This is a genomic window from Ensifer sp. NPDC090286, from assembly GCF_044769565.1.
In the GTDB taxonomy this organism is placed as follows: domain Bacteria; phylum Pseudomonadota; class Alphaproteobacteria; order Rhizobiales; family Rhizobiaceae; genus Ensifer.
In genome coordinates this window covers 1-56,858 of record NZ_JBIVYF010000012.1, presented here as the reverse complement: position 1 = coordinate 56,858, position 56,858 = coordinate 1, and the positions used below count along the sequence as shown (strand labels likewise).

General features: G+C 58.2%; 50 protein-coding genes and 2 pseudogenes (1 of these 52 running past the window's edge). 21 read left to right on the top strand and 31 right to left on the bottom strand.

Annotated elements, in window-relative coordinates; translation table 11 throughout:
• From ACIQUG_RS33745 to ACIQUG_RS33735, 3 genes are all read right to left on the bottom strand, one after another.
• A protein-coding gene (locus ACIQUG_RS33745; RefSeq protein ID WP_052202106.1) for a hypothetical protein crosses the window boundary here: on the bottom strand, window positions 1–496 show its 5' portion. It extends 5 nt beyond the left edge of the window; the window shows 496 of its 501 coding nt (coding positions 1–496); it begins with the start codon at window positions 494–496; its stop codon lies off the left edge, out of view.
• A 233-nt stretch (window positions 497–729) separates the two neighbouring features.
• Window positions 730–1,224 carry a DUF6438 domain-containing protein gene (locus ACIQUG_RS33740; protein WP_245281751.1) on the bottom strand — a complete coding sequence of 165 codons (495 nt, stop codon included), beginning with the start codon at window positions 1,222–1,224 and terminating at the stop codon, window positions 730–732.
• Window positions 1,225–1,847: 623 nt separating this feature from the next.
• The gene (locus tag ACIQUG_RS33735) at window positions 1,848–2,159 is read right to left on the bottom strand and encodes a hypothetical protein (RefSeq protein ID WP_402326742.1); all 312 of its coding nucleotides are present in this window, start codon (window positions 2,157–2,159) and stop codon (window positions 1,848–1,850) included.
• A 324-nt stretch (window positions 2,160–2,483) separates the two neighbouring features.
• On the opposite strand from ACIQUG_RS33735, the gene ACIQUG_RS33730 reads away from it, so the two are divergent.
• A complete protein-coding gene (locus ACIQUG_RS33730) occupies window positions 2,484–3,494 on the top strand; it encodes a TAXI family TRAP transporter solute-binding subunit (protein ID WP_402326741.1) in 1,011 nt (336 codons plus the stop codon).
• 71 nt (window positions 3,495–3,565) lie between these two features.
• A complete protein-coding gene (locus ACIQUG_RS33725) occupies window positions 3,566–5,626 on the top strand; it encodes a TRAP transporter permease (protein ID WP_402326739.1) in 2,061 nt (686 codons plus the stop codon).
• Window positions 5,627–5,958: 332 nt separating this feature from the next.
• On the opposite strand, the gene ACIQUG_RS33720 is transcribed toward ACIQUG_RS33725, so the two are convergent.
• Together ACIQUG_RS33720 and ACIQUG_RS33715 are read right to left on the bottom strand one after the other, a co-directional pair.
• Complete coding sequence (locus ACIQUG_RS33720; protein WP_402326738.1) at window positions 5,959–6,369, bottom strand: hypothetical protein; 411 nt, start codon at window positions 6,367–6,369, stop codon at window positions 5,959–5,961.
• A gap of 369 nt (window positions 6,370–6,738) precedes the next feature.
• Window positions 6,739–7,368 carry a hypothetical protein gene (locus ACIQUG_RS33715; RefSeq protein WP_402326737.1) on the bottom strand — a complete coding sequence of 210 codons (630 nt, stop codon included), beginning with the start codon at window positions 7,366–7,368 and terminating at the stop codon, window positions 6,739–6,741.
• Window positions 7,369–7,432: 64 nt separating this feature from the next.
• Here ACIQUG_RS33715 and ACIQUG_RS33710 point away from each other — a divergent pair, with 64 nt between their 5' ends.
• The 4 genes from ACIQUG_RS33710 (at window position 7,433) to ACIQUG_RS33695 (ending at window position 10,451) form a co-directional block, all read left to right on the top strand.
• Entirely contained in the window at window positions 7,433–8,110 is a 678-nt protein-coding gene (locus ACIQUG_RS33710) for a helix-turn-helix transcriptional regulator (protein ID WP_402326736.1), read from the top strand.
• 312 nt (window positions 8,111–8,422) lie between these two features.
• Window positions 8,423–8,743 carry a PepSY domain-containing protein gene (locus ACIQUG_RS33705; protein WP_402326735.1) on the top strand — a complete coding sequence of 107 codons (321 nt, stop codon included), beginning with the start codon at window positions 8,423–8,425 and terminating at the stop codon, window positions 8,741–8,743.
• A 19-nt stretch (window positions 8,744–8,762) separates the two neighbouring features.
• The gene (locus tag ACIQUG_RS33700) at window positions 8,763–9,368 is read left to right on the top strand and encodes a general stress protein (protein ID WP_402326734.1); all 606 of its coding nucleotides are present in this window, start codon (window positions 8,763–8,765) and stop codon (window positions 9,366–9,368) included.
• Between the two features lie 588 nt (window positions 9,369–9,956).
• On the top strand, window positions 9,957–10,451 hold the full coding sequence (locus ACIQUG_RS33695; protein ID WP_402326732.1) for a hypothetical protein: 495 nt from the start codon (window positions 9,957–9,959) through the stop codon (window positions 10,449–10,451).
• A gap of 41 nt (window positions 10,452–10,492) precedes the next feature.
• On the opposite strand, the gene ACIQUG_RS33690 is transcribed toward ACIQUG_RS33695, so the two are convergent.
• A complete protein-coding gene (locus tag ACIQUG_RS33690) occupies window positions 10,493–11,197 on the bottom strand; it encodes an anti-sigma factor domain-containing protein (RefSeq protein WP_402326731.1) in 705 nt (234 codons plus the stop codon).
• Window positions 11,194–11,745 carry a sigma-70 family RNA polymerase sigma factor gene (locus ACIQUG_RS33685; protein WP_402326730.1) on the bottom strand — a complete coding sequence of 184 codons (552 nt, stop codon included), beginning with the start codon at window positions 11,743–11,745 and terminating at the stop codon, window positions 11,194–11,196. The genes ACIQUG_RS33690 and ACIQUG_RS33685 overlap by 4 nt, the downstream gene beginning before the upstream one ends.
• Before the next feature lie 194 nt (window positions 11,746–11,939).
• Between ACIQUG_RS33685 and ACIQUG_RS33680 the strand changes: the two genes are divergently transcribed.
• Window positions 11,940–12,728 carry a DUF4394 domain-containing protein gene (locus ACIQUG_RS33680; RefSeq protein WP_402326729.1) on the top strand — a complete coding sequence of 263 codons (789 nt, stop codon included), beginning with the start codon at window positions 11,940–11,942 and terminating at the stop codon, window positions 12,726–12,728.
• A 43-nt stretch (window positions 12,729–12,771) separates the two neighbouring features.
• On the opposite strand, the gene ACIQUG_RS33675 is transcribed toward ACIQUG_RS33680, so the two are convergent.
• The 9 genes and pseudogenes from ACIQUG_RS33675 to ACIQUG_RS33635 form a co-directional block, all read right to left on the bottom strand.
• Entirely contained in the window at window positions 12,772–13,191 is a 420-nt protein-coding gene (locus ACIQUG_RS33675; protein ID WP_402326728.1) for a hypothetical protein, read from the bottom strand.
• Window positions 13,178–14,131 (bottom strand): alpha/beta fold hydrolase, encoded by a 954-nt coding sequence (locus tag ACIQUG_RS33670; RefSeq protein WP_402326789.1) that lies wholly within the window; start codon window positions 14,129–14,131, stop codon window positions 13,178–13,180. Before ACIQUG_RS33670 ends, ACIQUG_RS33675 begins: the two co-directional genes overlap by 14 nt.
• A 261-nt stretch (window positions 14,132–14,392) precedes the next feature.
• Window positions 14,393–14,671 (bottom strand): annotated as a pseudogene (locus tag ACIQUG_RS33665) (ATP-binding cassette domain-containing protein); the annotation flags it as partial.
• A gap of 796 nt (window positions 14,672–15,467) precedes the next feature.
• Window positions 15,468–15,758 (bottom strand): type II toxin-antitoxin system RelE/ParE family toxin, encoded by a 291-nt coding sequence (locus ACIQUG_RS33660; protein WP_043612818.1) that lies wholly within the window; start codon window positions 15,756–15,758, stop codon window positions 15,468–15,470.
• Window positions 15,755–16,000, bottom strand: coding sequence for a CopG family ribbon-helix-helix protein (locus ACIQUG_RS33655; protein WP_082005912.1), 246 nt, complete (start codon window positions 15,998–16,000; stop codon window positions 15,755–15,757). The genes ACIQUG_RS33660 and ACIQUG_RS33655 overlap by 4 nt, the downstream gene beginning before the upstream one ends.
• 774 nt (window positions 16,001–16,774) lie before the next feature.
• On the bottom strand, window positions 16,775–17,746 hold the full coding sequence (locus ACIQUG_RS33650) for an ABC transporter permease (RefSeq protein WP_402326788.1): 972 nt from the start codon (window positions 17,744–17,746) through the stop codon (window positions 16,775–16,777).
• Between the two features lie 11 nt (window positions 17,747–17,757).
• Window positions 17,758–18,738 (bottom strand): ABC transporter permease, encoded by a 981-nt coding sequence (locus tag ACIQUG_RS33645; RefSeq protein WP_402326727.1) that lies wholly within the window; start codon window positions 18,736–18,738, stop codon window positions 17,758–17,760.
• Window positions 18,735–20,276 (bottom strand): sugar ABC transporter ATP-binding protein, encoded by a 1,542-nt coding sequence (locus ACIQUG_RS33640; protein ID WP_402326726.1) that lies wholly within the window; start codon window positions 20,274–20,276, stop codon window positions 18,735–18,737. Before ACIQUG_RS33640 ends, ACIQUG_RS33645 begins: the two co-directional genes overlap by 4 nt.
• A 71-nt stretch (window positions 20,277–20,347) precedes the next feature.
• Complete coding sequence (locus tag ACIQUG_RS33635) at window positions 20,348–21,472, bottom strand: sugar ABC transporter substrate-binding protein (protein WP_402326725.1); 1,125 nt, start codon at window positions 21,470–21,472, stop codon at window positions 20,348–20,350.
• Window positions 21,473–21,821: 349 nt separating this feature from the next.
• On the opposite strand from ACIQUG_RS33635, the gene ACIQUG_RS33630 reads away from it, so the two are divergent.
• Genes ACIQUG_RS33630 through ACIQUG_RS33620 form a run of 3 tightly spaced genes read left to right on the top strand, consistent with a single transcriptional unit; the run spans window position 21,822 to window position 24,025 of the window.
• A complete protein-coding gene (locus tag ACIQUG_RS33630; protein ID WP_402326724.1) occupies window positions 21,822–22,733 on the top strand; it encodes an SMP-30/gluconolactonase/LRE family protein in 912 nt (303 codons plus the stop codon).
• Between the two features lie 15 nt (window positions 22,734–22,748).
• Entirely contained in the window at window positions 22,749–22,973 is a 225-nt protein-coding gene (locus ACIQUG_RS33625) for a 4-oxalocrotonate tautomerase family protein (RefSeq protein ID WP_402326723.1), read from the top strand.
• Entirely contained in the window at window positions 22,970–24,025 is a 1,056-nt protein-coding gene (locus tag ACIQUG_RS33620) for a LacI family DNA-binding transcriptional regulator (protein ID WP_402326721.1), read from the top strand. Before ACIQUG_RS33625 ends, ACIQUG_RS33620 begins: the two co-directional genes overlap by 4 nt.
• A gap of 222 nt (window positions 24,026–24,247) precedes the next feature.
• Here the strand turns inward: ACIQUG_RS33620 and ACIQUG_RS33615 are convergent, their stop codons facing one another.
• The 7 genes from ACIQUG_RS33615 to ACIQUG_RS33585 all read right to left on the bottom strand — a co-directional run bounded on the left by ACIQUG_RS33615 (window position 24,248) and on the right by ACIQUG_RS33585 (window position 32,731).
• Complete coding sequence (locus tag ACIQUG_RS33615) at window positions 24,248–25,288, bottom strand: ABC transporter ATP-binding protein (protein ID WP_402326719.1); 1,041 nt, start codon at window positions 25,286–25,288, stop codon at window positions 24,248–24,250.
• Complete coding sequence (locus tag ACIQUG_RS33610; protein ID WP_402326717.1) at window positions 25,285–26,418, bottom strand: ABC transporter ATP-binding protein; 1,134 nt, start codon at window positions 26,416–26,418, stop codon at window positions 25,285–25,287. Before ACIQUG_RS33610 ends, ACIQUG_RS33615 begins: the two co-directional genes overlap by 4 nt.
• A gap of 14 nt (window positions 26,419–26,432) precedes the next feature.
• Window positions 26,433–27,323, bottom strand: a complete 891-nt coding sequence (locus ACIQUG_RS33605; protein ID WP_402326716.1) for an ABC transporter permease — start codon at window positions 27,321–27,323, stop codon at window positions 26,433–26,435.
• 18 nt (window positions 27,324–27,341) lie between these two features.
• Entirely contained in the window at window positions 27,342–28,298 is a 957-nt protein-coding gene (locus ACIQUG_RS33600; RefSeq protein WP_402326714.1) for an ABC transporter permease, read from the bottom strand.
• Between the two features lie 44 nt (window positions 28,299–28,342).
• The gene (locus ACIQUG_RS33595; protein WP_402326712.1) at window positions 28,343–29,908 is read right to left on the bottom strand and encodes an ABC transporter substrate-binding protein; all 1,566 of its coding nucleotides are present in this window, start codon (window positions 29,906–29,908) and stop codon (window positions 28,343–28,345) included.
• Window positions 29,909–30,042: 134 nt separating this feature from the next.
• Entirely contained in the window at window positions 30,043–30,927 is an 885-nt protein-coding gene (locus ACIQUG_RS33590) for an amidohydrolase family protein (RefSeq protein ID WP_402326710.1), read from the bottom strand.
• Window positions 30,914–32,731, bottom strand: coding sequence for an adenine deaminase C-terminal domain-containing protein (locus ACIQUG_RS33585; RefSeq protein WP_402326709.1), 1,818 nt, complete (start codon window positions 32,729–32,731; stop codon window positions 30,914–30,916). Before ACIQUG_RS33585 ends, ACIQUG_RS33590 begins: the two co-directional genes overlap by 14 nt.
• Window positions 32,732–32,977: 246 nt before the next feature.
• On the opposite strand from ACIQUG_RS33585, the gene ACIQUG_RS33580 reads away from it, so the two are divergent.
• Window positions 32,978–34,366 carry an amidohydrolase family protein gene (locus ACIQUG_RS33580; RefSeq protein WP_402326707.1) on the top strand — a complete coding sequence of 463 codons (1,389 nt, stop codon included), beginning with the start codon at window positions 32,978–32,980 and terminating at the stop codon, window positions 34,364–34,366.
• 31 nt (window positions 34,367–34,397) lie between these two features.
• Here ACIQUG_RS33580 and ACIQUG_RS33575 read toward each other — a convergent pair whose 3' ends face one another.
• From ACIQUG_RS33575 to ACIQUG_RS33565, 3 genes and pseudogenes are all read right to left on the bottom strand, one after another.
• Window positions 34,398–35,120 (bottom strand): GntR family transcriptional regulator, encoded by a 723-nt coding sequence (locus ACIQUG_RS33575; RefSeq protein ID WP_402326705.1) that lies wholly within the window; start codon window positions 35,118–35,120, stop codon window positions 34,398–34,400.
• 260 nt (window positions 35,121–35,380) lie between these two features.
• Window positions 35,381–35,673, bottom strand: a pseudogene (locus ACIQUG_RS33570) (type II toxin-antitoxin system RelE/ParE family toxin).
• On the bottom strand, window positions 35,670–35,978 hold the full coding sequence (locus ACIQUG_RS33565; RefSeq protein ID WP_402326703.1) for a type II toxin-antitoxin system RelB/DinJ family antitoxin: 309 nt from the start codon (window positions 35,976–35,978) through the stop codon (window positions 35,670–35,672). Before ACIQUG_RS33565 ends, ACIQUG_RS33570 begins: the two are co-directional and overlap by 4 nt.
• 460 nt (window positions 35,979–36,438) lie before the next feature.
• Between ACIQUG_RS33565 and ACIQUG_RS33560 the strand changes: the two genes are divergently transcribed.
• From ACIQUG_RS33560 to ACIQUG_RS33550, 3 genes are all read left to right on the top strand, one after another.
• A complete protein-coding gene (locus ACIQUG_RS33560) occupies window positions 36,439–37,851 on the top strand; it encodes a DUF1254 domain-containing protein (protein WP_402326702.1) in 1,413 nt (470 codons plus the stop codon).
• A gap of 41 nt (window positions 37,852–37,892) precedes the next feature.
• Entirely contained in the window at window positions 37,893–39,365 is a 1,473-nt protein-coding gene (locus ACIQUG_RS33555; RefSeq protein ID WP_402326701.1) for a DUF1254 domain-containing protein, read from the top strand.
• A 248-nt stretch (window positions 39,366–39,613) separates the two neighbouring features.
• Window positions 39,614–41,257, top strand: coding sequence for an arylsulfatase (locus tag ACIQUG_RS33550; RefSeq protein WP_402326700.1), 1,644 nt, complete (start codon window positions 39,614–39,616; stop codon window positions 41,255–41,257).
• A gap of 524 nt (window positions 41,258–41,781) precedes the next feature.
• Here the strand turns inward: ACIQUG_RS33550 and ACIQUG_RS33545 are convergent.
• The 4 genes from ACIQUG_RS33545 to ACIQUG_RS33530 all read right to left on the bottom strand — a co-directional run bounded on the left by ACIQUG_RS33545 (window position 41,782) and on the right by ACIQUG_RS33530 (window position 45,775).
• Window positions 41,782–42,816 carry an IS110 family transposase gene (locus ACIQUG_RS33545; RefSeq protein ID WP_402326698.1) on the bottom strand — a complete coding sequence of 345 codons (1,035 nt, stop codon included), beginning with the start codon at window positions 42,814–42,816 and terminating at the stop codon, window positions 41,782–41,784.
• Window positions 42,817–43,199: 383 nt separating this feature from the next.
• Window positions 43,200–43,859: a UPF0489 family protein gene (locus tag ACIQUG_RS33540; RefSeq protein ID WP_402326697.1), complete on the bottom strand. Its 660-nt coding sequence runs from the start codon at window positions 43,857–43,859 to the stop codon at window positions 43,200–43,202.
• Window positions 43,860–43,965: 106 nt separating this feature from the next.
• Window positions 43,966–44,634, bottom strand: coding sequence for an HNH endonuclease (locus tag ACIQUG_RS33535; RefSeq protein WP_402326696.1), 669 nt, complete (start codon window positions 44,632–44,634; stop codon window positions 43,966–43,968).
• Window positions 44,627–45,775: an AAA family ATPase gene (locus ACIQUG_RS33530; RefSeq protein ID WP_402326694.1), complete on the bottom strand. Its 1,149-nt coding sequence runs from the start codon at window positions 45,773–45,775 to the stop codon at window positions 44,627–44,629. The genes ACIQUG_RS33535 and ACIQUG_RS33530 overlap by 8 nt, the downstream gene beginning before the upstream one ends.
• 253 nt (window positions 45,776–46,028) lie before the next feature.
• Here ACIQUG_RS33530 and ACIQUG_RS33525 point away from each other — a divergent pair, with 253 nt between their 5' ends.
• The 4 genes from ACIQUG_RS33525 to ACIQUG_RS33510 all read left to right on the top strand — a co-directional run bounded on the left by ACIQUG_RS33525 (window position 46,029) and on the right by ACIQUG_RS33510 (window position 50,054).
• On the top strand, window positions 46,029–47,066 hold the full coding sequence (locus tag ACIQUG_RS33525) for a hypothetical protein (RefSeq protein WP_402326693.1): 1,038 nt from the start codon (window positions 46,029–46,031) through the stop codon (window positions 47,064–47,066).
• 378 nt (window positions 47,067–47,444) lie between these two features.
• Window positions 47,445–48,500, top strand: coding sequence for an N-acetyltransferase (locus ACIQUG_RS33520; protein WP_402326692.1), 1,056 nt, complete (start codon window positions 47,445–47,447; stop codon window positions 48,498–48,500).
• On the top strand, window positions 48,478–48,897 hold the full coding sequence (locus ACIQUG_RS33515; RefSeq protein ID WP_402326690.1) for an ASCH domain-containing protein: 420 nt from the start codon (window positions 48,478–48,480) through the stop codon (window positions 48,895–48,897). The genes ACIQUG_RS33520 and ACIQUG_RS33515 overlap by 23 nt, the downstream gene beginning before the upstream one ends.
• Before the next feature lie 17 nt (window positions 48,898–48,914).
• A complete protein-coding gene (locus ACIQUG_RS33510; protein ID WP_402326689.1) occupies window positions 48,915–50,054 on the top strand; it encodes a hypothetical protein in 1,140 nt (379 codons plus the stop codon).
• A 186-nt stretch (window positions 50,055–50,240) separates the two neighbouring features.
• On the opposite strand, the gene ACIQUG_RS33505 is transcribed toward ACIQUG_RS33510, so the two are convergent.
• The gene (locus ACIQUG_RS33505) at window positions 50,241–51,659 is read right to left on the bottom strand and encodes a DUF6035 family protein (protein ID WP_402326688.1); all 1,419 of its coding nucleotides are present in this window, start codon (window positions 51,657–51,659) and stop codon (window positions 50,241–50,243) included.
• A gap of 148 nt (window positions 51,660–51,807) precedes the next feature.
• On the opposite strand from ACIQUG_RS33505, the gene ACIQUG_RS33500 reads away from it, so the two are divergent.
• From ACIQUG_RS33500 to ACIQUG_RS33490, 3 genes are read left to right on the top strand one after another with little or no spacing between them, the layout of a single operon-like run.
• On the top strand, window positions 51,808–53,547 hold the full coding sequence (locus ACIQUG_RS33500) for a hypothetical protein (RefSeq protein ID WP_402326686.1): 1,740 nt from the start codon (window positions 51,808–51,810) through the stop codon (window positions 53,545–53,547).
• Window positions 53,544–54,152: a hypothetical protein gene (locus ACIQUG_RS33495; protein WP_402326684.1), complete on the top strand. Its 609-nt coding sequence runs from the start codon at window positions 53,544–53,546 to the stop codon at window positions 54,150–54,152. Before ACIQUG_RS33500 ends, ACIQUG_RS33495 begins: the two co-directional genes overlap by 4 nt.
• Complete coding sequence (locus ACIQUG_RS33490) at window positions 54,149–56,581, top strand: AAA family ATPase (RefSeq protein ID WP_402326683.1); 2,433 nt, start codon at window positions 54,149–54,151, stop codon at window positions 56,579–56,581. The genes ACIQUG_RS33495 and ACIQUG_RS33490 overlap by 4 nt, the downstream gene beginning before the upstream one ends.
• Window positions 56,582–56,858: the final 277 nt, after the last annotated feature.

The window sequence follows — 56,858 nt, the reverse complement described above, 5'->3', positions numbered from 1 at the left end:
CGTCGGAGCGTGATCGAGATGGGCCGGAGTTCCGCTCCAGCCACATGGCGGTTTCAAAAAGCTCATCTTCGCCACAAAGCCCTTTGCGAAATTGATCCGTGATGTGGCGCGCCAATCGGTCCGCACGCTTCCCATACCGTGGGATATCGCACCAGATGCAGACACGATCGAAAGTGCGCTGAAGCAGCTCGAGATCCTCGGGGCTGATCTGCGCGCCCTCCTTACGGGATACATCTACCATGGTGACCTCCTCGACGAGCGGGCTCGTATCTGGCCATGGCCGGGTCGCGACCGGCTCGTCCAGATATGTCAGGTATCTGAGAGCGACTCGCCCGCGGACGCCGCTAAGATAAAGCTGCATCAGTCGTTTTGCGATTGCTTCAGCCGCACGACACTGCCGCGTCAATCCACGCTCGCGCAGAATGTCGTTGAAGACCCGTTCGATCTGGTTCATTTCGTGGGGGAGAAGCGTCCTTGGACGTGTCGAGAGATACATCTCGCGACCTCCTAGACTGGGGCGAAAGCGCGAATGATCTTCCAGCCGCCGGGGCCCTTGTTACTGCCCAGCGATGCAAAGAGTATGCGCCGATCTGGCGACAAGGCAACTGGCACGACACATGCGAGCGACAAGGCCGCATCAAATGCGCGCCGGATACCGGCAGCCCGCAGTTGCAATACACGAGATGGGCGCAACTTGCCGCTCTTTCTTGAGAGGGGCAGTCCGTTCAGTCATTTTGTTGGACGGTCCCACGCTCCATCCTCAAGTTGCCGCTCCTCGATAAGTTTCCCGACTGCAAGCAAATCCGGCACATCGGCAAGCGTCCTTGCCATGGCATCATTCTGTGGGTCCTTGCATCCGAAGTTGAATAGGAGTTGGTCAGTTCGCCCGGCCCCGATCCAGGTGATCACTACGGAAGCGTGGTCCGTGGCGAATTGGGTGCATCGCGCATGCCCCGCGGTGATGTCTTCCGTTCCTTGCGGCCGAAACGGCGCGAGTGTCGACTGGAACGTCGACCATTCCGTTGCCGTGATCGGAAAACGCTGCTCCCCCGAAACGTTAGTAAAGCGCCGGCCCTCGAACACACCCCCGGCTGCACTCACTTGGAAGCGGTAGACGGGGCATTCCCCGAGACACGGTCCGCGTTCGACGATGATGCTCGGCACCTGGCTGTGCTCCACCAGGGACGCGGCTGCCGCCAGTATGATCTTCGCGATCAGCATCATCTTGTGCACCCTTTCTGAGACAGAGAATCTTGGTCGGCAGATCCCGAAGACGCGAGACCAGTTCTGCGGACGAACGCATCTTTAGCGTGCCAGGGGCGCAAGCATCAATCAGTGGGTGGCAGCAGTCAACGCCTAACCCGCAAAAGGAAACGCGCGCCGTTGACAGCGGTCGGCCGAGCGCCCCCACATCGCCACGAGAGCTCTGCTCGGCGCCTTCTTCTTTCGTCGATGCCGAGTCATTCGTAGTGGCCTTGAGAACCGTAGCTTGGTCAGGCCAGCGGTTCTCGCGGAACGCGAATTTAAGCTACTGTCTCTCCCCGCGGAATATAGGGGTTTTCGCTGTCCTGTTCGAGCGGGTCGTGTTCTTAGATCGTTCCAGTGCCAATTCGAGGCCGGATCGGCCCATCTCCACCGATACCCACTAATTTGACAACTAACCCGTCAAATTTGCCAATAATCCGAACGGGTTAAAAATTCCCCTTTCGTACCCGCCACGTTCTCACGCCGTTCGGCGCGTATTAGATATTAAACTTTCAGTAGAAATTCAGGGTTTTCTGAGCTGAGCTGAGCAGACCGGGTGGCTAGCGCTACGCAGCCACCGTCATGATTGCTGAATATCGTCGTTATGGAAGTGAAGGCAGGGCAATTTTGGCGAGATCGCCGTTGGCGCAAACTCCCGCCCACGATTGAAGGTGGTTGGGGAGACGCGCGCATTCGCCCGACGCCTTGGCGCTACCATTCCTATGCGCGGGATCAGTAAGTGGAATGATCTCGCCCATCAGGGGCGAGACGAGGATCTTGTCGATCCTCCGGCCAACGGAACTTTGACGCGCAAAGACCTGCACCCCGCCGACCAGTTCGAGCCCTTCCGCGAGCTTTGCGAGGATCGAGGATAGGGCACGGAGGAAATCAGCCGATCGATTCGGCGTGATCATGCATGTCGTGAGGCGTCGGGTGCGTCTCGACGAGGTCTACCTGCCCCGCGCCTGGCGGGGCTGATCCGCATATTCTCGAGCTTCGCAGTTGTTGGATAGTTCCGCAACGGCGGCGTTTCCCGCACCTTGGCGGGACTGATTTCGTCCAGCTTGGCGTGACAACATCGATTGCCGCGGAAATCATCGTGCATCATCGCTCAGCGGTCGTGCCGGTCCGATAAACCTCCCGCCCGGACTAGACCCATCCGATCCTTTCCGCCTAGTTTCTCCGGATGGCCGCCAGAGGGTGGCATCGATAAAACGATTCTTAGCGGGAGGTAAGACATGACATTCTTTTCGTTCAAGGCAGTGGCTGGAGCGGCAGTTGCCGTCGGCCTGATGCTCCAAGGCGCCACCGCCCAGGAGATGAAATTCTTCCGTATCGGAACTGGCGGGACCGCCGGCACCTACTACCCCATCGGTGGCCTTATCGCCAATGCGATCTCCAATCCCCCCGGCTCGCGCGCATGCAACGAAGGTGGCTCGTGCGGCGTGCCTGGCCTAATCGCCACCGCCGTCGCCTCCAATGGCTCGGTCGGCAATGTCAACGCGATTAAAGGTGGCACACTTGAGGCCGGCTTCAGCCAGTCCGACGTGGCCTATTGGGCACAGACTGGCACGGGCCTATGGGAGGGTCAGCCAGCGGTGGAAAATCTGAGGTTGATCGCCAATCTCTATCCCGAGAGCATCCATCTTGTCGCGCGCAAGGATGCGGGCATTACTTCGGTCGCCGATCTCAAAGGAAAGAAAGTCTCGCTGGACGAGCCGGGCTCGGGCACGCTGGTCGATGCGAAGATCATTCTCGAAGCGTTCGGTCTGTCGGAAGCCGACATTTCGCCAGAATACCTAAAGCCCGACCAGGCGGCCGATCGCATGCGCGACGGAGCGATGGACGCCTTTTTCTTTGTGGGCGGTTATCCGGCAGGTGCGATTGCCGAACTGTCCAGTCAGCATGACGTCGTGTTGGTGCCGATTGCCGGGCCCGAAGTTGACAAGCTGCGTCAGACATACACCTTCTTTGCCACGGACAATTTGCCCGCAGGAACCTACAAGGGCCAGGATGCGGATGTGCCGACGATTTCGGTCGGTGCACAACTGGTGACGTCTGCCGAGCAACCGGAAGACCTCGTCTATGGCATCACCCAGGCGCTGTTCAACGCGACGACGCAGAAACTCTTCGCCGCAGGCCATGCCAAGGGCAAGAACATCACCCTCGACAACTCCGTGCAAGGCGCGGGCATCCCCTTCCACCCCGGAGCGGAGAAGTTCTATCGCGAAGCGGGCAAGGTGAAATAAGGGAGTTCTCCCCTGGGGCGCGGCTCGCCCGCGTCCCTGCCCCAGCGATAAAAGAACTCTAGGAGAGATCCATGGCGGAGCAGACCCGGCAACTGTCCGAACAGGAACTGAGGGATATCGAGGAAGAGTTCGATCCCGAATCCCGGTTCCGCGCCGTACTCAGACCTGTGGCGATCATGGCCGGGGTCATCCTGTTCCTGCTGTCGTCGTACCACTTCTATACCGCAGGCTTCGGTATCCCCCGCGCGACCGTGCATCGCGGCTTCCATATGGGGGTGACGTTGTTCCTGGTCTTCCTCAGCTTTGCCGCCCTCAACTCGGGCCGGACTAAAACCACGGGTTTCGTGATCCTCGGCTTGCCGGTTATTGACTGGCTTTTGGCGATCGCTGGAGCGATCAGCGCGTTCTATGTGCCCTGGATATACGACCAGCTGCAGTTTCGCATAGGCAATCCCAATCAGATCGACATCGTCATGGGCACGATCCTTCTTGTGACGCTGCTGGAGGCCGTGCGCCGCTCGATGGGTTGGCCCTTGTCGGTCATTGCGATCCTGTTCATCTGTTATGCCTTCTTTGGGCGGTCAATGCCGGGAATTTTCGTCCACCCCGGCGCCGACTGGTCGGGGATCATCAACCACCTCTATCTGTCGTCTCAAGGAATCTATGGAACGGCGTTGGGCGTCATCGCGACATATGTCTTCCATTTCGTCCTCTTCGGCGTCCTGGCGCAGAAAATTGGACTGGGCCAGTTGTTCATCGACCTGGCAACGGCCATGACAGGCCGCTTTGCCGGCGGTCCTGCGAAAGTCTCGGTGATTTCCTCGGCGCTCTTGGGAACCATTTCCGGCTCTTCCATCGCAAACACGGTGACAACAGGCGCCTTGACCATTCCGGCGATGATCAAAATTGGATTCAAGCGCCATTTCGCCGCCGCCGTCGAAGCCGCATCATCCACCGGCGGTCAGATCACTCCTCCGGTCATGGGCGCCGTTGCCTTTTTGATGGTCGAGTACCTGGGCATGCCGTTGCGCACGATTCTGATCGCCGCCATCGTACCTGCCTTCATGCATTTCTTCGGCGTGCTCGTGCAGGTCCACCTGGAAGCCAAGCGCCTTGGCATCCGCGGCTTGCGGCAAGAAGAGTTGCCAAGGGCCTGGAAGGTGTTGCGTGAAGGTTGGCTATCGGTGCTGCCGTTGGTACTGCTCGTATGGATGCTGATGTCGGGTCGCACCCCCTTCCTTTCCGCGTTCTGGGCAATCACCGCTTGCATGGTGGTCTATGCGATCCAGATGATAAGAGCTTCAGGTTTGTCCGCCGGCGCGCAACACTGGGCGACCGGGATCTATGACGGGTTTGTTTCAGGCGCAAAAAGCTCCCTTTCCGTTACCGCCGCTGCCGCGCTCGTAGGGGTTGTGATCGGCGTGGTGACGCTTACCGGGATCGGCTTCAAGATCGCTTTCATGGTCACAAGCATCGCACAATACTGGGCGGGCTCGGCGCATGGCTTCCTTTCCTTCCTTCCGTTCGAATTGCTCAGCCTGCAGACCCTCGCACTTTTGTTCACGCTGATGATGACAGCTGCGGTCTGCATCCTGATGGGGTGTGGCATCCCGACCACGGCAAATTACATAATCATGGTTGCGGTAGCCGCGCCGGTGCTGGGCATGATGAATGTCGAACCGCTGGTCGCGCATTTCTTCGTGTTCTATTACGGCGTCCTTGCGGACGTGACGCCGCCAGTGGCATTGGCAGCCTATGCGGCTTCGGGGATAGCCGGTGCGAATGCATTCAAGGCGGGGAACACGGCTTTCCGGCTGTCGATGGGCAAAGCGTTGGTGCCTTTCATGTTCGTGTTTTCCCCCTCCCTCCTGTTGGTTACCGACGGCTTCACCTGGAGTGCATTTCTGCTGACGTTCACTGGTGCGATAATGGGAATATTTTCGCTTTCGGCGGCGATCACAAACTGGCTGGTCGGCCCGTTATCGTGGCTTGAGCGTTTGCTTCTGGCAGTCGCAGCGCTGCTGCTGATTGCGCCCGAACTGGTCTCTACCTTGATCGGCGTCGCGATTCTGGCGCTGCTCGTGTTGCGCCAGACGCTGGCTGGCCGTGCAGCCGCATCGAACGAGATCTGAACGACCCCGCCTCCGCCGGTCACCGGCGGAGGTCTGCCCGCGATTTACTCGCCAACCTGCTCGCGAAGAAGAACCGCGCGAGCATCGACGACGAGCTCTTGACGTTGCGAAAGCTCGCCGAACCCTATCGGCGCAAGACGCAAACCGGGCTTGATGCCGACGCGACCGGCGCCGCATCCGGAATTGGAGATGACGACTAAGCTGTTCCTCGGCTGGAGATCGGAGAAGCGGCCACTGCCGGATCGGCGACAAGCGGACGCGAGATGGCCGCTGATTTGTTGGCCAGGGGGAAGCCGCAATTCTCTCGGCGTCATGCGTCGCGATTTGCTTTTCTAGCGGTAGATGTCGAGCGTGCGATTGCGGTGGTTCGGATGCGTGCTGTAAACGAAGATGCGATTGAGGTCGCGATCCGTCAGCATGCGCAGGAAACGCGCTTCGATGATGTTGTTGGCGTGCACTCGCCGTGTCAGGCAGCCGATCATCTGGATCCGGGCGCTCGGGATATCCAGATAGAAATTCTGTGGCATTTGATATTTCGTGAGAATGCTGATGACGGCGCCGCTCTTGGAAAGCTTGATGATCTCGCATCGGCGCGAGCTCAACTGCGTCATGCCCTTTTCGGTATACTCAATTCGGGCCTCGTTCCGAGTGTCCTCCAACGGGAAGTTGGTTTCGCGATCGTACATGAAGGACTCTTCCTTGTTCAGGAAGTGCTGTTGCATCATCGGCGCCGCGCCTCTCATCGAAATGCCTTTCCGTATCCCCTTTTGAAACAGACTAGCGGCAGAGATTTAACAGAGGGTTTGGCCGACTACTCGCATTCGGCGGTGTGGGGCGGGCACCAGCGCGTCAGACTGGCTGTCCGGCGCGGGAAGCAGCGGTGTCTGGCTGCGTGCTCGACCGTGGTTACGCGGACGTTGCCGGAGGATCGATCGCGCGGTTCTCATTGGGGGCGATGGCCGTGTCCAGATCGCGCAGCATGGGGCCGAGCGTTGCTCAGCGCGACGCCAAGCACCAGCGGGTCGGGTATGGACTAACGTCGATGGGAACCCTCGAACAGCGCCGCTGGTAGACTAAGATAGCACAGCGACGTTGCGCTAGGATGCAATGGGTCAGGTAATCGATCCGAACTCCATGCTGATCGGCTCAATCAGGCCCAGAAACGCATCACAACTGGCATTGCCAGCCCAGCTGCTGCATATGGCTATCGACCGTTCTTCGCTCACCGCGAAGGCAACGTCGACAAATGTTCCGTCTTGCAACCGGACGAGCTTCTGTCCCAACCAACCAGGCTGCAGGGATAGATGGTTCGCGATCATCGCTGCGTGCGCCGTGCGCATCGTATCTTCGCTGACACCCGCACGCAGCCGGAATCGCCCGAACTCGATACCATCTCCAGACGTCATCAAAGCAACGCCATCGCCTGGAGCTGCATAATATTGCGCTTTCGCAAACTCGTTGACCGTTTCGCGGAATTGCGCAAAATCGGGCGACGATCCGACAATCTTTCCCGCGGCTTGGGCCGCTTCTGCACTGTCCCATACGATCAGGTCAGCGCGCTCAGCTTGATCTTTTTCGCCGCTCAGAGGCAGCCAGCCTCCAAAGCCCGGAAGGGCCGCAGCACGATTGCGCGCGATATCACGCTGTTGGTCGGCCACGGCCGGGTTGCTAATCTTGTAGGTGACGATTTCAATACGTTGGGTTGTCATCGGCTTTCGCTCCTTCGCATCCTGCGATTTCATGAACGCCGTTTCCTAACGCTACCCCCCTGACACTCTCTGTCAGGGGCATGATACAGGTTGATCCATGAAGACACTTCGCCTCTTTGCTCTGCTGGATCAATTGCGGGTCAGCCGGCATCCGGTCTCCGCCGAAGCGTTGGCGCAGCGTCTCGGCGTTTCTCCCCGCACGATTTATCGCGACATGGCGAGCCTTCAGTCCATGGGAGCGCCTGTTCGCGGTGAATCCGGGCTCGGTTATCAACTTGAGACCGGCTATTTCCTGCCCCCGCTACACTTTGATCCCGATGAGATGGAGGCGATCACGCTTGGACTGCGCCTTGTGATGGCGCGCGATCGCGCAGACCTGCACGACGCTGCAATGCGGGCGGCAGGTAAGGTCGCGAGCACTAGTGGGCCGGAAGGTAAGGAGATACTCCAAACCCTCCCACTGTTGGCCGTATCGCGGCAGCGAGCGACCGACGATCATGCCGCGAGATGGGGGAGTGTCGTTCGCAGAACCATCCGTGAGCGGCGAATTGTTGAATTGTCCTACTGCGACCTTGAAGGCCGCGGGAGCAACCGCCGCGTCCATCCGTTGGGACTGACCTTGTTCGATGATGTATGGCTGCTGACGGCTTGGTGTGAGTTGCGAGACGACTTCCGAAACTTTCGATTGGATCGCATAGGTGGAATCCAGGATACACACGATCGCTTCCGCCTTCAGAAAGGCCGGCGGTTCACGGATTATCTCGCAACGCTATGATCATCTGCCACCGTCCGATGAGACCGAGCTGTCACTCCAACTCGTCTCGGATCATTTTTCGAGCAACAGCGAAACCCTGATGCTGACTTCCACTGACGCTTGACCATGCACCTAGCCGTGTCTCTGGAACTTCAAACGGCGGCCTGACGAAGGTCACACGCGCGATCCCGCTTGACCGAAATCTCAGATGCACGACGCCTATGGCCACCGCTTGGATGCCTCGTCCCAATAATGCTCAATGATATCAGGAACAAAAGTGGGCTCTACCGAGTTTGATAGGCAGCTCTACTGGCTGAAAACAAGGAACTCATCATGAAAAATCTGCTGCTCGCCGGGGTATTCCTCGGCGCAACGACCCTTGGCGCGCTGGCGCAGACCGCAACGCCCCCCGCCACTGCGGATGGCGACACGCCGGCCGTTGCCACCCCCGACACGACCAATCCCACTGCACCGGTCGCCGGCTCCAACAGCTTTACCGAGGAGCAGGCCAAGGACCGCATCAACGAAGCCGGGTACACCGAGATCACGGGGCTTAAGCTTGACGAGACCGGCGTTTGGCGCGCCACGGCGATGAAGGACGGCAAGTCAGTGCAGGTCGCTCTCGACTACCAAGGCAACATCGTCGCCAACTGATCCCTTAAGGAGACCTTTGATGAAAACTGTTACCGGACTTTTCGACGATTATGCCGATGCACGCGCAGCGGTTACAGCACTGGAAGATCGCGGCGTACCGTCGGATGATATCAGCATCGTTTCCAACAATGCTGCGGATCGTTACGGAAGCACAGACGAGAGCAATGCGGCTGAAGGTGCAGGCACGGGCGCCGGTATCGGCGCGGCAGTTGGCGGGGTCGGCGGGTTGCTGACCGGCCTCGGCGTCATGGCGATCCCTGGCGTCGGACCGGTCGTCGCTGCCGGATGGCTTGCGGCCACCGCAGCAGGTGCGGCGGCGGGGGCGGTCGCCGGGGGTGCCGCTGGCGGGATCATCGGTGCGATGACGGAAGCGGGTGTCCCGGAAGAACATGCCCATGTCTATGCCGAGGGCGTGCGCCGCGGCGGCGCCGTCGTCACTGCCCGTGTCGATAACGCGCTCTACTCAGATGCTGAAGCCATTTTGCGCCGGGGCAGTTGGGTCGATCCCGTCCAGCGCCGCGCCTCTTACTCCGAACAGGGTTGGACAAGCTTTGACGAAATGCGCGATCCCTATACGGCCGAAGAGATCGAGAAGGAACGTTTGCGTCTTGAAAGCATGCGCTAAAGCGCCAATGAGGAGTTAGATTCGGCCCCGATGGGGCCGTTTTTTCTGGCGATCGCTAGGGACAACAGTCCTCCCCAAGCCATTCGGGCCGGGAACGAATCCCGGAACACACCAGTTCCTGCACCTGCCATTCCTCGGATTCAGAGGAGAGCGTCAGGTCGAAAGCGTTTGTTCAGAAGGAAAACGACAGCTTCAGCCCGAGCCGACCGATTTGCCTTGCGCTAGGGCTTCTCGTCAAACATCTGGGGAGCAACAGGTTCCTAAAGCTGTGTGTCTCACCTCAGTGGACGGAGGCTTCCGCGGGTCCTGCTTAACTCGGTGGAACAGCGGCGCTTTGCGCGATATCAGTCGAACAACCAAACGTCCCGATGGCGTCAGCACATTGATATCCGCGTCTCGGTAATCTTCGTCAACGTTGTTTGGGCCGCCGCTCGTCGCGGCAATTGAAATAGGCGCTGTGGCACTGGCCTTGAACTTTGGTTCCTCGCCCGCTTCGACGGTTCTGTTTACTATTCCCCTGTGTGTAGCTTCCGTGGCGGGCGGCCTCTGGGTAGCCTGCGGAACCGAATGGCGCAGCGAGGGGCTGTCTTGGCGCAGTTGTCTATAATGACGGTAGGGTCGGCGCTCGCCGCACTCAAGGTGTCTTTTGCCGCAACCGTTTTGGCGGTCATGCTGATCGGCGTGGTACTCGCACCTCTTGGTACCTATTTCTCGCTCATCCTCGACGAGCTTGCTCCTCCGCCAAAGCGCCCTGAAGTATTCGCTCTGTTGCGCACCGCCAACGCCGTGGGCGTAATCTTCGCGAGCGCGATAATAGCAGCGCTTTCGGTGTCCATTGCTTTGATTTTGGTTACCAGTACGACGTTCGTCGCCACCCTAGCTGCCACAATTTGTGTCGTCCAGGCGCTCAGGTCGGACGACCAGATAGGGACTGCCCTTTTCCGAGGATGGCCAGTACCGCTTCCGAATGGCCGCTTCCGCTTGCGGCTGCGGACGTTGATGAAGCGCAGTTGTCAGGCCTTCTTCGGCTTTCTCGTTCGGGAGGCTGTCATTCCGCGGACGCCCCCAAAGGCGACGTGCTGATTGCACAGCGGCCAAGAGCACGGAACGAGGCACGCCACAGGTCAACGTGACCGCTTCGCGAAGCCTTTTGCCAGGATGGGCCCGGTGGGCCGCCCTGTCGGGGAGCCGCCAGTCTGTTCGAGGGTGATCTCGTAGAGTTGGCTTTCCCTTGGCAGTGGTAGCTCTGCCCCTCCGAGATGAGCGCCGTTCACACCATCGACAAGACCGAGGGAAACGGGCCCCATCTCTCGAGACGGCAACGTCCACACCTGTATTGTCTTGTCCGCTGGCACGTCAAAGTCCGCCAGCAACCGAATCCGTGCGTTTTCGTTGCCAAAATCCTCCACCACTGCCTGAACTTCACCAGCTTCGTTAATGAGCACGGCGACGACAAGCGGGTCGACGGCCCGCGTCAGACTGTAAACCAGTCCGACGGCAAGAATAACGGATGCGGCAATCGCCGAAATTGCCGCGACGCGCCATCCGTTTCTGCTGTTGTCGTTGGCGGAAGAGTTCTCCACCGGGTTGGCCGTGTCGGTCTGCAAGGGCAAGCTCGCCTCGATCTTTTGCCAGAGATTTGCGCCCGCGACCACGGGCTCGACAGTCGCATCCAAGGGCAGAAACCGCTCACGGCCTGCAGCAACGGCGGCCCTCAGTTCTGCATCGCGCTCCATTGCCGCTTCGATCTTGGCCATGTCCGCGGCCTCCATCAGGCCGAGCACATATTCGTCCGCAAGGTCCGGTATGCTCGTTCGTTCATAGGTCATGCCAGGCACTCCCTGAGCGCAGAGAGCGCACGCCTGAGCCAGGATTTTGTCGTGCCGAGCGGGATGCGCAGCCGGCCCGCGATCTCGCCATGGGAATAGCCTTCCACATAAGCCATGAGAATGCCTCGCCTCTTCACGTCGTCCAAAGCCGCGAGGCATTCATAAAGGCGCGATGTGCGATCAAGTTTTTGCCAGGCCGCCATGACCTCGTCCGCCTGCCCATCCTCTCGCAGGGCGTCCATGTTCTCGACCGTGTGTTCCCGCCTTCCGTCGCGCAAAAGGTTGAGCGCTCGATTGCGCACGATGGCATAGATCCAGCCGCGTGCTGAGCCGCGATCGGCTTTGTATTGGTGAGCATGGGTCCAGATGCGGATGAAGGCTTCCTGCACCACCTCTTCGGCAAGCTCCCGTCGCCGAACGATCCGCTGTGCCAGGGCCATCAATTGACCGGCCTCCCGATCATAGATCTCGCGCAACGCAGCCCGGTCGCCTTTGGCGCAGGCGGCCAATGCCTCATCGAGATCATTCACCCGAACATTCACCGACATTCCGAACCTTCCCTGCTGGAACCCGCGTCAGTTGCGGCATTTGCTATACGCATGAAAACCGTCTGCGGATGCACCGGACGTTTTATTTTGTGCACCTGCATCCAAATGCCCTGTTCGAGGTGTCTTCACCAATGGAAGCGTCGAAACCCGCTTGCCGGAAGCCTTCCGCCCCGATGAACGAATGGGAGACAGACATGATAGCCATCACCTTCACTCTCGCTGCCTGCGTGGCTCTTACGCTGAACGTTGGAAGCGCCCTTTCGGCGCCTGTGCTGGGCCTGACTGGCGCAAAGACGCTTGTTGTATTCGATACTGCCAAGCCCGAAGTGACGAAGACTATCGACGTAACGGGCGTCGACAGGCTTGCCGGCATCGATTTTCGCCCCGGCACGAAGACGATCATGGGTGTCACGCCGGACCACACGATTGTCTCAATCGATCCGAAAACCGGGGCGGCAACTGAAGTCGGGAAAATGGACAAGATGCTGACGATGACCGGGGCTCCGGTCATCGTGGACTTCAACCCGTCGGCCGACAGGCTTCGGTTCATGACGGGAACGACCAACCATCGAGTGCATCCCGATACCGGTGCAGTGACTGTCGATGGCGCCCTCGCCTTCGAAGTCGATGACATGCACAAGGGCGAAACGCCGGATATCGTCGCTGCCGCCTATACCAACTCGATCGGCAAGCCGGAGAAGACCGCGATGTACAACATCGATGCGACCATTGGCGCGCTGATCCAACAGACGAAGCCGAACGACGGCACGTTGAAGGCCATCGGCAAGCTCGGACTGGCCGGAAAGCCGGCCACATATGCGTTTGACATTCAGGGAACGGCAGACGGCAAGAACGTCGCCTATCTGGTCGCCGGAAAAACCCTCTACACTGTCAATCTCGAGACCGGCGCAGCGACCGAAGTCGGTGCGATCATGGGCATCGAGGACGATGTGCGCGACATCGCCATACTTCCGGCGATGTAACGCAGATCCGAGAAGGTGGGACTTCGTGTTCTGCCTTCTCGATTTACCGCCCCGAGGCAAATCGCCGAAACGGCCAAAAGACAACATTTCCAGCAAACAGTGCAGCCCAGACGATGAGCGGCTGGAGAGCCAGGCGCGGGAGATGATAGGCCCATTGCCACGGCGAAGTGGCCCCGGCACCAAGATCGTCGAGCGCGTGCTTGATGTTTGCCGGGAAGACGCAGACTGCGTAGAGCGCCAGCATTATACCGGCATACCGGCGAAGCCTTGGGTGAAGCAGGCCCACCGCACCGGCAATCTCGCACAAACCCGTCAACAGAATGACGTTCGGGGCGTTCGGAACCCACGCGGGGGTGATGCTCAGGAAAGGTGCGGGCCAAACAGCGTGCAGCGCTCCGCCGGCGCTGTAGAGGATCGCCAACCCGATCCGAAGACGAAAGCGCCAGATTTCAATCCCTGCCATCTTGAGCGATCCGCGTCTCGATCAACCTCTTCACTGACGCGAGGTTCACCCTTCTACCAGCGACGGCCTCGATGGCGGCAATGGCAAGATCGGCCGCGACGAAGTCCGACTTGTGCCCGAGATTTCTAACCACGATCAGACGCGCTCTGCGAATGTCGCGCGCGAGCTGGCGGGCGTGGATCTCGGGCGAGACGACGTCATCGGCATCTCCCGTGATTATGATCGTCGGGACTTTGATCCTCGGATAGCTCACGGATGCGGACCTCGCCCAATTGCTCAGCGCGGCAACTTCCTCTGCATTGTGCCGGAATGCGATCGGCGACAACGCCTGCAGGGCTCTCGTCTTTTCGATGTAGTTCCTGGGACGGCGATTGGGCGCAAAAACATCCCTGGTGGCACGGTCGATCGCCAGGAGGCCCAACGGGGGTGCAACCAGCGCGCTGAAGATCCCTCCGGCAATAGGCACGCTGGCGACCTGATAGTACCAGGCGACACCACCTTTCCAAGGGTAAGCTGCCGGAGACAACAAGACGAGCCCCGAAACCCGTTCGGGATGTCGAACGGCCAGGGCGAGCGCGATGGCTCCCCCCAAGGAATGGCCGACAATGATGGCTTTCCGTACATGTCGCTTTTCCATGAGCACGGCGATGGCGTCGGCTTGTCCGTCGGGGAGAATGTTCTTTCGGCTACCTGGGTCTGATTGGCCATGTCCGGGGCGATCGACGAACAGCAGCTTCGCCCTTCCAATCAGCTTGTCGCGAAAGGAAAACAATGGATCATAAAGGCTGGCGCTGGCTCCATGAATGAAAACGATCGGCGGAAGATCAGGCTCGCGATCAGGTTCCAGCAACACGCTGTTGAGCTTGTAGCCTCCGACATCAATGCGCACGGCCCCAGGCGACGAGCCGTCTGCGATCGAAACACTCGGGCAGTTGACCATCAGGAAGATCACGGCCGCGATACCTGCGCATTTTCTGGAATGGGTGGTGGATTTGGTGGGATGGGCCGGCATTTCCCCTCGCGTGTCTCCAGGGTGGTCGATCTGGATACGGTGTCGCGGGCCAAATGGTTTCGTCGGGGAGCACCGCTCGTTTCGATTCTTCGAAATGAGTGTTGCCAGTGCGATACATCTTCTGATCGGGATGGCAGTCGATGCAGGGGCGAAACCCTAGTTGAGAATAAGATACACTGAAGGATTGAGTTATCCCGTTGCACCGATCTCCGATAGACGCCGATCGACCAGGTTCAACTGCCGGTCCATGCGCGCGGCCATGTCCAGGTCATGGGTGACCGCAACCACGGTCTTGCCCTCTTCGCGCACCAGCGTTTCCAGGATCCTGAAGACCTGCTCGGAGCTCTTGCTGTCGAGGCTGCCGGTCGGTTCGTCGGCAAGGATCAGCGGCGGATCGTTGGCGCGCGCACGGGCGACCGCGACGCGTTGGCGCAGGCCGCCCGCAAGCCGATCGGGCCGCCTGTCCAAAGGGCCACACTTCGGCTTCGTCAAATCCGCTTAACGCCGCGCGGGCAGCGACACGGTCGAGAGCGGGAACATGTACACTTGCCCCGGACGATGCAAGCGCGCGGACCGCCTCAAGGCCGAGACCCGACGAACCGCCAGTCACAACCCGCAACCAATCCTCTTAGGTCGGCGTCGCGCACTACCTCCATAGGCGACATGGCAGGTCCCCCAAGAGTTTGATCGCCGCTTAATTCGGCATTGGAGGATCATATATTTTTTTCTAACCGCTGTCGCTGCAACTCGCGTCAGGCGGGGTCAAGCGCGACAGGGCAGCCGTTGCACCGAGGCGGCATACCTACACGGGCACGTTCACCGCGGCTCACTTCGGGCTCGCAGACGTTGTCTCTGGAAAGGACCAGACGAAGCTCTCGGCGTGGGCGCAAGAGCGCTTCCGATGCAAGACGAACCGACGTAAAAGACGCGCGGTGCGGCGGTGTTGCCAGCTCGAAATATGCCGCGCGCTTCCCCTTCCAGTCGATACATTATGCGATCCTGAACGCACAGAACGGGAAAAAAGTGGCACAATCGTCATGCAATCCACTCGCAACTGAAAACCAAGATTGGGCTGATCACTTCCAGATTTTCCATCTAAAACCTGCACTTCCATCTGATTTTGACTAGCAGTGACGATGTCCCTGGCAGTGGGTAGCAGGAGCGCCGTCTTTTCGGACCGAGCCGGGAATGGTCACCTTGTCGTAGCGGGCAGGCTGACGAGTGGATCATCGCTCATCGCGTCGACGCATTTTGTTGGTCGTCACTAGAGAACCTGCGGCCACTGCTGGTGAGCGTGCATGACGGTCAGGATCTCGACGTCCCGACTTACGCGGTAGGGAATGATGTAGGGAATGTCAGCCAGCACGAGCTCGCGCGTGCTCTTGATACGACCAGGCCGCCCACTGGCAGGGTACTCGGCTAACGCATCCACGGCAGAGACAATCCGCGCCACGACGCGGGCCGCAGCATCCGGATTGTCTCGTTCGATATACGCGCCGATCTCATCAAGCCGCCGCAACGCCCGAAGCGTCCAGCGAATACGCTTCCCACTCATGATTGGCGGGCAGACTTGAGGTACTTCCCGACGACTTTCGCCACATCTTCATCGCTGGCGAATTCACCCCGGTCGGCCTCGGCCAATCCCGCTTCAATCTCGGCAAGCTGCCATTCCTGCTGCTCAACGAAAGCTTCAATGGCTTCGGCAGCCATATAAGAGCGGGACCGATCCAGCTTCTCAGCGAGCTGATCCAGCTTGCTCGCAGTTTCATCTTTTACACGCACAGTAAACGCAGTCATCGGACGTAACTTTCTTTGGTTCACTTTGATTATCGGTGAACCACTCTGGTGCGTCAAGGTTCAAGACACCTTCTTCAAAGCATCGGCTAGGGGACTGATCCATCGGTTTTGCTGTGCTTAGAAACTCTCTGATGGGGGTGGCTCACAGTCAGACTCGTCGGCTCATAACCGACTGGTTGAAAGTTCGAGTCCTGCCGGGCCCACCATGCCCTCAGGATCGAAGGCCTTCGCCCACGGGTCTCGTCCGATTGATCTTTCTTGGGCGTCAATCCGAAGTGCGGCAGAGTAGCCGCTTTGAGCCCCCAAAGAAGCCATCGCCCCGCTTTGGCCGCTGATTCCGACCGGTTTGCTGATAAATGGAAGGACGGCCAGCGTGATCTCGCGGCAGCAACGTGACGTCAATCGGTCGCCCGACCCCGTTCTAAAGATAACGGCAATCGCGTCCTCGAAGTCTTGTGTCAGGCCGGGGACATTTAGTCCACTCAGGCTCTGCCCGACTAGCACGACTCTTTTGTTCGCCGGGTTTTGAGCTCGGGACCTTGCCGCCAAACCATTAAACCATTCATTCAGGATGGCGTGCACTGCGCACGGCAGGTAGGCGACTGATGGGCTATGAATGGACGGGAACACAAGAGCGCCGCATGAAAGTTGGGCGCTACAGTGCCGCGGTCACGCTTGCCGCTCTGGTCGTTACAGTCGCAGCGCAGATTGTCAGTAAAGCATTCTAGAACAGAAGAGGACCATGCGTCGAACGCTCCTTTGCTCCTCGATGGCTTACCGGCTTGCTGGTGCGCGACCATAGAGCAGGAGCATGAGTATGATCACCACGCCGTAGATGATCTGGCGACCGGCCTCGGGCATCTGCGTGACGGAAAGGATCGATTGCAGCAGCGTGATGAGGATGACGCCGGCGACCGTGCCGAGATAGGATCCCCGTCCGCCCAGGATCGAGGTGCCGCCGAGCACCACGGCTGCTATGGCCGGAAGAAGGTAGGCGTCACCCATGGATTGCGCGGCCTTGGAGGCGTAGCCCGCGAGCAGCACCCCGCCAAATGCCGAAAGCCCGCCCGAAGCGGCAAAGGCAATCATGACGATGCGGCGGGTGTTGATGCCGGCGAGATAGGCCGCGCGCTCGCGATTGCCGATGCCGTAGACCGCCCGCCCGAAGCCAGTCCGGCGCAGAAGAAACACCATCGCCGCGCCGATCAACGCCCAGATGAAAACCACATTCGGAATACCGGGAACCAGAGCACCGGTGGCGAGATAGCGCATGGCTGCAGTGGCGGAATCCTGTGGCGAAAAACCGCCCGTATAGACCACCATCACGCCTTGGGCGACGGCATTGGTCGCCAGCGTCACGATCATCGAGGGGATGCGCAGATAGGCGACCCCGACGCCGTTGATGAGCCCGATGCCGATGCCGCACAGGACGCCGAAGGGAATGGCAAGCGCTGTCCCGACCGGACCATATGCCGCGGCCGCACAAGCCATCATCGCGCCCGTGGCAACGGTCCACGGCACCGAAAGATCGATCTGGCCGAGCAGGATGACGAGCATCATGCCGGTGGCGATGATGCCGAGGAAGGACGCCACCTTCAATTGCTGCAGCAGATACTCCGGCGACAGGAAGCTGCGCGAATAGAGGCTGCCGAGCACAAGCAGCAGCAGGATGCAGCCGAACGCAGTGACCACTGCCGGGTCGAGATTGCGTATGAAGGTCGATTTGCGTCCGGTTGCGCCAGTCATTGCCGTCTCGCTCACAGGAACCACTCCAATCTATTGCGCACCCTGAAGAGCGCAAGGGCCCCGAGACTGATGGCCGTCAACAGGATCAGTCCCTGGAACAGCGGTTGCCAGAGTGGATCGAGATCGAAAACGAACAACAGGTCGCCGATCGTGCGGAATGCCAGCGCACCGAAGACCGCGCCGATGGCGCTGCCTTTGCCGCCGAACAGCGAGACGCCCCCCAGCACCACGGCTGCGATCGAAAACAGCGTGTAGGCGTTGCCGCTGGCGAGTGCTGCGTCGCCGGTATAGGTAAAAAAGGTGAGAAACAGCCCCCCGAGTGCGGCGACCAGGCCCGCAAGCGTGTAGGCGAGCAACTTGCCGCGGCGGATCGGCATGCCGGACATGTAGGCGGCCGTCTCGGAGGAGCCCACGGCATAGGCTGCACGCCCATAGACCGACCGGCTGAAGGGCACCCATATCACGACGACTACCGCTGTAAGCGCGACGAGGCTCGCCGGCACAACTCCGAAGATCCGGCCGGTCAGGGCATCTGCAAGGCCCTCGTTGACGGAACCGCCCGGAAAAGGCCGCAATAACAGGGCCAAGCCGAAGTAAATCGCCCCCGTCGCGATCGTCGCCACGATCGGCTGCAGCCGCCCATAGATGACAATGGCGCCATTGATCGCGCCACAGGAGGCCCCAACGGCCAGGACGACGGCGACACCGAAGGCCGTTTCAAGCGGCGAGCCGACGACCAGCCACGAGGCCAGGCAATTGGTGAGAAGGAAGATCATGCCGACCGAAAGGTCGATGCCGGCGGTGATCACCACCATGGTCTGGGCCATCGCGACAAAGGCGAGCAGCACGCCTTTGTTGGCGGCCGTCTGGATAACGTTGGCGGTGAAGCCGGCCGGATGGTTCGCCGTGTAGATGATGAACATCACCACGAAGATCGCAACCGCAGCCAGCGTGCCCCGGTGCTCCGTCAGTCTGTATTGCCAGTCCTTCATTGCAAGGGCTCCCGATGAACTGGTTCTACCGATGGGATATTGAGTGCGCTTGCGATCAGCGCGCGCTCCGTGATCTCAGAGCCTGCCAGCTCTCGCTTGACCGCCCCGTCGTAGAGCACGAGGACCCGGTCGCAGCAGCCGATGAGCTCGGCATAGTCGGTCGAATAAAAGAGGATCGCCGCGCCTTCGTCCGCCAGACGCCGCAAGAGCTGGTAGATCTCCTGCTTGGTGCCGACGTCAATGCCGCGCGTGGGGTCGTTGAGAAGGACGATGCGCGGCTGCCGCATCAGCCATTTCGCAATGACGACCTTCTGCTGGTTGCCGCCCGATAGCGCACCAACCGGCGCGTCGACATTCCCCGCCTTGATGGCGAGCAACGTCATCATCCAATCGATGGCGCTCTGCTCTTTGGCGCGATCGATGATGCCGCCACGCGTCAGCCGGTCGAGAGAGGCGAGCGAGAGATTGTCACGCACCGTCATCGGCAGCATCAGCCCCTCGGTCTTGCGATCCTCGGGAATGAGCGCCATGCCGATGCCGTGCCGGCGCGCCTGCGCGGGGCTGCCGATGCGGGTCGGCCTGCCGTCGACGAGAACCGTGCCGCGCAGCCCGCGCAAGACCCCGAACAGGGCCAGGAGCAGATCGCGTTGTCCCTGCCCGTCCAGCCCGCCGAGACCGACGATTTCGCCTGCACGCAACGAAAACGAGATGTCGTGAAGGCGGTTCGCCCAGGACAGATTTCGTGCCTCAAGGACAGGGGCAGTCGGTGCAAGCGGGTCTGGCTTGGGCGGATAGACGCTATGATATTCACGACCGATCATCATCTCGATGACCTCGTTGTCGCTTCTCGAACCCGCCGCATAGCTTGCGACCTTGCTGCCGTTTCGAAACACGGTGCAATCGTCTGCCAGTTCGGCAATTTCGTTCATCCGGTGCGAGATGTAGACAAGAGCGAGCCCCTCCGAACGCAGCCGCTTTAACACGGCAAAGACCTTGGAAACATCGGCTGCCGTCAGCGCCGACGTCGCCTCGTCGAGGATGAGGATGCGCGGCTTGCGCGCGAGCGCCTTGGCAATCTCGACGATCTGCTGACGCGACAGCGGCAGGTCCTTGACCAGCGCCAGAGGGTGGATGTCTGCCGCACCGGCACGCGCCAGCGCCTCTTCTGCCAGACGCCGCTGGGCCTTGCGGTCGATCATGCCGAACCGGGTGGGCGGATTGAAGATGATGATGTTGTCGGCGACACTGAGTTCCGGGATAAGCGAAAGCTCCTGGAAGACGCAGGCAATGCCGGCGGCATTGGCCGCGGCCGGTGACGCGAACGTCACCGGTTGTCCATCAAGCGTCATCTGCCCCTCGTCGGCGGCTACAACGCCCGCCATGATCTTGATAAGCGTCGACTTTCCGGCGCCGTTCTCGCCGAGAACGGCGTGAATGGCGCCGGTCCTGACGGACAGCTCGGCATTCTCAAGCGCCCGCACCCCACCGTAGCGTTTCGATATGCCTTCCATGCGAAAGAGCGGTGCGCCGCATTCCATTGCGCTCTCCGGAAAACCGTTGTTGACGACAGGGCACTGCACAGGCGCGCGGTGCCCTGATCCTAATCGAACTACTGGTTATCCTTGCTCTGCTTCATGATCTCCTGGGCGGAGAAGTTGATCCCGCAGGTGGGGAACGAATTGCCGACGAAGAAATTGTCGGATTCGGCCTGGAAGTAATCCTGGCCTTCCTTGAAGTTCGGATCTTCGACGATCGCCAACGGCAACTTGACCGACTGCGGCACCACCTGGCCCTCGAGCGCTGCGATCGCCGTCTTGATGGCGACGGCCACCTGCGCCGGTCCGGTTCCAGCCGACGAGCATTTCAGGCCGTCGGCGGCATGTGCCGCACAGAACTTGCGAAATCCGTTTTCGGTTTCGCCGCCGAAAGGCACGAAGGGGTGCTTTGCGTCGATCATCGCCTGAACGATGCCGGTGTCGCCGCCCTGCCCGGTAATGCCGTCGAAGGGGCCGCTGGTTGCGATTGCGTCCGCAGTCACCTTCTGGGCGACGCCGTCGTCCCATTTGCCCATGACCTCGACGACCTCGAACTTCTTGCCCGACGCCTGGAGCTTCTCATGGATGCCGTCGTGCCTGTCGGTATCGACAGACGTGCCGGCGACACCGCGCACCTCAAGCACCTTGCCGCCATCAGGCAGATGTTTGACGAGCCAGTCGCCCCATAATTGCCCGAGCCCCTTCTGGTCGACGTTGACGTTGATGGCGTCCTCGGTGTCGAGGATGTTGTCGAAGGCGACCAGCACCACGCCAGCTTCCTTCGCCCGCTTGATGACCGGCGCAAACGCCGTCGGATTCTGGGCATTGACGACGATCGCGTCATAGCCGGAGTCGATGAAGTTGTTGATCGCCGAGATCTGGGCCGGCACATCCTCGCCCGTCGAAACGACCTTGAACTCCTTCAGTTTGGCTGCGACGTCGGGTTGAGAGGCATAGGCCTTGGCGGTCTGCACCATCTGGATACGCCAGGTGTTGGCGATGTAGCCGTTGGCAAGTGCTATGCGATACGGGCCGTCCTTTTTCGGGAACTTGAAGAATTTCGTGTCCGCCGACCACGGCGCGAAACATTCCGGCTCGGCTGCAGGCCCTGAAACGATTTCCGGATCTGCATAGGCAGCAGATCCCAGCATGAAAAAGGCAGTGGCGGCAACGATGCCGCCAGCGAGTGACTTCACCATCGACATTTCCTCCCATGGGCGCGCCACTGTTTGGTTCTCCAGCCCGGGGATCATCTCACCCTCGAGCGGCACGAACTCCTGCGGCATCGGCACGCTGGATGCCTGCTTTCAGCATTGACGAGGCGCTCTGGTCTCCTCCCGAAAACACCGCTGTCTCTTAATTAGGTAGCGCTACCACATGCGATTGTAAAGTAACATTTGCGGATTACTGAGGACCGAATATCACCAGTTTAAGATCGAAATCAGCGTGATTTCGACGTGTCGGAAGGAAGCCTATTTCCTTCCGCAATGATAGCGCTATCATATCGCGACGCTCAAGAATACGTTCTTTGCCGCATGAGGGAGCCCTATGGCCGAGGATTTCGAGATCGTAGACCCGTGCTTTGCCCGGCTCGTCAACCACAGCGCCCGGGTGGAGCAGCTTTATACGGGATGTCGCTGGGCCGAGGGGCCGGCCTATTTTGCCGCCGGGCGCTATCTCATTTGGTCGGACATCCCCAACGACCGGATGCTGCGCTATGACGAGACCGATGGGCATGTGAGCGTCTTCCGACAGCCGTCGAACTTTTCAAACGGCAACACCACCGACCGGCAGGGCCGGCTGGTGACCTGCGAACACGGCGGCCGCCGCGTGACCCGCACGAACCATGACGGCAGCATCACAACCATTGCCGATCGGTGGAACGGCAAGCGCCTCAACTCGCCGAACGATGTCGTCGTGCGATCCGATGGGTCGATCTGGTTTACCGATCCTGCCTACGGCATCGAGAGCGATTACGAAGGCCACAAGGCCGAAAGCGAGATCGGCGCTTGCCATGTCTATCGCGTCGACCCGGCGACGGGCGCCATCGCCGCGGTCATTAAAGACATGGTGCGGCCGAACGGCCTTGCCTTCTCCCTTGACGAAAGCCGGCTCTACGTCGTCGACACCGGCCGGACGCACGGCCCTGACCTTCCAGCCCACATGCGTGTCTTTAATGTCGATGAAGCGGGTACCGCGTCGGATGGCGAGGTCTTTGCCGATTGCACCGCCGGTCTGTTTGACGGCTTCCGTCTGGATGACGAGGGCCGGATCTGGACAAGTGCCCGGGACGGCATCCACTGCTATCACCCGGACGGCACCCTGCTCGGCAAGGTCAAAGTGCCGGAGAACACCGCCAACTGCGTGTTCGGCGGGCCGAAGCGAAACATCCTCTACATCTGCGCGACGAGTTCGCTTTATGCCGTTCGGCTGATGGTCAACGGCGCACGTCTCTATTGAGGCAGGAGGTCAGTCATGCCATTCGTGCGGATCACCATCGTGCGTGAGGTCATCGCCGACGATCCTTCGGCCAAGAAAGCTGCGATCGCAAGCAAGGTCGTAACGGCGATTGCCGAGGCGACCGGGCTTACCGAGCGTGAAATTTCCGTCGTTTTCGATGAGGTGGACGCAAGGAACTGGTTTGTCGGCAATAAAGACGTCGAGACCTTGCGCGCGCACAACCGGCAGGGGTCGACGTGACGGACGATATCGTTTCCAGAGACCAGAGCCGCAAGGCAAGCCGGCGCGGCAGTGGCAGGCCGACGATCGCCGACGTCGCAAAACTGGCCGGCGTCGCTGCGATCACTGTCTCGCGCGCGCTGCGCGACCCATCGCTCGTTTCGGCCGAACTGCGTGCCGAGATCGATACGGCGGTGATCCAGCTCGGCTATGCGCCCGACCCCAACGCGCGCGCGCTCGCGTCGGCGCGCGCCGACGTGATCGGCGTTCTCGTGCCGTCACTGACGAACATCGTTTTTGCCGACACATTGCGCGGCATCTACGACGGGCTCGACGACGGCCCGCTGCAGATTCAAATGGGCAACACCCACTATTCTCCGCGGGAAGAGGAACGGCTGATCCGGATGTTTTTGGGCCAGCGGCCATCGGCGCTGATCGTGTCCGGCATCGACCAGACCGAAACGACCCGCAAACTGCTCGAGAGCGCGGATTGCCCCATCGTGCAGATCATGGAGTATGGCGAGGATCCGGTCGATATGCTCGTCGGGTTCTCACACTTCGATGGTGGCAAGGTAGCGACCAACCACTTGATCGAGGTGGGATACCGCCGCATCGGTTTCATCGGCGCGCGCATGGATCCACGCTCGCAGCGCCGCCTTGCCGGTTACCGCTCGGCGCTGGAGGCAGCACAGCTCTTTGATCCCAAGCTGGTAACCACCACGTTGACGCCGTCGCGCGTCTCGCTCGGTGGCCAGCTCCTGGCCGACGCACTGGCAAAGGTCGCCGATATCGATGCTGTCTTCTGCAACAATGATGACTTGGCCATGGGCGTGCTGTTCGAGTGCCAAAGGGCAGGCATCGCCGTGCCGCACCGCATGGCAATTTGCGGCTTCAACGACCTCGACATGATGCACGTCGCCTATCCGTCGCTCACCAGCGTACGAACGCCGCGCTATGAAATCGGCCGGCGCTCGGTGCAGATGGTGCTGGAGCGACTTGCCGGCCGGCCAATTGAATCGCCGATCGTCAACTTGGGCTTCGAGCTTCAGGTTCGCGAAAGTACGGCGCGATGAAACGGCACATTCTCAAGGATCGGCCGCAGCGCACAATCCAGATGATACATTAATGGTTGCCGCAAGGTGGCAAGTCACACCCTACTGCAGTTGGTGGATTGACCACACGTGCGGCCAATCCACCGGGAACACCAGACCATGGGAGATCGTGGCAAGGAGGTGCCGCGCATGACCTGGATGCAGTCCGCGTCGTGAGGATGCGAACACGGACCAACGCTCGACCTATAACACGCCCGAAATGGCCTCCATTGGCTGCTCTTGGCTCCAGCCAATCAACTCGCCCGCGCGAAAACAACGCGTTTCCCTTCCGGGAGCCAAGCAAACCGGAGGCGGTGTGCTTTTGGAGCAGATCGCTTCCACCGCGAAGCGACAACGCGGTGCGAAGCTGCAGCCTTCGCTCAACCTACTCATATCCGGGGGCGTGCCAGGTATCGCATCGATATCTTTGTCGCGATCTTGCCCATGGACCGTCGAGCCCAACATTCCAATGGTGTAGGGATGGGTCGGCCTGAGAAGGACATCGTGTACCGTACCGAACTCTACGATCCGACCCGCATACATTACCGCCACCTTGTCTGCTATTTGAGCGGCCACCCCAAGATCGTGCGTGACAAAGATCACACCCATACCCAGCTCTTCCTGAAGTTTGCGCAACAGCAGCAGCACTTGGATCTGGACCGTCGCGTCAAGAGCGGTGGTCGGCTCGTCGGCTAACAGCAGCTTGGGTCTGCATGATAGCGCCACCGCAATCATGGCGCGTTGGCGCAAACCTCCTGAAAGCTCATGGGGATAGGACCTCAAACGTCTCTCGGCATTCGGTACCTTGACGAACTGCAACAGCTCCAGCGCCTTAGCCGTCGCTTCGGAGTGGCTGCACTGCTGGTGGCGAACAATGGTCTCGGCAATCTGGTCCCCGATGGTGTAAGTCGGGTCAAGTGCCGTCATCGGCTCCTGGAAGACCATCGAGACCGTTGAACCGCGAATGTCATTGAGCTGCCGATCAGAGAGAGACATGATGTCGTGATCTGCGACGCGTACGTGACCCGATAGCCGCGTAATTCGCGGAGAAAATAGCCGCATAAGCGCCCGCATCGTCACCGATTTGCCCGAGCCGGATTCCCCAATGATGCAGAGCACCTCTCCCGGCATCACGTCAAACGACACTCCGTTAACTGCATGCACCGTTCGCGAGCGCGTGACGAATTTAACGCCCAGATCGCGAACCTCGACCAGGGGACCTGTTTCTTCCGCTGAACGTCTCATCGTGCCAACTCCTCCTTGACCGCTTGGGACGCGGGCGTACCGGCGCGGCTGTGCCCGGATTGCGGGTCAGCCATATGGCATGCGGCGACGTGCGAGGCGCGGTTCGCCCAGGCCTCCAAGGTCGGCGCCTTAGCCTCACACACCGCCTCGGCGAACTGACAGCGGCTTCGAAAACGGCACCCAGGTGCCGGATTGATGGGACTGGGTGGGTCGCCCGTGAGTGGTGGCGTCAAGACCTTGTCGTCGGGGTCCATTGCCAGCCGCGACTGCAGCAACGCAGCGGTATAGGGATGTTTTGGCTCATGATAAATTTGGTCGACGGGCCCCAACTCCACGACCTGGCCGAGATACATGACCATCACCCGATCAGAGATGTATTGAACAACATTGAGGTCGTGCGAGATGAAAAGGTAGGTGAGATCGAACTCTCGTTTGAGTTGGCGCAAAAGGTTGAGAACCTGCGCTTCCACAGACTTGTCGAGGGCGGAAACCGCTTCATCGAGAATCAGCATCTTGGGCTGGAGCGCGAGCGCGCGAGCGATGTTAACCCGTTGTTTCTGCCCGCCCGACAATTCGTGCGGGTATCGCGGCCCGAAGATCTCCGGCTTTAACCCGACCTTGCCGAGCAGTTCGCGCGCGGTGGCACATGCTTTGCTGGAGCTGGCGCCGTGTACGCGTGGACCATATGCGACCGAAGCCTCAACGGGCAGCCGCGGGTTGAGTGACGAATAGCTGTCTTGGAATACCATCTGAAGGCTGCGCCGAAGGTCTCGCAAGGGTAGCCCGGAACTCTCCCCGACGAGATGCCCCTGAAAACTTATCCCGCCACTGTCGGGCGGCGTCAGATACATCAACAGTCGCGCCAGTGTCGATTTTCCGCAGCCCGACTCCCCCACCACGCCGAGCGTCTCGCCTTTGAACACGGTGAACGAAATGTCGTCGACGGCATGCACGGCGCCAATCTTCCGATTGAGCAGGCCTCCGCGTATAGGGAAATGCTTCTTCAGGTTCTTTACCACCAGCATTGGGGACATTGCGGCGGCCCCTCGGCGCGCCGCGCCGCCCGTGTTGTCGGGAGTTGTCGCGACATCCAAGAACGCCGGCGTCGGTACTGTCGTGTGCACGTCCATTTTGTTCTCCCTTGTTACTGCCGGACGTCCATCGCCTGACGCAGACCATCGCTGACCATGTTGAACGATAGCGAGGTGATGAAGATCGCGACCCCGGGCAGCGCGCATAGCAGCGGGTCGATGTAGATTGCCTGGCGCAAAGCAGATAGCATTAGGCCCCAGTCGGGCGTTGGCGGCTCAACGCCGAGACCCAGGAACGACAGCCCAGCGGCCAACAGCACCGACACGGAAATCAGACTAGAGGCGTAGATGAAAACCGGCCCGAGGACGTTCCCAAGCACGTGGTGGACAATGATCGAAGCCGTGTTGGCGCCACTGGCTCGCGCTGCCTCGACGAAATCAAGACTTCTCACCTGGGCCGTCGCCGTTTCAGAAATGCGGCAGAGCGGCGGAATGAACACGAGGGAGAGCGCCAACAAACCGTTCAGTAAGCCTCCGCCCATCATGCCGGAGACAGCCACTGCCAACAGCACAGATGGGAACGCGTAGAAGACGTCCATCACGCGCATGATGACGGTGTTGGTGACGCCACCCAAATAGCCTGCGGTCACGCCGAGCATACCGCCGATCAAAGTAGCCAACACCACCGGCACGAGCCCCATCGCCAACGACACGCGCCCGCCATGCAGCAGCCTTGCGAGCATGTCGCGACCGAGTTCGTCCGTGCCAAGCAGGTGGGTCGCGGTACCGATCGGCTTCAGCCGCGCGATCATCTGCGGCTTGTTCGGATCGACCGAAGTCAGCCAAGGAGCAAAGAGCGCGGACAGCAGCACAAGTACGATGATGCCAGCAAAGAACAGCGTGACATAGTCATAGCTGAGGCGATTGGCAACGTTGCCCCAGTAACCGCGAACCTTGTGTATTTCGGCGTCCGCTCGTGGTGTGTCGAAAGTCGCATTAGTCATAATTTTTGCTCCTTTCGCTCAGCCGCGCTTGATGCGGGGATCGACCGCGGTCTGGATGAGGTCGACGATGAGGTTGGTTGCGACAAAGCAGATGGCAAGAACCAGCACGACCCCCTGCACGACGGGCACGTCGCGGGTAAGGATCGCTTTCCCGAGCAGGAAGCCAGTGCCGGGCCAGTTGAAGATTGTCTCGACAAGGATGGAGCCGCCGACGAGATATCCGAATTGCAAGCCCATCACGGCAAGGACCTGAGGCAACGCGTTTCGGATCGTGTGTCGCACAACCGCACTCTCCGAAAGCCCTTTGGCACGCAGCGCCTGGACAAAATCCTGAGAAAGCACGTCGGCTACGGCCGACCGCGTATTGCGCATGATGACGCCGAGCGGCACGAGAGACATCGTTGCAACCGGCAAGACGGCGTACTTCAGTTGTTCCCATTGAAAGAGACTGAAACCCTCCGAGCCACTGCTGCCCATGCCCATGGCCGGCAGAAGGTTGAACTCGACTGCGAAGATGATCACCAACACCACACCGAACCAATAGTTGGGAATGCTGACGCCGACGATCGACAGGCCGGTGACGCTGCGATCAACCCAGGTGCCGAGATGGTAGGCTGCGACCGTCCCCAAGACGAAGGCTATCGAGAACGCGACCGCGACTGCGCCGAAAGACACAAGAACCGTATTCATCAGCGCGTGCCCGATCTCGGTGAGTACGGGCCGGCCGCTCTGGATGGAGTTTCCAAGATCACCACCAAGCACACGCACAAGCCAGTCGAAATATTGCACCGGAAGAGGCCGATCAAAGCCATAGACCCCGCGCAAGTATTCGATGTCGGCTTGCGTGGCATCGGGTGGAAGTAGGGAGCCCAAAGGGTCTCCCGGGGCCAGAAACACCAACCCGAAACAGATTACTGACACGCCAAGGGCGATGGGGACGGCATAAAGGATACGCCGGATTGCATAAAGCCACATGTTATTGCCTCCTGTTCGCCTTTGGCGACGCGCTCCTGGCCGGGTTAAGGCTCGATGGCGATGGGCGTCAGGTCCTGAAACCAGCTTTGTGCTTGGACAAAGCCCTTGACCTTCGGTGACATGGCACGCGGGTTCAGGTCGTGGGCGATGTAGATCATCGGCGCCTGGGCGACTGTCAGTTCATGGATTTCGGTTATCATCGCGTCGCGCTGCTCTTCATCGAAGGTTTCCATTGCCTTCTTTCCAAGCGCATCAATTTCGTCGGTCGAGAACCAGCCCCAATTCGGCCCGTTGGGGGCAAAACGCGACTTCATGACAAAGCCGAGTACGCCATTATAGGGCTCCATCGGCGCGCGGCTGACATTGATCGCATCAATATCCGGGAACGCCTCGCGCCCCTTCAGACTGATGTCATGCAGTGCGCTCCAGTCCATCACGTTGAAGTTGACCTTGAAGCCCACAGCCTCAAGCTGAGACTTAACCAGTTCGTTCATCGCAAGAGGCTGCATCTGACCTGAGCCTGCCGTCGACATTGCAACGGTGATCTCGCACGGATAGCAGCCGGCTTCCTTCAGCAGGGCCGTTGCTTGTGCCGGATCGAAATTGTACTTGATCGGATTGCCGTAGTAGCGGGAGCTGGGCGGCAGCATCGCGTATCCGGGTGCACCAGTTCCGCTCAAGAGGGCGGCGACGTCCTCGCGGTTGACCGCGTGATTGGCGGCCTGGCGGATTTTGATATCGTTAAAGGGCGGGTCAACCATGTTGACCTGGTAGGTCCAGTTGTGGGGGTAGGTGTTGGTAACAACCACCATTCCCGCCGACTCGAGCCGCGGGATGGTGTCCGGTGACGGCGCTTCGATGAAGTCCACCTGGCCTGACAGCAGCGCGGCGGTACGTGTTGTCGCCTCGGGCATCGGTAGCAGCACCAGGCGGTCGTGCTTTGGAATTCGGTCCTTATCCCAGTAGTTCTCGTTTTTCACCAGTTCGAGCCGCTCGTGCGGCACGACCTTGTCGAACTTGTATGGCCCGGTGCCAGCAGGGGCCTTGGCGTAGACGTTGTAATCCCAGTTGGCCTTCTCCAGTGCGCACCTGGAAATCATCAGGAAGTTGGTCAGGCTGAAGGGCGTAAAGGAATCGGGCGCCTTGGTGTAAATTGCCACTTGATCCGCGCCGAGCGGCTCGACGTGGTCGATGTTGCTCGCCCGGGTACGCATACGAGCGAACTGCGCCGGGTCAAAACCTCGCGCTGTCTTGTCGATCAGACGTTGGAAGTTCCATGAAACGACCTCCGGCGTAAGATCACAGCCATCGTGGAATTTCACTCCCTGGCGCAAGGTAATCAACCAACGCCTGTGATCCTTCGGGTCGACCTCCCACTTCGTCGCAAGGCCGGGACGAAGACTTGCCTCTTCGTCGGCTCGCGTCAGGTCCCAGTTGATGAGGCCGTCGTGCAGGTTGAATCCGACGAAGCGATAACCCTCGTAACCTTGGTCGGGTTGGCCCGTCCAGGCAGGAATGTCGCCAAGGGTCATAGCGACCCGCAGCACGGATTCGGCGGACGCCAAGCTCGGCGAAAGCATGGCGGAGGCGAGCGCTACGGCTGCGCCCATGGTCGCACGTCCAATCGATAGGTGGTTCATCTCAGCGTTCCCTTTTTTTGTTGCCGACACGTCAAGGACCGGTGAGGATCTCAACGGGCCTCCTGAGCCGTCCGCGTCGTTAACGGCCATTTTACCACCGGACCTCAGTCCGCATGCATTCGGTTCTTCTTCCTCTTTTCCAACTGTCCGCTGCGTGCGGCGACGACACCGCCCGCAATCACCAGAGATGGGATCGGTTGACCGAGTTCGTCGACGACCAGCAGATCCGCCAGCCGTCCTGGCGTGACGCTTCCGACCTCGTGATCGATCGCGTATTGGATGGCAGCGTTGAGACATGTCATCTGCGCGGCGAGACAGGCGGGGACGCCAGCCTTGATTGCAGATCCGAGTGCCGGGTTCACATTGAATGACGGAGCCGCTCCCGCATTGCAGTTCCGTAACAGGATCCTGGCAGTCTCGATACGCGAATGGGAGACCTCTGCCAGCAGCGCTGCCGTTCGTGAAGGATCAACCTCACCGCCGAGCACTGCCACCCTACCTTGGGAAAGACAATCTGCTACCTGATCGAGCGAATTACAGACCAGCTGTTCATGAAGCCTTCGTGCCTTGCCCGTGGCCCCTTGCCAACCAAGTTGGTCCGCCGAGAGATGCCATCGGCGCAATCGCACCGGGTCGTCATATCGCCCTGATGCGTCGCAATTTTCGTCGAGGACGATCGATGTCACACCCATTGCCAGCAGGGTTGAAGCAAGCGCTTCAGAAACGTCCGGCACGCTGGCCAGCGGCTCGATAAAACCCGGCAGCACGTAGCGCCCGGCGCAGTCGATGACGACCTTGGCCGCACCTTCGTAATCGCGCCTGATTGCGACGATCCGATCGCCAGCAATCGCAATACTCGTCGTATACGTCTCGTCCGACCAAACGTTAACCAGGCTGCAATTCTTGAGCAGCAGGTCTGCCGGATCCTTTGCCAGGGAGACGCGCACATTCGTCAATGCACGTTCGACCGATGCATCAGTTGCCAGCATGGTGACCTCCTTCCACGACGACAGTCGTTCCAACACCGATACGCGAGTTGATCAGGCCCTTGTCGGTGAGCCCAAGATCGGGAAGCGTCGTATGAATCGTCGAAACGAGGGTCTTGAACGGATCTGTAAGGGTGCAGCCGAGCTCCGCAGCGGCTTGCTGCGCTCGGTCAATGCTGGCAAGCAAGGTCTCGTAGGGCTCCTCCGACATGATACCCCCGACGCGCAACGACGCTTCGGCCAGGACCTTGCCATCGGCGACTGCGATGAACCCGCCTTGGATTTCCCCCATTCGCTGGATTGCATGCCAAATGTCGTCGTCAGTCGCCCCTACCACAACGACATTGTTGAACGGCACCGATATTGAGGTCGCGAGCGCGCCACGTCTCAACCCAAACCCTTTGACGAAACCGACGCCGACATTGCCGTGACGCCCGTAGCGTTCGACAACAACGATCTTGAGGATGTCGTTGCGTGGGTCGGGTTGAATGCCATCGGCGGTCACCTCGAGTTGGTGAACGAACCCGCGGTTAAAGGAATCGCCGTCGACCACCTCGAACACGCGTGCCTGTACGGACGTTGCATCTCTTGGCGCGTCGCATTTAAGCGACGCACGCTGGACTTTCGCTAGCTTGACCGAGTTTCGATAGGTCTCCGGGAAACTCGGTTTCGGGATGTCGACCAGCAGTTCACCGCGGCGGGCTACGACCTTCCCGCCAACAAAGACGTATTCCGGCGGAAACACGTCAGGGGCCTTCGTCAAGAGGATGTCGGCGAGGCGTCCGGGCGCAATCGACCCAATCTGATCGGATAGGCGAAAATGCTCCGCAGGGTTAAGCGTCACCATGCGATAGGTGTCGAGTGCAGAAACGCCGGCGTCCAAAGCAGTTCGCACGAGATAGTCAAGGTAGCCGTAGTTCTTCGTGACTATGTCGATGGAGGTGTTGTTGTCGATGCACATGCACACTTGACGGAAGGACAGTCCTTTGCGCAGCATCTCGTCGAGCAGCGGCCGCAATTGACCGCGCCGACCAGTGCACTCCACGAAGAAGAGTTTCAGGCCGCGGCGCAGGCGAGGCAGGATGTCCTCGCCTCGAGCGATACAGTGGTCGTCCTGAATACCGCTCGCGACATATCCGTCGAACGCCGGCTCATCGCCGCGACGGATTTCACCACCGTGGCCGCTCACCCGGTAGCCCGCCTCGCGGCAGGTCTGAATGACACGCATGTAGTCGAAATCTTCAAGCGCTATGCGGGACCAGACCGTCTCACCGATACTCATGCACCCATCGCCAAGCAGTTCGGCGATGTCGCGGGATTTCATTTCCACGGCTGCCGTGCCGAGTGCGGCATCGAAGGGACAATAAGACGGAGCGGCCACATAGCCACGCATGGGTAGCCCCTCAAAGGAGCGCCGCAACACGTCTACCGCCTCCACACCGCCGGTATGAGCGTTGTTGGTAGTATCAACAACAACGGTCGTAGTTCCAAGCGGAAGGAGTACGCGAGCCAACTCGCCCGGCCAAAGGAAGGTCGTGTCGACATGCATGTGAGCGTCGATCATTCCGGGCATGGCATAGAGGCCATGACAATCGACGACCGGAAGACCGTCATAGGTTTCGCGCTTGTCGATGGAGACAATACGCTCCCCGGCGATGGTGATGTCGGTTTCGCTCGTCATCCCCGAGTAGACGTTGAGCAGCCGGCATCCCTTCAGGATCAATGTGGCGTCATCACCAGATGTCCCCTGGTCACCGCGAAGCGAATTCGTGGACCGTGACAGCTCCGGCAAGGCATCGAGCGTCATTTGAGTTTCCTCCATTCACATGAGCCAACTGCGGCTCCGTTGTCATCAACATGACTCTGGCCGAAACAAGTTGCAACATCTTTTTATAATTTTTGTTACAATCATCTTTGACGATTTTATACAAATATGCCATTTGAGTTCGACCAGAAAATTGAAGAAAGCGCAAAACGCCGTCTGAAACTGTCCCACAATTGGGCTTCAGACGGCGAGTGCATGTGACCGATCAACGAAGGAAGGAGCTAAGAGATGATAACGCAGACAGCAGGCCCCACGCCGGTGGACCTGGTCATCAGGGGATGTGACCTGATCACCATGGACGATGCCGACACGGTCGTTCGCGACGCCGCACTTGCCATCGACAGCGGCCGCATCGCTTGGATCGGCAAAGATTCCGAAGTCTCTGGCCTGTACAAAGCGGAACAGACCATCGATGGCCGGGGACATATAGCAATGCCGGGCTTGGTGGACGCTCATTTCCACACAGCCCAGCATCTATTGCGCGGCAAACTCTCCGAAATCACACGCACGCGCGCCCCAAAAATGCCAGTCTGGAAACACTACTATCTTCCGTTCGAAGCGATGCTCGAACCGGAGGACGTTCATCTTTCCGCGCTGGCCGCCTATACGAACATGTTGCGCGTCGGGACAACCTGCTTCGCCGAAGCCGGCGGCCCACATCCAGATGAGATGGGCCGTGCCGCCGACGAGGTCGGTATCCGCGGCTTCATCGCCCTCTCGACTGTAGACACAGGCATGGGGGTACCGGATGCACTGATGATGAAGACCCAGCAGGCCTACGACCAGAACGTCGATCTGGTGAAGCGATGGTCCAGCCACGAGCGCGTAAAGGCATTCCTTGCCCTGCGCCAGATCGTTGTGTGCACGCCTGAACTTGTGAAGGGTATCGGCGAGGCCGCCAGGCAGCTCGACGTCAAAGTCCATACTCATCTGTGCGAAGGCATTTATGAGATCGACTTCGCGCTTGAACGTTACGGCCGGCGGCCGGCCGAATACCTTGAAGAACTCGGCGTGCTGTCGCACCACTTCCACGGTGCACATTCGATCTTTCTGTCGCCCGAGGAAGTCGATCTTTATGCAAGGCACAAAGTCTCGGCGTGCCACTGCGGCCTGCACAACTATTCCGTTGGACAGCCACGCGTCGCCGAAATGTGGCGCAAGGGCATCGACATCGGGCTTGGCACCGATGGCGCGGCCTCGTCCGGTACGCTGGACGTTTTCCAGGTCGCGCACGCCGCACGCATCGGCCAGCAACTGGTCGCGGGCACGCCTTGGCATATGCGCACTGCGATCTCAAGCGACGAGTTACTGAAGATCGCCACACATGGCGGCGCCCGCGCGCTCGGAATGGGGAGGGAACTCGGAAAGCTGGAGACAGGCTTTAAGGCTGACGTGATACTGGTGGATGCTGGCGATATTGACCAGCAGCCGATCTACGATCCTTTGTTCACCGCCTCGACCACGACGGTTGGGCGTGACGTACGCACAGTCGTCGTCGATGGCAAGGTCGTTATGAAGGATCGCGAGATCCTGACCGTCGACGTTGAGGCGATAAAGGCGCGGCTGGCAAAGCGCCGGCCCGAAATCATGGAGAAATTCGAAAAGCTCGTAGCTTGACGACCGACGAGGGGCCGCCACAAAGCGGCCCCTAATCATTTCTCCTGGGCCGCGCGGCATAACGGGACAATATTTCACCGAGACCAGGTTCTTCCGCCAACTCCCCATCGAAGCTGACTCGCTCCAATATATGCTCAAGGTGGTGAACCATAGCGAAAGCTGCCGCTGCGGCGTCGCGCTGGCGAAGCGTCTCCAAAATGGCATCATGCTCGTCAATGCCGCATTCCGATGAAGAGCTTCGGCCATATAACGCCATTACCAGGGCGCTGCGGGTGATTAGCTTGTCGAGCGTCGATTGCAACACTCGATTACCCACCATTTCGGCAGCTCTCTGATGGAAGCGCTCAGCGAAGCGTCGTGCTTCGGCCTCCCTGCCCGCGCGATAGCTTTCGCGATGATCGGCCACCTGCTTCTGCAGTTCGTTGAGTTGTGGTGGGGTGATCTGCGTTGCGAGGCGCGAGGCAACTTCTCGTTCGAGCACAATCCGCAGATCGAATATCTCGCGCGCCTCTTCGACGGTCGGCGAGGAGACGTAGGCCCCACGGTTTTTGTGGATCTCAACCAACGCTTCGGCGTGGAGCCGGTTCAAGACCCCACGCACGACCATCCGGTTCACATGGAATGAGCTGGCGATCGTCTCTTCGGAAAGCTTCATGCCAGGTTTCAGATCCCGAGCAAGAAGCGCCTCGACCATTGCGGCATAAACGTCTTCAGCACCGAGTTCGGCGACCTCAATATCCTCTTGTTTCCTCATCAGCTTCCCTGGGTAAAGCAATCCGCGCTGTGCACTTGCCCGTCAATTCCATATAGTGCAACTTAGGCGGATCGCACAATCATCCAAGAAATTATTATCAATTCGCGCCGTACATTGCCTCAATCCGTTGCGCCTTGACTACCACTGCCGTAGCCGGCAACGGGTGGCTCGTCCTGGTTTTTGTAGGGGGGAAGAACGCGGTTTCGATCACCTTGAATAGAATCGAACCGCAGAGGAAGGCCATGCGCAGGACGGTACTGTTACTCGTCGCCAAACGCGAAGGGCCAAATCTGGGCTCCATGCAAGATACGAAGAATGCGGATGCGATCCGCCATCAGCATGTACGCAGCGATTTATGGTGTGCGCGGAATCACCAGCTCGCGCGTTCCCTCAATTCGCCCGGGCCTGCCGCTTTCGGGGAAATCCAGGAGGCGCCGAACGGCGCGCGCAATCTCCTCGTCGACGTGAACCGCCGCATTCGGGTTGTCACTTTCGATGCAGCTGAAGTGGGATCGCGATCGTCAAGCGCATACTGCGCCCAGACAAGCCTCATCGCTCGCCCGCTCCTACTTTACGCGCAGCCGCCATCCGGCGCTCGCGGAAGCGAGCTTCAGCTTCGGCATCCTCGAAGTCGGGTCGCGTGTCCTCAAGAGCCTGCAACACCTTGGCACGAAACCAGGCATCGTGAGCCTCCGTGCTGCCGACCAATTCCAGTGGAAGCGAGCCTTCGTTCGCCGTCCGAGTTAAGAGGATTCGCACGGCATCCGAGACCGTGAGACCCATGCTCTGCAGGACTGCAGTAGCGCGGTCGCGAATGTCGGGATCAATTCGCGTCTGAACAAGTGCATTTGAAACCATCGCCAATCTCCTTCACTCGATTCAATGTGATGCGATTGCATGACAGAATCCAGTCAGGATCAGGACGTTCCTGACGATACATTATGCGATCATTTGGGCCCAGAACGTGAACATCCTGGCAACTGCGCGCCCACCGAGATCCATCACTGCGCACGCGTAAGCTCCCGAGCTGGAAGGCAATGAAGCTTTGCTCCAGAGCTCGCCAACGCTCGCTGTTTGAACTACGGCTGCCTTTGCGTGCGATGAGTCCAACTTAAATCGCGCAGGGAAAGGCGGTGGTGCTGACGGATGTCGCGTTAGCTGCCGTTCTTCGTCCTACCAAAAAACTAAATTATGCCCATTTACCGTAACGTACTTCCCGATTGGTGCAAGCGCGTTATGTTCAAAACTCGTTGCGGATCCCGGAAAACGAGAATTCTAGCCCCATGGCTTGGCCGCTATCCGCCTTATGGAGTTGGTGATGAGTTTGAAACGACGAAGCACAATTCTATCTATCGCTTTCGCCGCTATTACGCTCTGCAGCGTCCAAACTTTCGCCGCCGAGGAGTTTGAAGACAAGCTCTTGACGACACCGGCCTCGCCGGAAGTGACGGCGAGGGGCTTGGAGGCGGACGGGTATCAGCTCGGCCTTTCCGCCTACACTTGGGGTTATCCGCTTGTTCGAATGGAACGGGTCGCTAGGTCGTACACCGACGTCTCCGGCGGTGTTGCCGCAACCAGTTATCGGGCCCCCCTGAACCAGATCGGATGGGCGCAGGAACTTGCGACACCATCGGCAAAGGACATGCCAACCGCAAACAACGACACATTCTATCTGAGCGCGGTCGTCAATCTCGATCAACCATACATTCTCTCGGTCCCGGACACTGGTGATCGCTATTATGTGATCGACGTCTTCAACATGTGGCAGGAACTCGAACATTACATCGGCCGCCGGACGACCGGCACGAAGGCCGGACGGTATGTGATCGTGCCTCCGGGATGGAATGGAGACGTTCCAGCCGATGCTACCAGGCTCGATGTCACGACTGATAAGATTTGGCTGTGGGGGCGCCTGCGTGTTGCGCAAGGCGAAGATGTTGCGCCGCTCCACGCGCTGCAAAAAAAATTCAGTTTGACCCCGGCGACTGGCGCGGCAAGGGTCGCGGAACTTGCGCCGCTACCAAACATCGCCGGTGACGAGCTCGGGTTCTACAAGCACTTAGCCTTCGTTCTGAAGTCGAACACGATCAAGCCAGCAGACGAAGCGCTTTTCGCGCAATTTGCCCGCATGGGACTGACCAAGGACGGCTTCGACGAGACGAAGCTTTCCCCTGAGATGCGCAAGGGCGTCATTCGGGCGCTGGCCGATGGCCCCGCCGTGGTCGTATCATCCTTTGCCAGCACGTCGGAAGTTCGCAACGGCTGGAACTGGGTCGAGGGACTCGACAGCTTCGGGTTCAATTACCCGATGCGGGCCATGGTCGCAGGGCCGTATCTCGGCGGCAACGGCGAGAAGGAAGCGATGTATCCCATCCGGTATACCGATGCCGATGGTAAGGTTCTTAATGGCGGTAACAAATATATCATCAAGATGAACTCCGAACCGCCTGTCGATGCCTTTTGGTCGCTGACGATGTACAACGCTTCCGACAAGATGCTCGTCGAGAATCCGATCCAGCGATACAAGGTTGGGACAGATACGCAAGGGTTGAAGAAGGGATCAGACGGATCGATAACGATCGCCGTGCAGAACGAGCAGCCGTCTGATGACAGCGTCAACTGGCTGCCTGCGCCGAAAGGCGATTTCTATGTGATCCTGCGGATGTATCAACCAAGCGACGCCGTTTTGAGCGGAACGTGGCAATTACCTCAAGTGACGGTCGCACAATAGCCGTCAGAGCGAGCAGTTAACTCCGAAGAACGAGGCAAGCGATGTGGCAGTTTCTGAGAGTGACTTCAGCAACGGTCTTGCTCGCAGCATTGGCAATTCCGCCAACGGCTCTCGCCCAGGAGGGCACGGAAACATTGGGAGGCCAGCCGCCCGCAGGCGCGACTGCCTCGGTCAAGGACTTCGACTACCAGATCAAATACCAGAGGGCGTTTGAAGCCGTCCTCTGGAACATGCCCGCAATCGCGATCTACAGCTTCCGGCGCGCTGCATTTGAAGAACTCGGTCTGAAGGACAACGATATCATAGCGTATTCCGGCACGGCGACGCCGAGGCTGGAAGCGATCACTGCGAACAGCACGACGCCGTACATCACGGCCTTCACCGACCTTCGCAAAGGCCCGGTCGTTCTCGAGATTCCGGCCGCCAGTGACGAGGGCAGCGTGTATGGCCAGGTCGTTGACGCGTGGCAGTTCACGATCGCCGACGTCGGGCCTTCCGGCCTCGACAAGGGGGGAGGCGGAAGACTGCTGTTCACGCCACCCGGTTATGAAGGCGAGATACCCGAGGGCTATATCCAAGTACCGTCTCCGAACTATCGTATCGCTTTTGCTTTCCGCTCGGTTCGCGCGCCCGGCAAGAGCGTTGCAGATGCTTACGCCTATGCCCAAAAACTGCGAATGTACTATCTTTCAGAAGCGGGCAATCCTCCCCAGCAGCGCTTCGTGGATCCGATAAACGATCGCTATCCGACGCTGCCCTTTTATGACGAGCGCCACTTCGAAGACATGGCTGACATCATAAGCGTCGAACCTGTCAAGGAGCAGGACAAGGTGATGATGGGCATGCTGCAGTCGCTCGGCATTGAGCCTGGCAAGCCCTTCGCACCGGACGAGAAGACAAAGAAGGCCATGCGGCAGGCGGCGATCGATGTCTGGTTTTATCTGCAGGAATGGTTCGACAATATACCAAAGGATCGCCTTTATTGGCCCGACCGCCACTATGCCTCACTGCTGATGACCGATGCGAACCGACGCTTTACATTCGTTTATGACGACCACATCGACCTGATTGCGCGGGCGGCAGAATATTTCTGGTGCACCTACATGCCCAGGGAACTGTCGGACAGCCCGGCAACTCAGTATCTGATGGCGATGTATGACAAGGACGGCAAGCCGCTCGAAGCTGGAAAGCTATACAAGCTCGACGTCCCGGCGGAAATGCCCGTCAAGCAATTCTGGGCTCTGACAGTCTATAACCGTGCCACCATGTCGTTCATCTATAGCGACAGCAACCGCACGACGCTATCGTCCTATGACCTCGACAATATGAAGAAGAACACCGATGGTGGCGTGACGCTCTATGTCGGCCCAGAAGCGCCGGCGGGATTGGAATCGAACTGGATACCGACGGCAGGTAAACGGCCGCTTCCGGCAATGCGATTTTACGGCGGGACGGATGCATTGAACGACAAGACGTTCAAAATGCCTGATTTCGAGGTCGTGGAGGACCGGTAAGGGCAAGGCCAAGATGGACGTTTGCACCTAGGACGGCCGCCGCGATCCTTCGTTATGGAGGAACGTACCTGAAGCACAGGCTTTCGCGTGGGGTTACGTTCGTGTTTCGGAAATGAATTGCGATAATACATGGCCTGGCCAAAATGAGACGGGCACGCCGCGTTTAGGTCGAATGTTACCGTTACGTACTTACATAATACTCCGTCCCGGCGCAGCTTCCCCCTTGCTATTTAACAAAGGAGTTCGTGATGAAAGACGATCGGAATGATGCCCCGACGCGCCTCAGCAGACGTGCGGTTATTCTCGGCGGCACGTCGCTGGCTGCTGCCGCATCACTCGTCATCGCCACACAATCCACCGCAGTGGCTCAGGATGCATCCAAGCAGAATAGCAACTCTCCAGGTGGCAAGCCCAACATTCTCGTTATCTTCGGCGATGATATCGGTCAAGCCAACATATCAGCCTACACCATGGGCGTGGTCGGATACCGGACGCCAAACATTGATCGCATTGCCCAAGAAGGTGCAATCTTCACCGACTACTACGCCGAGCAAAGCTGCACGGCAGGGCGATCGACCTTCATCACGGGTCAAGCGACACTTCGCACAGGCCTGTCAAAAGTCGGGCTTCCGGGTGCGCCTATCGGGCTCCAGGCGACGGATGTGACGATCGCATCGGCGCTCAAGGAACAGGGCTATGCCACTGGCCAATTCGGCAAGAACCATCTTGGTGATCGTGACGAGTTCCTGCCGACCAACCATGGCTTTGACGAGTTTTTTGGCAATCTCTACCACCTCAACGCGGAAGAGGAGCCAGAGGATCGCAACTACCCGCAAGACCCCAATTTCCGAAAGCAATTCGGTCCGCGCGGTGTCATCAAGGCCTCAGCCGATGGCAAGATCGAGGACACGGGTGCCCTCACTCGAAAGCGTATGGAAACCATTGACGACGAAACGTCAGATGCTGCTGTTGATTTCATCAAGCGCCAGCACAGTGCTGGCAAGCCCTTCTTCACCTGGTTCAACACCACTCGCATGCACGCCCGTACTCACGTGCGTGCAGACCATCGCAGCCCCCCGGGCTTAACCGCACCAACCGAGTATGCGGACGGAATGGTGGAACATGACGCAGTCGTCGGCAAGGTCCTGAAGGTTCTTGACGATTTGGGGATCACCGAAAACACGATTGTCATCTATACGACCGACAACGGACCCCACGAGAATACATGGCCCGATGCGGCGAACACACCGTACCGCAGCGAGAAGACTACCAACTGGGAAGGTGCCTTCCGAGTACCCGCGATGATCCGCTGGCCGGGACATATCAAACCAGCAACCCAGCTTAACGGCATGATTTCCGGTCTCGACTGGTTTCCGACCCTCCTCGCAGCGGCAGGAGATACCGACATCACCGAGCGCCTGTTGCAAGGAACAACGATCGCCGGGAAACAATACAAAAACCATCTCGACGGCTTCAATCAACTCGACTACCTGACAGGCAAATCGCCGACCAGCGCGCGTCGTGAGTTTTTCTACTTCAATGACGATGGCGATCTGGTGGCGATGCGCTATGAGAACTGGAAGCTGGTCTTCGAGGAGCAGCGTGCGACCGGCACCATGCAGATATGGGCGGAACCATTCACCAAACTCCGGCTACCAAAAATGTTCGACCTGCGTGCCGATCCATATGAAAAGGCCGACATAACGTCCAACACCTACTGGGATTGGGTCTTCCAACACGCCTATCTCGCCGTGCCTGCACAGGCAGAAGTGGGCAAATTTTTCGCGACCTTTAAAGACTACCCTCCGGCCCAGCGCCCAGCGAGTTTCTCGATCGACCAAATCCAGCAGAAGTTGACGGAGTCTTTCAACTCGATGGCTGGCGGCCAGTAGTGTACCTCGAGCCTATGAACCCGCCTTTTTAGGCGAAAGCGCCGTGACGATCCGAAATCGTCACGGCGCTCAGCTGCGCATGGTCTGGACGTCGCTCCCGGGGACGCATCTGCAGCGACCGAGGTTGCAACTGCTTTCCTCGCTGAGCTTCAAGCCATTCGCAACGGCCGACTCTCTGATTGGCAGACGCCCGCAGAGTCGGCGCAGTCTGCCACAAGAATTCCCGACGATACATTATGCGATCTTCTGTAACGGGCGCTGCGTCAATCCCTTGTGCGCTCAATCCCTCGCCGGGTGCTTGCTTCTGTCCGCAGTCGGCGCTTTGCCGCTGCTCTATGGTGTCTGCCAAGGACCGGCTGGCCAATCTTAGAGGCGCAGTCATCGCTCGCGTGCTTAAAGGCGAGTCATCGCGTGCTGCTGATCGCATAGCGGCCTAACCCATCCATCGTCCCGGCGAAGGGACCTTGCTCCGGAGGGCGGATGGCTGTGCCCGTCCGAATAGTCTGTCTTGCCGTCTCCTTCGATCAAGCCGCCAGGGCTGGGTCTACCTTACGAGCTATGAAGCTGGTTCCGTCCCTGAGCATACAATGCAACACCACCGCCAACTTGCGCGCCAGCGCCACGCGTGCCTTTTTGGGACCGGCTCGTCTGGCGACCGCCAACGCCCAGCCCTTCAGATCGGAGCCTTTGACCGGACGCGTGAGGATGACGTGCGCCGCCTCGTAGAGCGCGGTGCGCACACTGCCATCGCCGATCTTCGAGATGCGACCACTCTGATCGGTCTCGCCCGATTGATATTTCCTTGGCGTCAATCCGAAGTGCGGCCCCACGGCGCGCGAGGAGCGGAAGCGCTCCGGCGCATCGATGGCCGCCACAAACGTCAGCGCCACCAAGACGCCAACGCCGGGTGTCGTCATCAACCGAAGCGCCTTGTCATCCTGGCGGGCGATGGCGCGCAGCCTGCGCTCAAACCCTGCAAATTCCTGCACCAGCGCGTCGCGCACCTTCAACAGTGCCGTGGCGATCGTATCCAGGGTCGAATGGCCGGCAATCAGTTCACGAATGCGCCCCGCGTAAGTGCACCGCGTCGTCGGCCCCACTTTGAGGCCGAAGCCGCGCAAGATGCCCCGGATGCTCATCTCGACGTCATGAAGCTTGCCCTGAATAAGCTTGCGGGCGGTCAGCAGCGCACGCACCTCCTGGGCGGCCAGCGATTTGCAGTGGACCGGTCGGAACCAGCCCAGCCGCATCAACTGCGCAATGCCGCGGGCGTCCTTCTTGTCGGTCTTGACCGGCATCGTCTTGAAGGCTGCCCGCACGTGGCGCGTCTCGATCAGCTCGACGCAAAGACCGGCTTTCACCATCCCGGCATGCAGCCACTGTGACAACGGGCCGGCCTCCAGACCAATGCGCTCCATCGCGCCGTGGTCGCCGAACCAGGCGATCAGCGCATCAGGCTCGCTGAGGATCTTGGCTTCCCGGACGATGCGGCCATCCGCATCCACCACGCACACACTCGAGTATTCCAGGGATACGTCGATGCCCGCATACTGCTTCATGGTCGTTTCTCCCGTGATGCTCTGGAGCAGGCCACTCCTGACTCCGCGACACCATCATTGTGAGGGACGACCACCGGCCCTTCAAACCTGGCGGGCCGGGTCAGCCCGTTACACCATCTTTTTAGCACAAAATGGGAACATCCCGAGTACGCTGCACTTAAGGCTCGTATCAGCCGCATCGACTAATCCTCGCGCATAGTCTTGGCGCCACGACATGAACGAAGGTCCGGAATCGCCGAGGAGCGTGCCCACCAATCTGGAAGTGTTTTTTGAAGTGATCGCACTTCGCTTGCCGGAGCGCTCGCGGTCAACCACTGAGCGGCCACGGCGATTGTATTATATCCGTGGGTGGCGGGCTCGGAGGATCTTGAAAATCCGTTTGCTCAGCCGGATGCATTCCGGCCGCCTGGCGTGTATCCATCGGGGGTCAGGCAGACTGTAACGACAGCAACGCTGCCATTATCCATCGCCTTTCTGACTCCCCGGAATGTCTGGTCGATATAGGTGTCGGACACCATTTGAATCCAGCTGCCAGAAGTATCGGCGCAGAAGAAGTAGTCAAGATCAACGTTCACGATCCATGGCCCGCCTTCCAACCAAAAATCGATGTTCTCTGGCAGTTCATCGGGTGCGGATTCGAACTGAGGTTTGAACCGCGGACGATCGCCGTCCTTATGAGTTATGAGCCGCAGTGTTCGTAGCTGCTTTTGGAATTGCCTCAGATAGATGGACAGGTAATTATCCCACCGAAATCTGGGTAGCTGTCCGGACGGCGCCGCCAACACATCAGCGAGATAGTCAACCGCCGAAAGGATACGTAAGTCCGGCATCTTCTTCGTGTGGACGCCAACGCGAAGCGCGTCATAGTGCCGGTCGATATGCATCAACGAGTGCGGTTGCGCATAGAGATCGACCTTTTGCTGCCAGCACCAAAGAGCTGCCCGGTGATTGTCCATAAGGAAGACATCACTATCTCGCCAGAGCAGATTTTGTTTGACCGATCCAGAGTAAAGTCGTCCGGCAAAAGGAATGATGTGCGGCATTCGCCACCTGCTGATGGGTTTTATGGCGGGTTCGACACGTGAGGGCTCGGAAACGTGACAGCGGGTGCCAGTCGATCCTTGTGTCCATGATCCGCCCGAACCTATTTCACGGAACGGGTTGACTGAAGATCTTGGCCAATGCCAAGACCAGGGCCGCTGCCTGACTGAGGTGGTCAGTCGTTTTCAGACCCTGCCCCTGGTCGAAGCTGTTGAGTGATAGCTGCTCCAGTTTGAAAAACTCTTTAGTGTATTCGCCTTTTTGGCTGTTCGTCGGATTGAAGAATACGACGAGCTTCTTTTCATCCATCCCGGCGTCGAAGCGCTTCAGATGATCTGCCCATCGGTCGAAGTTTGGATGGATAAATCGGTAGTTTTCGCTGGTCTGAAATGCGGCCTGGTTAGCCTTATTCACGACAAATCCCTCAGCGGTTCCTTTGAACTGCATGTTGCATCGTTTGCACGCCACACCGAGGTTCCAGATCGCATAACTAAACGCTTTAAATTGCACCTTACTCTTTGGCAGGACATGTTCTCGGTCGGTCATGAAGGGCCCGGCGCCCTTCAGACCCGTCTTACAGTAGCAACACGTGTGATTATGCCGTTGAAGGTGGAACGCAAGGATCTTGTCCTTCGCACTCTTCAGCGACGCCCTCTTGACCGGACATGGGGGTTTCCAGTTCCATGGTTTGCTTGTTTTAAGTGCTTCCGACACGACGCTCGTTTCGTCATCACTCAGAGCGAAGGCGGCGAGCTCGGGCAGATATGGGTCAGCCATTCTCCGCCTCATCAACTCGGCCGGTGATCTTCTCGATCAACTCGCCGACGGCATTCAAAAATCGCTGTTGCTGGTCGTCGAAGCTTTCAGCGCGCATGGTTTTCACTATGTTCATCGCTGCTTGCTTGCTCACGTCGCCACCCTCAACCTTCGAAACAAGATCCATTAATTCTGCACTTACGAAGTGGTTGGCCGGCGTTATGACCTCAAATGCGCGCCAGAGAATCTCCTCAATACTGGAACCTCCAGCTGAAGCAACCATAAGGCTGAGCGGCTCAGGAAGAGCACTCCTCATCTGGTACACCGAAACGACATTTTTGAAAGCCGCCAAAGCACCGGTGACGATCAGTGGCGCATGCGTCGCGATGACGATGGAGGCGTTGCGATATTCCAACGCTGTCAGAACCCGCGAAATATAGTCCCGCTGCCAGACGGGATGCAGGCTGTTTTCCGGCTCATCGATGAGAACTAGCGGCTTCGGGCGATTGTTGGTGATCAGGAACACCAATGACGAGATGAGAGCGAGCTCGCCCGAGCTTGCGCTTTTCAGCTCGATGATTTCCCCGCCCTTCTCTAAGAACACCTCGGTCGGCTTGGAAAGCATGCGGGTGCGAACGAGTATTTCTTCATTGCGCAGCACGGCTGCAAATTCGCGGCCACGAGAAAAATCCAGGTGCGACCCGTATTGGTCGATCCAGATTATCTCCCGACTAGGATATCGTTCGAGAAATGCCAGAGCAATTTGAAGTTCAGCGGAGTCTGCTGGCAGGTCCTTTTCCTGGCCGAGGGGTCTTAACCACCGAGGGAAGACCCGGAAGCCGATACGTGGTGCGTAGCCACAATATTCGAGGATCAAGCCAACCTGGTAGAAGAGCGAGCTGCCATCATCTATCGTCCTAGCAACCGAAGCCTTGATGATCGATTTTGGCGACTGCCCGCCTCTTCCGGCCGACAACCGATCAATTCCACGCATTCCTGCGAACCGGTCATGAGTGGTGTTCGAGACTACAACAACGTCCCGATACTGCCTTGCTTCAGTTGCGATCGATTTGAGAAAATTGCTCTTTCCGGAGCCGTTAGGCCCCACCAGAATGGCGACCCGCTCATCGCCGTGCGAAAGTCCAAGTTTCTCAAGAATCAAAGCAGTTCCCTTTGCTGCATTGAGTCACGGGTTTATCGCTCCTAGTAGAGCAAGTGCAATCCCTACGCGATTGAACGGCATCGAACAAAAAAGCTGCCCTCAGCATCGCAATCCGACCAGTCGATAGAGCTTTACGGTCGTCGGGTCGAGCACCAGGGCGAAGCTCTGTGGGGATCACGCGAGAACGATAAGTGAACGTCCAATTCGATCGCGAATCGACTATACTGGTTGCAATCGCAAACGGAGCATACTTATGAGTGATTCGGATTTGCATAGCTTCCCAGTCTTTGAAACCCGACCGACGCAGGAATTTATAGATCGTTGGCGACAGCACACCGCGGAGACGGGTTCGCCAGAGACCTTTGCAGACGTTTCGACCACTAAACCGAAGCGGTCGGCGGCAGTCATCCTCCTTTCAGAAGAGATCAGGGTTCCGACCCCGCTGCGGGCTGGAGGCGAAAAGGTTCCCTGCCCATTGTGTTCCCCTTCATCCCCCAAGTTTGGTACCGGGCGCATGGCATACTTCCCCGATGATAGATCGGTTCGCTTTATTGGACATCGGTGCGCTAAGCACTACCTCGGTGACAACTATACCGACGCCGAGCGCCTATTTCGGATCGAGGCCAAGTGCGTTGAGTACATCGACCTGTGGCCCAAGCTTCAAAAAGCGTTGCCCAAGATTAATGATGTCGTATTGCGACTACACGGCCGGGCAAAGAAGCTTACCGAACTTCGGTCGTTTATCGACGCGCAATCCCCCGGGTTTGCTACGTTCCTCTATCGTGACCTGGTTGCGAAAGGTGGACGAATACTGACTTCGAACACTCCTGGTGCTAAGACGATCCCGGTTGAGGGACTGGGGTTCTTATCCGAGGACTTCGACCCCGAAATCGTGGCTTTGAAAATTTCAACGGCCTGCCGCGACGTTCGTTCGCCGCTGCCAGCATGGAAGACTGACGACGGCGAGAACGACGCCTCGAAAGAGATCATGCGTCGTGGGAAAACGGTCACTAGCCGGCTTTCTGAATTGGCCAAACTGCGCGACTCCGTGGAGGAAGCAGCTGGATTTCTAAGGATCGCCAATCTTCGACATTTGGAGCAATGGAGAGCATCAGGCTTTTCTCCCATGTCAATCATGTCGTTCAAATGGAACGGCGAGCAGCTTCAGGCGCTTGCAGAAAGCTACGCTGGCCGGTTCGAATGGTCGATCGTCATCCCGAAGGACTTGCTAACCAATCTGCCCACCAGAGAGGAAGTTGAAGCGCTGACACTGGCCGACGTCTTTAATTGAAGCCGCAACGCCGAACTGAGATGCGGCTTGACAACTCGAAGGTCTCATCGTCGAGACCTTCATCATCGAAAAAGCTCCGGTTTTAGCGCCTACTTTGGCGGTTCATCCCGCGGACCAGTTCAAGTCTTGGCGATACGAAGGGGACCTGAGCACCCTTAATCACCTGACGAATATTGGCCTTCGCAAGAATTGCGACACGTTCTGATCTGTTAGTAGGTTCCTCCCGCAGTCGGAGAGTTTGCTTCAGCATCGCCAAAATCTGGAGCGTTCCTTGACGACAAAAAAGCGTTGGGGAAAGTCACCACTTCAAATTGCATGAGTATATGTTGTTTTGCAACGACTTGATATGTTTGGCGGAAGCGAATCGGGGAGAGACGCATGGGCCAAACGTTACGCCCAACCAAATTCAAAGAAGTCGATCTTAACGACAAATTCTTTGACAGCCTGAAAGCTCAGTACAGTGAGTTTTCTAATTGGTTTAAGAAGAAGGCACAGGAGCCCGTCTACGTTATCGACGAGGAAAATGGTAGCGGAATTCGGGGCTTTCTATACATCAAGGTTGAGACCGGTAAGATCACTGATGTGCAGCCTCCCCTGCCAGCCAAGAAAAGACTCAAGGTTGGCACGCTCAAGGTGAATGCCAAGGGTACTAAGCTCGGCGAGCGGATCATCAAACGCATTTTCGACCACGCCATCCTCGAAGACGTTGCTGAAGTCTACGTTACCGTATTCGACACGCACACCTCGCTGATCAAGCTGTTCGAGCGCTACGGCTTTGAGAAAAAAGGGATAAAGACGACCCCGAACGGGGAGGAGCTCGTTCTACTACGGTCTTTCGAAACCACGGTCGGAAACATCGTCAAGGACTATCCCTTCATGCAGACCGAAGGGAAAGCAAAATGGCTATTGGCGATCAAACCGGCATACCACACTGCCCTTCTGCCTGACTCCATCCTGAAGACAGAAGATCCTAACTCCGAGGAAGACATCCCTCACACGAACACCATCCACAAGGTGTACATCGCGGGCTTGATCCTCACGCGGATGAAGAAAGGCGATCTCGTCGTTTTCTATAGAACGACCGATATTTCGGGGAAAGCCTTCTACAGGTCTGTCGCAACGTCCGTCTGCGTCGTTGAAGAGACCTACTCTCGCAAAGACTTTAAGGATGGCAACGAGTTCGTAGCCTTTGCGAAGGATCACAGCGTTTTCAGCGAGCAAGAACTCCTGGAGCGCTATGAGGACGGCAAACCCCTTTATGTCGCCAAAATGACATACAACGCGGCTTTCGCGAAGCGCCCCACTCGCGGTGCATTGATGAATGTTGTAGGCGTCAGCGAGTTTCCTCGGTGGGACCTTAGGCCTCTGACCGATGATCAATTTGCTACCATTCTTCAACTGGGTGAGGTCGATGAAAGTCTTGTTGTCAATTAAGCCGGAATTTGCGGAGAAGATCTTCGAAGGCACCAAGCGCTTCGAATTCCGAAAAAGCATCTACCGTTCGAAAGACGTGAGGACGGTCGTTGTTTACGTCACGCAGCCCGTCGGCCAAATCATCGGCGAGTTCGACGTCGAGGAAATCCTCTGCGAAACGCCGGACGAGCTTTGGGCGCTGACCTCTGACTTCTCCGGGATATCAAAGCACTTCTTCGACGAATACTTCTCAGGGCGGACCCGCAGTTTCGCCCTTGCGGTCGGAGATGTCCGCCGTTACGACCGCCCGCTCGATCCTTCCGACCTGATCGAGAACTTCACCCCACCCCAGTCCTACATGTACGTGAACGACGAGCTCGGCCGACCTTCGACTGGTCAGCTCAGCCTGGCGGTCTGAGAGAGTCTTCAAACAAAATGAACGGCACCCTGGCGATTTGGTATGAGCCTGAGCAGGTAAATGGCATTCAGCCACCGCAGGATGGCACGCCGGAGCAGCCTCGCCTTGAAATTCACTTCAACCTGTGGCGAGACACCCCTTCCAAGACGAACTTCCTAGACATGGGATTGCGCCTGTCTGACGTTCATCTGCTAAAGCGCATCTATTTTTATCTGCCCGTACCCGTCGAAATCGATCAAGTCATAGACCTGAGCGAGGTGATGACCTTCGCTCAAACGCTCGACGCCGTCTTCAACACTGTCGTGGAGATTGGAGAGGAGACAGACCTCAAATACACGACCATATCGAATGGAGAGCCTTTCGTTACGGTTCACAAGGTGGCTGTCGGGGCGGATGTCAAAGTAGCTCCGGTGGAAGACGGCATCAAGGGGCCAGGCTGCACTCTGGTCTTTACGGAGAAAATTTGCCAGCGTTTGCGATCTGCTGGTGAAGGGGACCAATATATTCGTCTGCGACTGAATCTGGTCGGTGCTTCCAAGAGCCTTTTTACACAGGAAATCGACGGCCAAGGCAGTATCTTTGTCAGTTCGACACAGCGACTGGAATTGACTGAGCTCCGGCTCAACGAACAGCGAAGTTTCCCACCATCGATCAGGAAGAAGGCGCAGGCCAACCCCTTCAAAATCACCCGCGTGCACTACTTTTTGATCCGCGAACTCGGACACGCCCTAGTCACCCAGCATGCGCCGTTGCGCAAGGTGCGGCGGCTCGAAGCCAAGCTCTGGGCGTCATACCTTCGCGGTAGGGCTATCTCGACTAAACAGGCGGCCGAAGAAGAGCGCCTCCTTTCTCGCTTGATGATTTACCACTGGAAAGAAGGAAACCCAGATGATCCGATCGAAGATTTCACGGCATTTGCCAGCTTCCAGGCCAGCACGCCTGGACTTCTTTTCTACATGATCGGCGTGGTTTTGCTGGGAGCGATCGGTGGCGCACTTGGAAATTGGGGGGAAAAACATTGGAGCTTTGGCGGCTCCCTCGCCATCTGGTCCTTAATACTCGCTGCACTTTGGCTAATTGCTTGGAGCGGTTTGTGGACGTGGCTTGAACGGAAGTTGGCGCAACTCGCAAGGTTCTCCTTGAGAGCTTTTCGCTGAGTTATGAGAAGTGAGTTTGCCGAAATCGCTGACTCACCTTCAGTGGGACGGTAAATAGCCACGCGGTAAGTGACCGGCAGTGCCTTGTGCGTAGGCCCCACTCCCCCGCTGCATGTTCTCGTCCAATGGTGTCGCGATGCGGATAGTATAAGACAAGTGATACTTTGGGTTCCCAGCTGCCGAGATTTAGAACTGCGACTTCGCCAAGCCCGAGGCAAGAAACTTCTCGACTCGCGCGCCGATTGACGGAAACATGAATTTCAGGAATGGCAACGTCTCGGGATCTGGGACAAAGCGCTCATCGCCATTCAGAATGGCCTGTCGGATGGCCTGCGATCGTTTCGCCCATTTTCCCTTTTTGTCTTGGGCTTTGATCAGGTCATCACATTCGTATTCTCGAAGGGCGAAGCCTAAAGCTAGCGCGTGTTCCGGATACCCATCGCAGATCCGATGAACGACTTGGATCAAACTCTTAAAATCCCATCCTACTGGCGTCTTCTCGCGCGCGCTCAAGACACCATTCATAAGACCAGTTACCGCGCGGTCATAGCGATCGTTGATCGGCGCGCGCACACCTTTCGCCGAGAGCTCGAAAACAAAATCTTGCCATATCTTAGCGCGCGACACCGTCTCAGGTGTCTGTTGGTTTCGCGTTATCCAGAATGAGCAGATTCGCTGACGGAGATCTTCCTCGTCCTCCAGCCGGGTCGCTTCCTGTCGCTGTAACAAAAGGTCGGCTTGACCGGCATAGTCATACGCCCAGGCGGTTTGGCTGTCGGGGTCTACCGTTAGATCTCGAAACGCAACAATCTCATTCTTCCAGCAGTCCCTCAGGCTTCCGTCGATTATGTCTGGCACGCGATAGTGACAGCGGACGTAGCAACAGCTTTCTTGTTCGGAGAGCTGTGCCGTCTCTTCGTCAACCACTAAAATGTTTGAATTATTCGAGAATAACAGGTCATCAGTTGTAAGTCTTCGATCATCGGGATTGAAGCCCGCCATCACCCATATCAACAGTGCTCCTTCCTGACGATAAAAAGAGCGGCGCTCGGCCACCACATCGAGAAAGGTCGTCGAAAGCTGCACTTCGAACGCGACGCGACCGAACACAGTTTGTGCCTGCACATCCGGTTGCCGGCGGCTCGAGGGGTTCCGAGTCGAGCGCCATTGCCGTTCCGAGTGTATCTCACTGTTGGTGGGATCGGCAGCAAGGCTTCGGACAATGTGAGCCTTAGCAGTCTTGTGTGCTTCGCTCTCCCGCTGACCATCGTATTTCAAAGCCTGGATTTCTTCCCGCGACAACACTGACCTGGTTTTCGCTGGGCACGATCCGTCTTCGCTCTTGTGCCGGAAGAAGAAGCGCTTTTCGGGCGATGACACGAGATACACAGGAACTGGGCAGAGAGCGCAACTGAAGCGCGGGTCAGTGGACAAATTCTCGCGGATTGAGACACGGTCAGCGATCAGGTGATCATAGCGCCGGGCGGAAATCCACTGTATCGCGTCTAGGATTTCGCCGCTGGCAAGATCGAGAAGCTCTGTGATCTCTGGATTCTGTACGGGATTGGCATACGCCAGCGGATCAACCGTGATGTTCCTGCGCATTCACCCGTTCCTCTTCCACCGACAAAGTCGCTGAAAGCATGCAATAAACCGATAGCCGAGGCGCCCAAAAACGCCCGCGCGGCAGCATCCTTTGCTTGCAATTTCAGCGCGAATTGAGCTTATAGTGCTTCGCGTGGGGGCACAAATCTTGGAAATTCCAAAGAAGATTACAGCAACAAACATCTCCGTGTTGGAGACGTTGAGACTTTTCGACGGGGAATTTCTGGAAGTCGCGGCCGGCGTTGCGAAAGCCGAGTATGCCCTTTGGTTGGGATCCGGAGTCTCACGGGAAAGAGTGGCTGACCTGCGCGTAGTCGCCAGACGCGTGCTGGATTACCTTTCAGTCAATGCCAGAGCTGAAATCGGCAACGGAACATATAAACGCGCGTTGGACAAAGCACTGGGCCTCGCGCTGACCCATGGCGAGAAAGCGGCGGTTGATCAGGGCGCGGATCCGGCGACTTGGGCGAATATAGACATCGTTGTCGAGCGCCTCGTCGGCAAGTACGCACTACTCCTCGACATACGGATACAGGGACAGCTATCGGACCACTTGGTGTGGGACGTCGTCGACGTCCGAGGAACTTACGCTGACGATAACCTTGAGCCAGACTGTGAACATACAGCGGTTGCGGTGTTGGTTCTGGAGGGCGTATTTCCGAAAGTCGCATCGGCCAACTGGGACGGCTTGGTAGAAAAAGCGGTAGCAACCCTATCCGATGGCAATGAAACGTTAGTTGCCGTGCTGGTGAGAGCGGAAGATATCCCGGGTGCAGGCGGGCGAGCGCTACTTCACAAATTTCACGGCTGCGCCATCCAGGCTAAGCGCCAGGAAGCGCAGTATCGCGAGTACATCGTAGGTCGGGACCAACAGATTACGGATTGGCCGAATGATCCTAAATTCGCCCTCATGAAAAATCAGCTGGAAGGACTGAGCGTCACGCATCGTACTCTGATGATTGGTCTTTCGGCCCAGGATTCTAACATCAAGGACATATTTTCGGTCGGCCGCGCCATGCTGAAGCGCGCCTGGCCTTCGCATCCACCCGCTTATGTATTTGCAGGCGATGAGCTCGGCGCTGAGCAGGGGACGATGCTCAAGAGCGTCTATCAGGACGATTATGACGATAGCCAGCTCGAAATCGAAAAAGCAGCTAAAATCCCTGCTTACGGAAAACCACTTCTGACGGCATTGGTTCTGAGCGTACTGGGTCAGAAGTTTGCGAAGTTGATCGAGCTTGTCGATGCACCACAATTGGCCGCGGGTGAGCGGGCGAAGATCATGGAGGGAGTCATCGGCGCGAGAGATCTGCTCGCATCCAAGGCGGGTGACACCAGCGACGACAAGCGAGCGTTTATGAACGCGCTGGTCGCCGGGATCACACGAAACCTTTCGATTTTCCGCGGGGAGATTGGCGGTCTAGCCAAAGGCATCTACGCCCCGGTTGGGGTGTTGCCTATTGGGCAAATGGCCAACGATCCCTATGTCCAGATGTCGAGCATGCCGGAACTGGGAGTATTTCTTGGGATCACCGGTCTAGCGACGGAGGTGGACGGATGGGAAATCTCACCGGTCACTGGCGATGCGAACATGGGCAGCTTCTCGATTTCCGGCGCGGCCGGGAAACAGCAAAAAATGTTCGTAGTCTCGAACAATGAAACACTGTCGAAGCTTATCGGCGAAGGCGTCATAAATGAAGCCGATAGCGACACAATCGTCGCCGTCTGTTCCGCCAGCGTTGCTCGCCGACAAACGAGCCCGTCGTCACGATTTGGGCGGGGCGATGCGGATAGCAGTTATCGCGAGTTCAGCTTCAAAGAGCTTATAGTCAATGCCACGAGTACCGACGAGATATTGGCGAGGCTCAAGGAAGAGGCAACGCTATGACACCCACTACACTGGCACCCGTTGAGCACGTTGTCGCGATCCTCGAAGGTTCGAAAGCATTTCGGCGCGTACCCGCTCCGCTGAAGATCGGAAACGTCCCTTTTGAGTTCTCCGCTGTTCTGATCGGGCAGGACAAGAATCCGGATCTGGTGATCGTCATCGATACGATCGCTGAGGATATTCAGCGCACACGTCAGAAAATTGGTGGCCTCGGGCGGGCTCTGGATGTGGTTGGTTCCCGACGGCCGGTTACTGCAATCCTCACCGGGCCGCGGCCAGCCGAAAGCGCCCTCGAGTCAATCTCGAAAGTCTGTCGCGTTCTACCAGTTGGCACTCCGACTGGTACGAAGGACGACGAGCTGCTGCGTGATTGGCTTTCCGTACTGTTGCCATTGCCAATCGCTCCGCAGACAGGGATAGCCGCCGATCCTCTCGGGGAAATGATCCAGCTCCTACCAGCGTCTATAGATTCCCAGTTAAGAAAGTCGGTCATTGACGCGTCTCCACGCGGAGCTGCCGCTGTTAAATTTGAGTTGAAACGGCGGCTAACGGCACCTTTCAACACCGCCGAAAAGAAACTTGAAACCGGTGAGGGCGACCAATGAGCAGCCTCGACGATGTCCATCGCCTGTCCATCACTGACTTCCGAAGCATTTCTGGGACAATTCGAGTTCCACTCGATGCACCTATCATCCTGATCCATGGCCCCAACGGAACCGGGAAGACCAGTGTCCTGTCGGCCCTCGAGCTCGCTCTGACTGGCAACGTCAGGGCGATGAGAGAAGACGATGCGAATTTTGCGCGGCATGTGGTTCACGAAGGGGCTCAACACGCCAAGGTCGTTATCGAAGGCCCTCTTGGTCCCGCGGAGAATCGTGGCAGCTTCATGATCGAAAACGGCCGCATCGCCGGCACACCGTACCTTGACGGCGACGATAGCAAATTTTTCAGCGAACGGTGCTATCTCGCGCAATCGATGCTCGGTCGCCTTCTCGACATCTATCAGAAGTCAAAGGTCGAGGATGGCGAAAGTGCCCTTACTCAATTTGTGAAAGACCTGCTCGGGCTGAGCCAGCTCGATGCCCTGATTGATGGTCTCCACGACGCAGGACATAAAGCTCGGACAAAAAATCTTGTGCCGGAATATCGAGCTTTTGAAAGCCGGATCGAGCGAACAGACCAGGAAATTGCACTACTTAGGATTGAACTTGCGACCCAGGATAAAACTCGCGCTGAAGAGCTTGGAAAAGTTTATTCCGCATTGAATGCACTGTTACCCAAAGAACCCTCAGATGGGTTCGACCTCGAAGACTTAACCGCGCTGCTTGGCAACGTGGGCACTGAAAGCGTTGCCGTAGAGGCAACCCGTCGTCTGAACGATCTCCGGTCGCTCACAAGTGCCTGGTCGAAGCTCCCAAGCGATTCAGGATCTGAAGAGCGCGCTCAGGTAGAAGCGAACGAACAAACGGCACGAGAGGCCGCAAAAGAGTGGCGAACGACGACTGGCACCGAATTGGAGGATCTGATCGCCTCTCTCCGCGTCCACTTTCCGGACTTGCCCTCCTGGTCTTCGACCGACCCGACGACCGCCGCTGAGGAGGTTGAGAGGCGGATCGCGAACGAACTAACTCGTGTTCAGACGCTGCTGGAAAACGACGAAGCGGCAAAGAAGAAAGAATTCGAACTCAACGACCGCATCGCGAAGGAAGAAGCGCGGGGGCTCCTCGTCGACTCTCAGATTTCAGGACTTGCACAGGACGCCGGTGAGTTCGCGAGAGCCCTTGCAACGCTTCTACCTCATATTCACACCGACGATTGCCCCGTGTGTGGGCGGGATTTTTCACAGGTATCGCCGGATGAACGTCTGTCTCTTCATGTACAAAAAAGCATCGCAAAGCTAACTGACGACGCAGGCCGCTTAACAGCCCTCGCGTCGGAAAAGACCGCATCGACAAGCCGCCTTGCCCAGCTTCGGCGCGAACTCGCTTCTGAGACTGCCAAACGGATTTCCGACGAGCTAAGATCGAATTCGATAAACGCCCAGGCCGACTTCGCTGAAGGCAAGGTCACATTGGCCAGGCTGTGGCGGCCGGCAATAAACGGCACTATCCTTCTTGCCGACGAGGCTAAACTGAAGGGTCGGCTGGCAAGTTTTCGCGAACGAGATCGTGGGGCATCCGAGCTTCTAAATGCTGCAATTCGCATGGCCGGGGAAATGGAACGGACCGATCTCACCGGAGAACCCTTTGAGACTATAATCTCGGCGTTAACTGCCCAGGCGGAGAATGATGTCGACCAGGCAACTTCTCTTCAAGCTCACCGCCGGACCGCCATACAATCGGCTTCCACACTTAAATCGATTGACGACCGTCGAAAACAGATCGCGGAAAATCTTAAGGAGGCGCGAGAGACGCGCACGGTGCTGACGGGTGCGGTGGCCGAACTGGAGACGCTGAAAGGGCAGGCAAAGAGCATCGCCGATTCTGCGCAAGAAGCTCGAACCAATATCGTTAGACGCGTTTTCAACGAGTCATTGAACACGCTCTGGCGAGACCTTTTTGTTCGTCTTGCCCCTACCGAGCCATTTGTTCCCGCCTTCAAGATACCCGGCTCGGATTCTAAGGATTTCGCCAAACTCGAAACCGTGCATCGGAATGGCAAGAAGGGTGGAACGCCGGGATCGATGTTGAGTGCGGGAAATTTGAACACGGCGGCATTAACGCTGTTTCTCGCTCTCCATTTTTCCGTTGGAGCGAGAATTCCGTGGCTTGTACTTGATGATCCGGTTCAGAATATGGACGAGGTCCACGTTGCGCAGTTTGCTGCGCTGTTGCGGACAATTTCGCGCGCTCATGGAACGAAGGTGGTTATCGCGGTTCACGAGCGGACCTTGTTCGATTATTTAAAGCTAGAGCTCAGTCCTTCGTTCGAGAAAGACAGGCTACTCGCAGTCGAACTTCGGAGGGCGGCCGGCGAACCTACAACCGTCGATCCCGACCTCCTCACATACCTGGTGGACGCTGTTGCGGCGTAGGAAGGTGCCGAGCCGTCGAGGCCGCGCAAGAGGCGCTTCCTCAATGATCTGGCTGAGGAAACCTCTCGGTGGAGGTCGTCGTTTCGCGGCGGCCCCAGCGGTCTTGCCATAACCAGCTCGATCAGTTTCGGCAGTTTTTGACGATGCTCGCCGCCCGGTGGGCTTTCGCGCCATCATCTGCCGTGTGTTTCGGCGTGCAAATTTGACCCCCTTGGCGGGGTAATCGGCGTCCAATTTTGACCCCCCTCAGATTTCATCTGACCATCCGGCTTTTTGC

Excerpts from the sequence above, each read along its gene's own strand:
- ACIQUG_RS33740 (WP_245281751.1), bottom strand. The coding sequence starts at position 1,224 with ATGATGCTGATCGCGAAGATCATACTGGCGGCAGCCGCGTCCCTGGTG.
- ACIQUG_RS33735 (WP_402326742.1), bottom strand. The coding sequence starts at position 2,159 with ATGATCACGCCGAATCGATCGGCTGATTTCCTCCGTGCCCTATCCTCG.
- ACIQUG_RS33730 (WP_402326741.1), top strand. The coding sequence starts at position 2,484 with ATGACATTCTTTTCGTTCAAGGCAGTGGCTGGAGCGGCAGTTGCCGTC.
- ACIQUG_RS33725 (WP_402326739.1), top strand. The coding sequence starts at position 3,566 with ATGGCGGAGCAGACCCGGCAACTGTCCGAACAGGAACTGAGGGATATC.
- ACIQUG_RS33720 (WP_402326738.1), bottom strand. The coding sequence starts at position 6,369 with ATGAGAGGCGCGGCGCCGATGATGCAACAGCACTTCCTGAACAAGGAA.
- ACIQUG_RS33715 (WP_402326737.1), bottom strand. The coding sequence starts at position 7,368 with ATGAAATCGCAGGATGCGAAGGAGCGAAAGCCGATGACAACCCAACGT.
- ACIQUG_RS33710 (WP_402326736.1), top strand. The coding sequence starts at position 7,433 with ATGAAGACACTTCGCCTCTTTGCTCTGCTGGATCAATTGCGGGTCAGC.
- ACIQUG_RS33705 (WP_402326735.1), top strand. The coding sequence starts at position 8,423 with ATGAAAAATCTGCTGCTCGCCGGGGTATTCCTCGGCGCAACGACCCTT.
- ACIQUG_RS33700 (WP_402326734.1), top strand. The coding sequence starts at position 8,763 with ATGAAAACTGTTACCGGACTTTTCGACGATTATGCCGATGCACGCGCA.
- ACIQUG_RS33690 (WP_402326731.1), bottom strand. The coding sequence starts at position 11,197 with ATGACCTATGAACGAACGAGCATACCGGACCTTGCGGACGAATATGTG.
- ACIQUG_RS33685 (WP_402326730.1), bottom strand. The coding sequence starts at position 11,745 with ATGTCGGTGAATGTTCGGGTGAATGATCTCGATGAGGCATTGGCCGCC.
- ACIQUG_RS33680 (WP_402326729.1), top strand. The coding sequence starts at position 11,940 with ATGATAGCCATCACCTTCACTCTCGCTGCCTGCGTGGCTCTTACGCTG.
- ACIQUG_RS33675 (WP_402326728.1), bottom strand. The coding sequence starts at position 13,191 with ATGGCAGGGATTGAAATCTGGCGCTTTCGTCTTCGGATCGGGTTGGCG.
- ACIQUG_RS33670 (WP_402326789.1), bottom strand. The coding sequence starts at position 14,131 with ATGGTCAACTGCCCGAGTGTTTCGATCGCAGACGGCTCGTCGCCTGGG.
- ACIQUG_RS33660 (WP_043612818.1), bottom strand. The coding sequence starts at position 15,758 with ATGAGTGGGAAGCGTATTCGCTGGACGCTTCGGGCGTTGCGGCGGCTT.
- ACIQUG_RS33655 (WP_082005912.1), bottom strand. The coding sequence starts at position 16,000 with ATGACTGCGTTTACTGTGCGTGTAAAAGATGAAACTGCGAGCAAGCTG.
- ACIQUG_RS33650 (WP_402326788.1), bottom strand. The coding sequence starts at position 17,746 with ATGACTGGCGCAACCGGACGCAAATCGACCTTCATACGCAATCTCGAC.
- ACIQUG_RS33645 (WP_402326727.1), bottom strand. The coding sequence starts at position 18,738 with ATGAAGGACTGGCAATACAGACTGACGGAGCACCGGGGCACGCTGGCT.
- ACIQUG_RS33640 (WP_402326726.1), bottom strand. The coding sequence starts at position 20,276 with ATGGAATGCGGCGCACCGCTCTTTCGCATGGAAGGCATATCGAAACGC.
- ACIQUG_RS33635 (WP_402326725.1), bottom strand. The coding sequence starts at position 21,472 with ATGGTGAAGTCACTCGCTGGCGGCATCGTTGCCGCCACTGCCTTTTTC.
- ACIQUG_RS33630 (WP_402326724.1), top strand. The coding sequence starts at position 21,822 with ATGGCCGAGGATTTCGAGATCGTAGACCCGTGCTTTGCCCGGCTCGTC.
- ACIQUG_RS33625 (WP_402326723.1), top strand. The coding sequence starts at position 22,749 with ATGCCATTCGTGCGGATCACCATCGTGCGTGAGGTCATCGCCGACGAT.
- ACIQUG_RS33615 (WP_402326719.1), bottom strand. The coding sequence starts at position 25,288 with ATGAGACGTTCAGCGGAAGAAACAGGTCCCCTGGTCGAGGTTCGCGAT.
- ACIQUG_RS33610 (WP_402326717.1), bottom strand. The coding sequence starts at position 26,418 with ATGGACGTGCACACGACAGTACCGACGCCGGCGTTCTTGGATGTCGCG.
- ACIQUG_RS33605 (WP_402326716.1), bottom strand. The coding sequence starts at position 27,323 with ATGACTAATGCGACTTTCGACACACCACGAGCGGACGCCGAAATACAC.
- ACIQUG_RS33600 (WP_402326714.1), bottom strand. The coding sequence starts at position 28,298 with ATGTGGCTTTATGCAATCCGGCGTATCCTTTATGCCGTCCCCATCGCC.
- ACIQUG_RS33595 (WP_402326712.1), bottom strand. The coding sequence starts at position 29,908 with ATGGGCGCAGCCGTAGCGCTCGCCTCCGCCATGCTTTCGCCGAGCTTG.
- ACIQUG_RS33590 (WP_402326710.1), bottom strand. The coding sequence starts at position 30,927 with ATGCTGGCAACTGATGCATCGGTCGAACGTGCATTGACGAATGTGCGC.
- ACIQUG_RS33585 (WP_402326709.1), bottom strand. The coding sequence starts at position 32,731 with ATGACGCTCGATGCCTTGCCGGAGCTGTCACGGTCCACGAATTCGCTT.
- ACIQUG_RS33580 (WP_402326707.1), top strand. The coding sequence starts at position 32,978 with ATGATAACGCAGACAGCAGGCCCCACGCCGGTGGACCTGGTCATCAGG.
- ACIQUG_RS33575 (WP_402326705.1), bottom strand. The coding sequence starts at position 35,120 with ATGAGGAAACAAGAGGATATTGAGGTCGCCGAACTCGGTGCTGAAGAC.
- ACIQUG_RS33565 (WP_402326703.1), bottom strand. The coding sequence starts at position 35,978 with ATGGTTTCAAATGCACTTGTTCAGACGCGAATTGATCCCGACATTCGC.
- ACIQUG_RS33560 (WP_402326702.1), top strand. The coding sequence starts at position 36,439 with ATGAGTTTGAAACGACGAAGCACAATTCTATCTATCGCTTTCGCCGCT.
- ACIQUG_RS33555 (WP_402326701.1), top strand. The coding sequence starts at position 37,893 with ATGTGGCAGTTTCTGAGAGTGACTTCAGCAACGGTCTTGCTCGCAGCA.
- ACIQUG_RS33550 (WP_402326700.1), top strand. The coding sequence starts at position 39,614 with ATGAAAGACGATCGGAATGATGCCCCGACGCGCCTCAGCAGACGTGCG.
- ACIQUG_RS33545 (WP_402326698.1), bottom strand. The coding sequence starts at position 42,816 with ATGAAGCAGTATGCGGGCATCGACGTATCCCTGGAATACTCGAGTGTG.
- ACIQUG_RS33540 (WP_402326697.1), bottom strand. The coding sequence starts at position 43,859 with ATGCCGCACATCATTCCTTTTGCCGGACGACTTTACTCTGGATCGGTC.
- ACIQUG_RS33535 (WP_402326696.1), bottom strand. The coding sequence starts at position 44,634 with ATGGCTGACCCATATCTGCCCGAGCTCGCCGCCTTCGCTCTGAGTGAT.
- ACIQUG_RS33525 (WP_402326693.1), top strand. The coding sequence starts at position 46,029 with ATGAGTGATTCGGATTTGCATAGCTTCCCAGTCTTTGAAACCCGACCG.
- ACIQUG_RS33520 (WP_402326692.1), top strand. The coding sequence starts at position 47,445 with ATGGGCCAAACGTTACGCCCAACCAAATTCAAAGAAGTCGATCTTAAC.
- ACIQUG_RS33515 (WP_402326690.1), top strand. The coding sequence starts at position 48,478 with ATGAAAGTCTTGTTGTCAATTAAGCCGGAATTTGCGGAGAAGATCTTC.
- ACIQUG_RS33510 (WP_402326689.1), top strand. The coding sequence starts at position 48,915 with ATGAACGGCACCCTGGCGATTTGGTATGAGCCTGAGCAGGTAAATGGC.
- ACIQUG_RS33505 (WP_402326688.1), bottom strand. The coding sequence starts at position 51,659 with ATGCGCAGGAACATCACGGTTGATCCGCTGGCGTATGCCAATCCCGTA.
- ACIQUG_RS33495 (WP_402326684.1), top strand. The coding sequence starts at position 53,544 with ATGACACCCACTACACTGGCACCCGTTGAGCACGTTGTCGCGATCCTC.
- ACIQUG_RS33490 (WP_402326683.1), top strand. The coding sequence starts at position 54,149 with ATGAGCAGCCTCGACGATGTCCATCGCCTGTCCATCACTGACTTCCGA.